We start from the raw sequence: 54130 nt of genomic DNA on the forward strand, positions 1-54130 counted from the left end.
TTCAAATATTCCTCGTGCGGATTAAAGGTATCTTTGTAGATGTTCTGTATAAATTTATAAGACCCTGTTCTGCGATATTTCATGAAAATATCGAGTTTCCGAATCCAGTATTCATCGATTGTGTTGGTCTGCAAGTAGCCCTTCAAGTACGCAAGAAGATATGTTTCCGCGAATTCCGTGCGATCTTTTGCATTATTATAAGGAACAGCGGATTGCACAAGTTGATAGAGCGTTGTCGAAATATCGCAGGCATACCAGCTAACCTGGCAGTCGTCAAAGTCAAATATTTTGATCTGCCCGTTATCCACAAAAAAATTATGCTCATGTATATCTTCATGAATAATTCCATAGTTTTCCTTAGTCTTCGGCAGCAAGTGAAGTTCCTCTATATATTTGAGAGCAATCGGTTGAACCTCTTCGTCAATGATCCTGTTGTATTCCGGCCAGAAAAACGCACTGTTATTCCAAGCAAACCTTTTGGCGTCAGTTTCATTGTATGCATAACCCACGGTACGTCTGTGCATGTCTCCCATGATTGAACCGATATCCATGAATAAGGATTCATTACATTCATTGCGGTTTTTTAAGTTTACGGTGCGGCCGTTCGCCTTTTCAAACACACACACAATAAATTTTTCGCTATCCGCGTCAATAATTTCGTATAGATTGCCGTATAAGCTTTTTATCGGCTGAACGATGTTATTGATCTCGCATGATAGATAGGCCATCCAATTCAATTCAAAATCGATATGCCGTTTTTTGTTCTCTGTATATTCGGAAACTCTCAAAATAACAGGATTTCCTGATATTGTCATTTCAAAAATGAGATTCGCGGAATTTCCCAAAGCGTTTTCGCTGATTATTTTTGCATTGTAAAGTTTCTCTGCTTGCCTAAATGTGGATTTATTTTGACAGCTCATATCTAGTGCCTCCTATGAAAAAAAGTATCGGACCGTTAGATTCATACTATATTTTTCATCAAGCTTTCACAAATTTCATGCCAAGCAGAAAAGTAAAGCTTCGTAAAATTATACTCACTTACTATAATTTAACAATGAAAGTACAATTCAAACACATTCTCTTAATATATGAACCCTACTCTATAACAGGGAGTATTACCAAAGAGGAGGGTGTTCAATTTTATGAATATGCAAAAGAAAACTCGTTTTGGCAAGGCAATGGCGGCTACGGCAGCCGCAACACTTCTGGTAACCAGCATCGTAACCACTCAGTCGGCCAACAATGCCGATGCGGCAACGGTCCAAACGAAGAACGTCATCTTGTTCGTCGGCGACGGCATGGGACTGGCTGCACGGGACGCCATCCGTCTTGCTACCGTGGGTGAGAAGGGCAGCCTTCAAATGGAAGATATGCCGTATACCGGATTGTTCCACACCAGCTCGACAACCAGCGTTACGGATTCGGCTGCAGCCGCTACGGCTTTTGCCAGCGGGGTAAAAACGTATAACGGCGCCATCGGCATGGATGCTAACAAAAAATCGGTGAAAACGATTATGGAATATGCAAAAGAAGCCGGCAGATCGACCGGGGTCGTTACGACGAGCCAAGTTACGGATGCTACCGGCGCCGCTTTTGGCGCACACGTGGAAGACCGTGCCAAACAAAGCGATATCGCGCTGCAATTTTTGACGAAAAGCAAGCTTGATGTCATCCTTGGCGGCGGCGAAGACTTCTGGTATCCGGCAGGCACTCCCGGCAAGTTCCAAGACGAACCGGCCGAAGATCCTTCGGAAAAAAGCAAAGGCACGCAAGGCAATCTGATCGACAAAGCCAAGCAATTGGGTTACACCTATGTAGCGAACAAAGCCGATATGCAAAAATCAAATAACAGCAAGCTTCTCGGACTGTTCGCAAACGAAGAAATGTTCCAACAAAGACCGGAGGGCGAAGGGGACATCTATAATCCGGTCGTATCGCTTCCCGACATGACGAAAAAAGCGATCGACACGCTTTCCAAGAACAAAAAAGGCTTTTTCCTCATGGTAGAAGAAGAAGCAACGGACGAAATGGCGCATTCCAACAACGCCAAGCTGACCATTAAAGCTGGTCAAGAACTCGATAAAGCCGTGAAAGTAGCTAAAGATTTTGCCAAGAAAAACCCGGATACGCTCGTACTAGTTCTGGCCGACCATGAAACCGGCGGACTCTCCATCGAAGAAGCGGACGACAAAGACGAATCCGGAGATGATATTTCCAAAGAAGACGGTCCGTTTGCCATCGCCAACTCGAACCAACAATTTTTCATTGACTGGACGACTTCGGGACATACGGCTGTGGACGTACCGGTTACCGCTATAGGCAAAAACGCCAACCTTTTCACGGGCGTATACGAAAATACGGCAATCTTCAGCAAGCTGATTCAAGCTACCGGACTGAAAGTGAAAAAATAACGGCTTCACATCGTTTAAGCGTTTTACCCAAAACGGGAGCGCGATTCTTCGGAATCGGCTTCCGTTTTTTCGTTATGGTCCCAATGTCCGCGCAAACTTGGAGCTTTCTTCATCATTTCCACACAACCCCGGTCTAGAATGAGAACATCAAGGATTTAAGAGGAGGAATATTTTTTATGGATTGGTCTTGGTTACTTGTGCTTGCTTGTCCGCTGATGATGGTTTTCATGATGTTCGGAATGCGCGGCTCCCATCAGCATGGTTCCCACGGGCGTCAAAGCGAGGAAGACAGACAAAAAGCGATTTATGATGAGCTTCAAGCGCTCAAATCCGAAAACGAGCAGATGAGACAGGAAATTCAAAAGCTGTCCCGTTAAATTCTGTAAACATGAAAAGGAGGTAAGAAAATGAACTGTTGCGGCGACTCGAATCATCAAAATCATGAGCACGGAAACGAAATGCATGATCATAAGTCAAATAAGCATCGACTGATGATGTTATTATGCTGCGTGCTGCCCATCGTATTGTTCGTGGCTTTATTTCTGATTAACCGAGCGGCCGGAGCAAGTCCCAACGCGGCAACGTATTTGCTGCTGCTGATTTGCCCGCTGTCGCATTTGGTTCTGATGCCGCTGATGTCGGGCAAGAAGAGACCGTAGCAGCCCCTTTAACTGGCGGCATTGGCCTCTCTTGCTATACAATGAGGGCAGAGTGACGGACAAGCGCCGGCGCGAAGGAGGTTTTAGCGAGCCTTTGCGTACCGACGCTTCGTTTATATCGTAAAGGTGGTGATCATCCTGGCCAAGCTTCAGGTTTTAGTGGTGGATGACGAATGGAACATGCGCAATTTGCTGCGCATTTATTTGACGAAGGAAGGCTTTGAAGTCAAAGAAGCTTCAAATGGGTCGGAAGCTTTGGCGATGGTGAATAAGCACGAATTCGACATTCTTTTATTGGATATCATGCTGCCGGATATGGACGGGTGGCAGGTGTGCAAAGCTGTTCGAGAAACGGGCAACCTTCCGATCCTCATGTTGACCGCACGCTCGGAAACCAAAGATAAAGTACATGGACTTGGCATTGGAGCGGACGATTATTTGACGAAGCCGTTTGAACCGGAAGAGCTGCTTGCCCGCGTGTTTTCATTGATTCGCCGCTCCGCGATGACGCAAAACGCCGCTCCGCAAGAGCAGGTCATGGAATTTCAGGAATTCAAAATACTGCCGGAGGGTCGCGAGGTCCACATTCGCCAGCTTGAGGCGGAGTTTACGCCCAAGGAATTCGATTTGCTGCTGACGCTGGCCAAAAATCGGCAGCGTGCCTTCAGCAGGGAAGAATTGGTCAGCATGATTTGGGGATACGACTATGACGGCGACGTTCGCGTCGTCGATACGCATATCAAGAATATCCGCGATAAGGCGCAAAAGGCCGGGCTTTCGTACAATCCGATTCAGACGGTATGGGGTGTCGGGTACAAGTTTAACGGGGCGGGCACGCCGAAATGAGACAAAACAGGATCGGGCTGAAGCTGGGTTTGATCATTTTATCCGTGTTTGCCGTCGTTTTAATCTCGCTGGGCCTAGCTATCGATCGCATGTTTGCGAATTTCTACAACGCGGAGATGCGGACGGAGGTTGATGAGCTGGCGCTGCATTTTGCGGCGATGACGGATGTCTCATCCAATGTCTCGACGGAACAGACTCTACTTCAATATGCCGACTTTTCGGATGTCAGCATTCTGTTTATCGATTCAAAAGGGAACGTTCTTGCGCATTCCGGCAGCCATAATATCTCGGATCGTTCCTTTATCCGCACGAAGGACGTCAAAGCTCTGTTCACGGGGAAATCCGTACAACTGAAGCATACGGACGCGGATGGCGAGCGATATTTCGTGTCGGCCAAACCGGTTCGGGACGGAAGCGGATCGGCGATCCGTTCCGCCTTGTATGTATTGTCCTCGACGCAGCACATGGATGATTCGATTTCCGCGGTAAGAAGATTGGTGATTCTATCGGGGATCGGGGCGTTTTTGCTGGCGCTCGGGATTGTTTGGATTCTGGCCAATGTACTGTCAAGACCGCTGCTGCAAATGCAGGAGGCTACCCGGAAAATCGCCGCGGGCGAACTGGAAACCCGGCTAAGCATTGTCCAGCACGATGAAATCGGGTCGCTGGCGGGGGAGATCAATAATCTGGCGGAGGATTTGCAGAGATACCGGGATACGAGGCAGGAGTTTTTGGCCAATATTTCGCATGAACTGCGGACGCCCATCACTTATCTGGAAGGGTATGCCAAAGTCATTCGGGAGCGTCTGTACGAGACCGAGGAAGAAAGGGACATGTACCTGGACATTATTCACCAGGAGGCACAGCGGCTGCAGCATTTGGTGAATGATCTGTTCGAACTCGCGAAAATGGAGGAAGGAAAAATCAGCCTGACGCTGGAATGGATCGATTTGAGCGAGATTGTCGACAACGCCGTTCGTAAGATCCGGCTTAAGGCCGGTGAGAAAGGGCTTGAAATGAACACCCGGATTGGCAGCGGCATTCCGCTGATTTATGGCGACGGTTTAAGGATGGAGCAGGTGCTGATCAACCTTTTGGAGAATGCGGTGCGTTACACGGAATCCGGCGGGATTACGGTTCGTTTAGAGCAAAGCGGCACATCGGTTGAGCTGACGGTGGAAGATACCGGAATCGGCATTCCCGAGGCCGAAGTTCCATATGTATTCGACCGGTTTTACCGGGTGGAGAAATCCCGCTCCCGGCAGCATGGGGGAACCGGCCTGGGACTTCCGATCGCCAGAAAACTGGTGGAGCTTCAAGGGGGAGAAATGCGGGTCAGCAGCCGTTTGGGCGTAGGAACCGCATTTACGCTTATGTTTCCGCATCCCAAAAAGGAGGAGCTGTCATGAAGAGAGCGGATTGGCTCGCAGCGTTTATATTGATCCTGACGGGAATTTTCTGCCTTTCCGTGTCGGCGACTTCCTTCGGGGGCTTCTCCGTCCTTCAATTAGGCCGGTCGATGGGCGGTGTATGTTTCGTTATCGTACTGGCAGCCGGTATTCTCGGGTTGATCTATTATCTGGTTGGCCGCAAAAAAGATTAATGGATGATGGCGTCCAAATCGTCCGTTCCGTTCTTTATATCGCCCGGCGCGCCGCTGACTTCGATAAACATGCGCAGCGGCAAGCAGATGATCGTTTCCCGCGGTTTGGTGATCAATCCGAACGTAAAACAAATTTTTTGCGGACAATCGGATTCGACGACTTCGATTCCGTAGTCCCGAACCCTTAACCGGTCATATCCGCGGTTCGTTTTTATTTCGATATATTTCGTCTCTTTGGTGAGTTCCACGGTTTGATAAACCTGATTGTCGACTCTTATGGCCGCGTAACGGTTGCCTGGGATCCGACTCTCGGAAACGTGGTCATAGAGCCGTTCGGCGCCGATAAAAATCGCAGCAAGGATCAAAATTCCTCCGATCAGCAGCAGATCTCCTTTTTTGAACATCTTCTCCCTTTTGCGCATCAGCCACATCTCCAGCGGACAATTTCTTTGGTTCAACCCGTCCATTCTAGCTTGGAAATATGTGCTTTCTTTGTAGATTTGATGTACATACGTAATGAGGATTATTGACTCCGAGGCGTGCTTAGTGGTAAACTCTTGAGAATTTAGAAAACCGAAAAGGAGCTGATAGAATGGCTTTTTATTATTCTGAACCGTCCCGGACTTTTAGCGAATTTTTGCTGATTCCCAATTTAACGACGAAGGATTGTACTCCGGCGGATGTTACGCTCAAAACCCCGCTGACCAAATTCAAAAAGGGCGAACAGCCCGCCATTTCCATCAATATACCGTTTTCATCGGCAGTCATGCAGTCGGTTTCCGACCACCACATGGCGATTGCGCTGGCCCGATGCGGCGGTATTTCTTTTATTTTCGGGTCGCAGCCGGTCTCGGAACAGGCCGCTATGGTTCGGAAGGTCAAAGAATATAAAGCCGGTTTCGTCGTGAGCCGTTCCAACCTGACCCCGCGGCATCGCCTTCAAGATGTCCTCGATTTAAAAGAGAAGACGGGGCATTCTACCGTAGCGATCACGGACGACGGCACGCCAAACGGAAAGCTTGTAGGTATCGTTACGAGCCGGGATTACCGGATCAGCCGGGATTCGGCCGATCTTTCCATTCATGAATTCATGACGCCGTTTTCCTCGCTCATCTGCGGTAAAGCCGGGATCAATCTGTCGGAAGCCAATGATTTGATCTGGGAGCACAAGTTAAATTGTCTGCCGATCGTGGACGAACATCAAAAACTGCAATATCTGGTGTTCCGCAAGGATTACGACACCCATAAGGAAAATCCTCTTGCCCTATTGGACGATAACAAAAGCTTTATCGTCGGCGCCGGGATCAATACGAAAGATTATGAAGAACGCGTACCGGCTTTGGTCGAAGCAGGGGTAGACGTACTGGTGATCGACGCCTCGGACGGATATACGGAATGGCAGAGCGATACCATTGATTACGTGAAGCGGAATTTCAATGTTAAAATCGGCGGCGGAAATATCGTCGACCGCGAGGGTTTCCGTTACCTGGTGGACGCCGGGGCCGATTTTGTGAAAGTCGGGATCGGCGGTGGTTCGATCTGTATTACACGGGAACAGAAGGGCATTGGCCGGGGACAAGCTTCGGCTTTGATCGAGGTTGCGGAGGAACGGGACAAGTACTTCAAGGAAACCGGAATCTATGTACCGATTTGCTCCGACGGCGGCATCGTTCATGATTACCACATCACGCTGGCGCTGGCGATGGGAGCCGATTTCGTCATGATGGGACGCTATTTTGCCCGCTTTGACGAAAGCCCGACCAAAAAGCTGAAAGTCGGCAACAACTTCGTCAAAGAGTTTTGGGGCGAAGGCTCCAACCGGGCGAGAAACTGGCAGCGTTACGATACCGGCGGCAAGCAAAGCCTCGTCTTTGAAGAGGGCGTGGATTCCTACGTACCTTATGCCGGGAGCCTCAAGGAAAATCTGGACAAAACGATCAGTAAAGTGAAATCCACCATGTCCAACTGCGGCTCCAAGTCGCTGAAGGAACTGCAGGAAAGGGCGAGAATCACGCTGGTTTCCGCCACCAGCCTGGTCGAAGGCGGCGCACATGATGTCATTGCGAAGGAGAACAGCTTCTCCGCGGAATAAAATCAGGCACAAAAAAGGGCGTCCCAAGAGTCATCATAGATGACGGAGGGGCACCCTTTTTCCATTTTGGAGCAGGTGAAAACGGTACTGGAGACCATGGTTACTACGGTCCTTCAGTTTCTGGCGGAGGAGAATACGTGCAGTTGGAGCATTACATGAAGACTGAAGCATGCCCTCAACTCCCGTAACGAATCGTATTGGCGTTATTACCGGACACCTTTTATGTGAAACCTTAACGGAGCGTTTTTAACGCGCCGCTCCAGGCAACGAGCTGATCAAACAGGGTGTTCAGCGCGGAAAGATGGATATCTGCGGGTTTAAACACGCTGAAGTTCTCAAAATCGGTAAACAGCGAAAGCGCCACTTGCGACCGGACGTCGGCCACTTGCAGTTCGCCCATGATAAGACGCAGGTTTTCAACCGCTCTGGCGCCGCCAACGCTGCCAAGGCCTACGAAGCCGGCCGCCTTGTTGTTCCATTCATAGTAGAGGAAGTCGATGGCATTTTTGAGCGCGCCCGAGGTGGCGTGGTTGTATTCCGGAGTGACGAACACAAAGCCGTCCAGGGATTTGATTTTTTCCGACCAGGCTTTGGTATGTTCTTTCGTGTACGGCTGGCCCATGGCCGGCGAAACCGGCTCATCCAGAAGAGGAAGATTGTAATCCGCGATATCGACAATTTCATATTCCGCGTCGGTTCTTTGCTTAGCGTGCTCAAAAACCCATTTTGCTACAGCTTCGGTATTCCGTCCCGGACGTGTGCTACCCACAATAATGCCGATTTTCAACATCAGACTTAGCCTCCTATATAGTATAAAGTTACTTACAAAAAGTATTATACGATTCCGACTTGGAAAATTCAACCTTTTTATAATTAAAAAATAATAAATATATATATTGTTATTTTTTATTTTCATCGCTATATTATATAAGGCCCCAGGCGTTCAGACCGACAAGCGCATGCGGCATCTCAAGTTGTTCATAATAGAAAAAGAGATCATAGATCATTTAGGCGGAGGGATATCGTCTGGAAACGACAGATCGGAACAAAAGCTCGTGGAATACCGGAGCCTATCAAGCGTGGCTCAGCCGTTTTGGCCAACCCGGAGAAGCGGCGAAGAAGCTTAAAGAAGACCCGGCGAAACGGATCGGCAAGGCGCTCGGATATATGGGGGAACTGAAAGGCAAAAAAGTAGCAAACCTGCTTGGTTCAAACGGCACTAAGGCCGTTGCGCTGGCTTTGCTCGGAGCCGAGGTTACAGTTGTGGATTTTTCCGCAGAAAATGAAAAGTACGCCAAGGAGTTGGCGGAGGAATCCGGAGCCCGGCTTCATTACATCTTGTCCGATGTGCTGCAGCTGCCGCCGGAGCAATTATCGGGAGACTACGACATCGTATATATGGAACATGGAATCCTCCACTATTTTCAGGATCTTGGCCCGTTGTTTCATGTCGTTCACAGCTTGCTTAAAAAAGGGGGAAAGCTGGTGCTGCAGGATTTTCACCCTGTCACCACGAAGCTGATTACCTCGAAAGGGACGACCGCGAACATCCGCAAGCATAAGGTAACGGGGGATTATTTCGACAACTCTTTGGAAGAAAAAGAAGTGGCCTTCTCCAAATTTCTGCCGGAAGGGCACGGTTACGAAATCCAGAAGGTGCAGCTTCGCAATTGGAATTTAGGCGAAATCGTTACCGCAGTTGCCGGTGAAGGCTTGTTCATCCGGGTGCTTGAAGAACATCCGAATCTCTCCTCGGATGTATTTGATAAAGGTATTCCCAAGACGTTCACCGTTGTGGCGGAGAAAATATAGATATCTCTAAAACTTACTATAACAACAGAGCAGAAAACCCTGACAGACCGCTGCCAGTACCGGATCGACTTCGAGGAATGGATTTGCGTCAGAACAAATGGTTAGGACTAGTTGTCTGGTCTGGTCAACGCCATCCCCAAGCGCCGCATCCCTCCGACTCCGTACTTAAAATAGCGGCCTAAAAGGGTCTTATTTCCGCTTGGGGACTTCATTCCGGGTGAATAGCGCCGTTTTATGGCCTTATTTTATCAGAATAGGTCCTTTTCCCCTTGGTTTTGGATGTTTTTCTGAAGATAGGACCATTTTGCGCCGCTATTTTCGGGAAAACGCGGTTTCGGAGTGAAATAGAGCCATTTTATACCGCTATTCGAGAAATCTTTTGGGACACCCTCACTTCTACGTTATTCATCCACTTCCCCTGCCACATGAGCAAGATATCCATAATTTGTTTGGCGCCGCGTTCAAATTTGACCTAGCACCTTGCACAGCTCAACCAGCTGATGGATTCCCAGAAGCTGGTCGCGGTTCCGCCGGTGAATCGTCCGGATGGCGTCCTGCGTGATTGATCTCGCCTGCTCCGGGCTATGGTCGTCAAGAGCGTTAATAATTTCTTTCATGCTTTTCAAAAAATATACGGTGCTTCGCAAGGTGCGCATGAGCAGGACTTTACGCAGGTCGGCGGGGGTGAAAAGCCGATAACCGTTTTCCGGGTCGCGTGCAAGTGTCAGCAAGCCTTCCTTTTCCCAGTGCCGGATCGCCGATGAGGCGACTCCCGCAAATTCGGCGACTTCGCTGATCGTCATGGGACGCTTCGGCTTTTTAGGGGGCAGCGGTATGGCATCCAGATGCTGCAGCAGTTCAAGCGTTTGATCGGCGGCCAGCTTTTCCTGGTGCAGGCTGGCCTGTTCCTTGTTTACCAGCCCAAAGGCCGCGTCGCTTTCCCCTTTTTGCAGATGACGAAGCGCCTCACAAGATACGGCCACTCCAAAACCAGGGAACATGGCCCGCAGGCAGTGAAAATAGGCTAAATGCACATCGGTGTATAGCCGATAGCCGTTAGCCGCGCGGGCGGGAATGGGGACGGCGCCCCAGGATTCGTAATGTCTCAGAGCGCTCGTGCTGATCCGCAGCTCTTTGGCAATTTCGCCGGGTTTATAGTAGCGCATTTGATAACCTCGCCTAATAACGTATTCGTTTCGCTGCTGAATATAACAAAACCGCTCCCGGAAAGCAAACCTTAAAGTAAAGCATTAAAGCAGCATGATAAGGGTGGATCACGAATCCCCCTTTGATTTCATGATGAGAACACGTAAACCTTCTCACTTGCATGAATGTTGTAAAGTGGTATGCGTAGAGACATTTTCATACTGCCGCTTTGAGAGGAGAAATCGAAATATGAAGATATTGCAAGGTATTCCGCAGGCTGCCGAGTTTAATGAGCTCAGAAGAGAGGCGGGGGTAAAAGAAGTGGATGAAGCGCTCGCAGCCGCAGCGCTGAGAAATTCGCTGTTTGGAGTAATCGCCAAGGGAGAAGAACCATCGGATTTGATCGGAACGGGGAGAATCATCGGGGACGGAGGTTATTATTTTCAAATCGTCGATATTCTCGTCAAGCCGGCCTACAAGGATTGCGGGGTGGAGGAAGCCATCATCGGAGAGCTTCAGGCGTATCTGGATCAAAACGCGCCCGAGGAAGCGGAGGTGACGGTCTTGTCGGATACCGCCAGCTTGGCTTTTTACCAGAAGCATGGTTTCAAGCTGGTATATCCGGATTATTACGGGATGAGAAGAGGCTAAGTTTTACGGCTTGATTGAACCCGGGTTTTGGCGTTAGACGAACGCGGCGTCAGCGAAAGAAAAGACCGGTTCGAAGGCAGCTGTTCCGTGCCTTAAACCGGTCTTGTTTTCTTCTGTCGTATGGAGATTAATGGCTTTCCGACGGCGCCGCAACCGCAGCGGCTTTCACGCGTTTTGCCGCCCACAGGCGCCATCCCGTAAGCAGCGCCGCGGCGAGGCAGATGGAAGCCGAGGTGAGAAAGACGACATGCATGCCGGAGAGAAACAGATCCGGACGGCCAGGGACGAGCCCGGTAACGCGATGGCCCGCTTTGCCGCTCATCACGCCGAATAGGGTCGTGGTCGCCACCGTGATGCCGACGACCATCCCGATGTTGCGGACGAGCGAATTGATGCTTCCGGCGATGCCCAACTGTGTTTTCGGCACTTTGGACATGACAAGGGAGTTGTTCGGCGATTGAAACAGACCGCTACCGAGGCCAAGCATGCCGATCCAGACCCCAACCAGAGCGATCGGGCTGCGGTCATGCAGTTGGGAAAGTCCGGTTTGCGCAATAACCATGACGACAAGCCCGATAAACGTAAGGAGCTCGGAACCGATTTTGTCCGACAACGATCCGCTGACCGGGGCAACGATGACCATGATGATCGGAAAGATCATCATCAGAAAGCCGGCCTGCGACGGCGATAAATTCAAAATGCTCTGCGTATAAAATGGAGCGATGATATTAAAGCAGAAGCTGGCGATAAACACCAGGAATCCGCATAAAATGCTTAAGCTGAATAGCGGATTTTTAAACAGGGACAGCTGCAGCAGCGGCTCCTGCTTGCGAATCTCAAGCACAAGAAACGCGATGAAAATCACGACGGCCGCAATCAGTGAGGCGATGATCCGCAGGTCCGAATAGCCAAGCTGCTGACCAAGCAGAAGCCCCGCGAACAAAGCAAGTATAAAGAGCGGGAACAGCAGGCTTCCGGCTTTGTCGATTTTGGCATGAAGCTTGGTTAGATCGACAGGCAGGGTTCTGTAGCCGATCACGATAGCAATCAGCCCGACAGGAATATTCACCCAAAAAATGTATTCCCATCCCAGACCCGATACGATAACGCCGCCGAGGCTCGGTCCGGCAATGCTCCCTAGGGAAACGAAGGTGCCGATGAGGCCCAACGCTTTGCCGCGTTCGTTCGCCGGAAAAATATCCGTGATGATGCCTTGGTTGTTGGCCATCGTCATGGAGGCGCCAATGGCCTGAATCAGGCGCGAAGCAATCAGCATCGGAAGCGTGAAGCTGAAGCCGCAGAGCAGCGATCCGATCGTAAACACGATCATGCCCCATTTGAAGATTTTGATTTTTCCGACGATATCCCCAAGCTTGCCGAAGAAGAGAATGACGGCGCAAATTGTCATTAAATAAGCGGTAACGACCCATTCCGTTTGGGCGACCGGCAGCGCCATCTTCCTTGAGATTTCAGGCAGCGCGATGTTGACGATGCTTCCGTCCAGGGTGGACATAAACGTAAACAGATTCAGCACGATCAAAATCATCCAGCGTTTTTTCTGGATTACCGGATCGTCCTGATAGGTAATTCGTTGATTTCCGATATTGGGATTCATAGGATGCCGCACCTCGCTTTAATAATAAAAACGTCTATCGACGTAAATTCAAAGAAGACAGACCGCGTTTAGTTGTAGTTTTTCTTGCGATTATAGAATTGTTCAGCTCTGCTGAAAATTTATAAATTCTATAATCTTCAAAAAAGTTGCAAACGCAACGAATTGCACGTATCAGTTTACTCTTATTTAGTTGCGTTTGCAACCAATTTGCAGTACTATTTTTGTAAACTTTCATTAAACTAAGAGGAGCTGCCAAATGAAACCGTATCCAATCGGAAAACTGATATCCTACCTGTCGAGAATCAATCAAAAGGAGCTGGCCTGCATTCTGAAACAGCATGGTTTGGGAGGCGGGGGACATCACAGCTACCTTAAAGCGATTTTGGATCAACCCGGACTCAACCAGGATCAATTGACGGGCCTGGTCAAATTCGATAAAGCTACGACGACCCGCTGCGTCAAACAATTGGAGGAAGGCGGGTTCGTCACGCGAACCTTAGACGAAAAAGACCGCAGATCGTACCGGCTGTATCCCACGCCCAAAGCGGTGGAGTTCGAGCCGACGCTGCAGTCCATTTTGGATGAATTTAACCGAAACCTGGCGAGCTGCCTGACGGTAAACGAAACAAGACAGCTGGCGGCTTTGCTGCAAAAGGTCTATGACAATAAAATCGAATAACCATGCGCCGGGTTTACTTCTTCCGGAACGACTTTTCATGGAAGGAAATAATGTCGCGAAACAGCGAGTGGCCGTCGTCGCTCACCTTGAATCCGGGAGCAAGCGGCAGCACCAAAGCCCGGTAAGGCTCCGGCACCCAGATGTATTGATGTACGTATTCTGTGGCGATAAAGCCGCAGCGCTCCCAGAACTTCAGCCGGTGCCGGTTGGTTTCCGTATCTTCCGCTTCCGCTTCGATAATGATGGCTTGAATGTCTTGTTCGTGCTGCGCCCAGTCGCGTATTTTTTCAAAAAAATCCATTCCCAGCCCATGCCCGCGCAAATCCCGGCGAATCGCCATGTAGTCGATGATCAGCCGTGGGTTTTCCTTCGGTCCGCTGAAACCCGTGATCGCCATCGCGATCGTCTCATCTCCCGCAAAACCCGCATGCAAAAATGCGTCTCCCCGGTCGACCATGCTCCGTAAAATTTTCTCCGGCTTGGCTCCGTGTTCGAACGCCTCCCGGTATATAGGCCCAAGCTTGTCCCACCATGATTCGTTCCAATGCGCTGAAGTTTCAAACGAAAAGTCCACGCTAAAGTCTCCTTCAGTTAGTGTCATGCTGTATTTTCCTTAATCAAAACTTGTTCAGGATGCCGGGCTGCGTATATCCAAGCTTTTGCGATATTTCGAGAGCCGATAGTTGAAGCTTTTGAATCAACCCGGCCATCTGGTCCTCCTGAAATTGAATTTCCAGTCCGGCGATGCTAAGGGCGGCGGTGATCTGCCCGCTATAGTCGAATATAGGAGCGCTTAGCTCGGCGGTATAGTTCTCCAGTTCGGATCGGCTGAAGCTGTAACCCGATTTTCTGGAAGCTTCCAAAGCTTCCAGAAGCTTTGGCTTGTTCGTAATGGTCCCCGATGCGATAGGATTTAGCGTTACCTCGTTTAAATATTCGTCTCTCTCTTCTTCGGATAAAAAGGCGAGAATCACCCGCGAGGAGGCCCCTGCGTATAAAGGCGCTTTTCTCCCGATTTTGGTAAACAATCGAACGGGGTGATCCGTATCCAGCTTTTCGATATAAATACATTCATATCCGTCCCTTAGGACGAGATGAACGGCTTCCTTGACCTCATTCCGCAATTTCTGCATGACCGGCAAGGCGATGTGGCGGATATCCAGCCGCTCGGCCACCAGATTGCCGTATTGCAGGAACATGAGCCCCAGCGAATATCTTCCGTCTTTATCTTTATGTAAAAAACCCATTTCCTCGAGCGAGCCGATCATCCGGTGAACCGACGTCTTGGGGATGCCGGACAGCTTGGCCATTTCATTTATGTTGAGCTTGGTATGGTTTAAGAAAAGCTGCAGAAGATCCATGGATCTAACCACGGTTTTGTTTTTATTTAACACGATTGCCTCCCGGTTACCTTGGCTTCATCTCAAAAAATAAGCGAATCCGATTAGTTCTTTTTGTATCAGTATACAACGAATGGGAGGAAGTTTGAATCTTGCGGCCGCCTCCAAAAATTTCGGCTTGATTTTTATTCAATTCCCACTATAATGATCGTATATATCGGTTTTTCATTTTTCGGTTATCTCATTCCGAAATTCGGAACTCATTGTTGAAAGAGGGTTTTTCAAATGAATATGAACTGCTGCTCATGTTGCGAGGTGCCGAATCGGCATGTCCAAAAGTGAGAATTCCGTTTTGTTCGATAGCACGGCCGTAAATATCGTTCCGCTGGGGGACACCGCTCTTGTCATAAAGTTTAGCGAATCGATTAACGAAGAGACGCATCGGAAGGTCAGGCAGCTGGCGGATCATCTGGAAAGCCATCCCTTTCCCGGGATGATTGAATATGTGCCGTCCTTCACTTCGGTCACGATTTATTACGACATGCTGGAGTTTGCCGCCGAATATGACGACGGGTTCGCGGACGAAAGAGGATACTTTCCGTTTCAAACCGCCCGGAATCTTGTCAAGGGCATGCTGAAGGAGCTTGATGAAGTATCCGTCCATCCGGCAAGGGTGATCCGGATTCCGGTTTGTTACGGAGGAGAGCTTGGGCCCGATTTGGAGACGGTAGCCGCTCATCACGGGCTGCCTGCTGATGAAGTGATCCGGATTCACGCTTCGGCGGATTATTTGGTTTACATGCTTGGCTTTGCGCCCGGTTTCGCTTATTTGGGAGGCATGTCGCAGCGGATCGCCACGCCAAGGAGGCAAACGCCGCGCTTGTCCATTCCGTCCGGAACTGTCGGAATTGCCGGAGATCAGACGGGCGTGTACCCGATCGATACTCCCGGGGGCTGGCAGCTGATCGGTAAAACGCCGATCAAGCTGTTCATTCCGGAAGTCATGCCTCCGGCCCTGCTTCAATCGGGAGACATCGTTCGTTTTTATCCGATCTCCCGCAAGGAATTTGACGAGTGGGAGGGAAGCGATGATGAGCATGTTGGTTCTTAAGCCTGGGCTGCTCACGACGGTCCAGGATCTCGGCAGATACGGAGTGCAGAAATTCGGAGTGATCGTCGGGGGGGCGATGGACGCTTTCGCCCTGAGGATCGCCAATTTGCTCGTGGGGAACGAAGAGAATGAAGCGGGACTCGAAATTACTCTGCTTGGCCCCGAAATCTTTTTTGAACAGACCGCGCTGATATCGGTTTGCGGCGGCGACTTGTCCCCGCTGCTTAACGGCAAACCGGTGCCTCTCTGGCGAACACTGCTTGTGCCGAAGGGAAGTACGCTGTCGTTCGGAAAAGTGCGCCAGGGCTGCCGAACTTATCTGGCCATCGGCGGGGGGATTGATGTGCCGCTGCAAATGAACAGCAGGTCCACCTACCTTCGCGCCGGAATCGGCGGGTACGAAGGGCGCGCTCTTCGCAAGGGCGACCGTCTGCAGCTTCGCGACATCTCTTCGAACACCCTGAACTTGCTTGGGCTGCTGGCCCGAGAAGCCGAGCGGGAATCCGGAGCCGTCAGCGCTTGGGCGGTCAGTCCCGAGCTCTTTCCCCGGTATGCGGCGAATCCGACGGTTCAGGTTATTGCGGGCGAAGAATACAGCCTGTTTTTGGAGAAAAGCCGGCATCGTTTTCAGAACGAAGCTTTTACGGTGCTTCCGCAATCGGATCGTATGGGGTACCGGCTGTCTGGCGAAAAACTCAAATTGAGTGAAAAGACGGAAATGATCTCGTCCGCCGTGACGATGGGAACGGTTCAGGTTCCGCCTGACGGCAATCCGATCGTGCTGATGGCCGACAGGCAAACCACGGGCGGATATCCGAAAATCGCCCAGGTCATTACGGCCGATCTGCCGATCCTCGCACAGGTAAATATGAACGGCCGGCTGCGGTTTCGGCTCGTATCGCTGGAAGAGGCCCAGCAGCATTACATTCGCCGGGAAACAGCGATTCGTACGCTTCGCGACGGTCTGGAACAATTGCAGCGCTCGGTTTGATAAGAGTTTAACTCGAGATATGAAATTCAGTATGGAGGGAAGGAACAAAAGACCATGGGAAACAGCAGCCATCCCAAGCTGGAAATTCGTGATTTAAAAGTAGAGTACCGTTCCAAAGATCAACATGTCGTGGCTCTGGAGCAAGTTCGGCTTCAAGTGGAGGACGGCGAGTTCGTTTCGGTTGTCGGACCCAGCGGCTGCGGGAAATCGACGCTGCTCAAGGTCGTGTCCGGGCTGCTGGAGCCTGCCGCCGGCGGGGCTTACCTTGATGGAGAGGCCATTCGCGGCGTGCCGGATCAGGTAGGCATGGTGTTTCAGAATGATGCCTTGCTGCCCTGGAAAACCGTAATCGATAACGTTCGGCTGCCGCTCGAGATCAAAGGGAAATCCAAAGAGGAGCAGTTGGAGCAGGCTAATCGGCTTTTGACCATGGTCGGGCTCGAAGGCTTCGGTCATTATCATCCGAAGCAGCTGTCCGGAGGAATGAGAAAACGCGTCGCGCTTGCGCGAACCTTCGCTTACGATCCCGACATCTATTTAATGGACGAACCGTTTGGTCCCTTGGACGCTCAAACCCGGGTGAAAATCGGGGAACAATTTCTTCAACTCTGGGAGCGCGTAGGAAAAAGCGTGCTGTTCATCACCCATGACATCGAAGAAGCCATCGCTTTATCGGATCGGGTGATCGTCATGTCGCCGCGACCCGGAAGAATCAAAGCCGAGTTTAATATCAATCTGGAGCGGCCCCGTCCTTTTTACGATATCCGATTTGATCCGCTGTTTAAGGAACTGCAAAAAGAGATTTGGGCGCAAATGTCGGATGAACGATAGAAAGGAGGGGACCGCATTATGGCACTGGCATCAAAATCGGTCGAAACGGCGTCTGCCGCTTCAAGCCGCCGAAGAGGACGCGGGAATTTAAACGTATGGCTGGGCCGGATTGTCGTCTTCATCGTATTTACGGGTCTTTGGGAGCTCTTATCGGGGCGTGCCTTCAATTCCTTTTGGCTCAGCAAACCTTCGCTGATCGTGAAGCGGATTTATGAAATGGCGTTAAACGGGGATTTATGGTTTCACATGAGCGTTACGCTGCAGGAATCGGTCGTAGGCTTACTGATCGGTATGGTTGGGGGGACGCTGCTGGGGATTCTGATCTCCTTCAGCGGCATTTTTCAAAAATGGATCTACCCGTACATTATGGCGCTTTACAGCCTGCCGAGAGTTTCGCTGGCTCCGCTGTTTATCGTCTGGTTCGGCATCGGCATGTCATCCAAAATCCTGATGGTGGTCGCCATGGTGATTTTCGTCGCTTTTTACAATGCGTATGAAGGGGTGCGAAACATTGACAAGGACCTGCTCGACATGATGAGCACCTTCAAAGCGAAATGGACTCACAAGCTGAGATGGGTTGTGCTTCCGTCCATTACGGTATGGATATTGACCAGTCTCAGGCTGAACATCGGCATGGCGCTGATCGGCTCCGTTATTGCCGAACTGGTGGGCTCCAACCGCGGTTTGGGTTATTACATAACCTATTCCTCCAACATGCTGGATACGACGGGCATTTTTACCGGACTGGTCTTGATCATGATCATCGCCGTAGTCCTGGAGCAAATCATTATTCAAATTGAGAAGAGATTGCTTAAATACCGCTAATCCGGTTGCAACTTCCGATGCGATTGCCCTAAAGGGTCAAAGCGCCGCGGAGCTTCAATATAAAACCAAGTATTCAAGGAGGGAACACACTGTGAAAACAACAAAAACTTTACTGGCGTTATTTCTCGTTCTGACGATGGCTTTGATGAGCGCTTGCGGCAGCAACGCGAATAATTCATCGGCTCCGGCCAATGACGCTCAATCCGGCAATAACGCTCCGGCTTCGGGGACGGATAACAGCAGCACAGGGAATACCGAAAATACCGGAGAACAGCCGCAGGAGGATGTGACCATCCGCATTGGCTTGGTTGGCGGCGGCATGACTCCGATTATCGCCCAAATCGGGATTAACGACGGGTCCTATGAAAAAGCGGGCATTCATATCAAAGAAGAAAGCTTTACCGCCGGTGCCGACATGGTTCAAGCCTTGGTCGGCGGCAGCCTTGATATCGCACTGGGCTCATACGAGCATGTGCTCAGACAGCAAAAAAACGGACTTGGCGTAAAAGCCTACGGCGAGATTTTCAACGGTGTCGGCTACGCGCTGGTCGTGAAAAAAGATTCCAAATTCCAGTCCCTCGCTGATTTAAAGGGAGCTACGCTTGCGGTAACCAAAGTAGGCAGCTTGTCCGATACGGGGCTTCGCGAAGGCCTGAAAGAAGCGAATATCGATGCGAATAAAGATGTGCAAATCATCAACGGCGGCAGCGGCGCAACGATGCTGGCGGCGATTGAAAGCGGCAAAGCGGCCGGTGGCATGGTATCCGAGCCGACGATATCGCAAATGATCGCGACGGGGAATTACCGGGTATTGTACGATCCTCCTTATGATTTTGCCGGTATTACCGTCATGGCGAAATCGGATTGGGTCGACAAGAATCAGGATGCCGTTCGCCGGTTCCTGCAAGTAAGCAGCGAGATCAATCAGCGGGCACAGCAGGATCCGGCTTCCGCCGTCACCGCGATGCTGAAGGAATTTGATAAAATTCCGGCGGATGTCATGGAAACAGCGGTGAAAAACCAGCTGGCCAAAGTGCCTGAGGGTCTTAAGGTAACGGAAGAAGGGGCGAAAAAGGTATCCGATGTCGAGATTGAGCAAGGCGTGATCGATAAAGAAATTCCTTTTGATCAAACGGTGGACTTATCTTTACTTCCATAAATGAAAGAAGGCGATTCTTACCATGGCGAAAGATTTAAGAAGCTATCTTGGACAATTGACGGAATACGATGCGCAAAGCTTACGCCTGGTTGACGCGGAAACGGATCCCCGTTTCGGAATTACCGCGTATGCATCGGCTTTGGCTGAAAAAGGGGATTATCCGGCGCTGCTGTTCAACAAGGTTCAGGGCTCGGAACTGGCCTGCGTTTCCAACCTGCTCACTTCCTACGAACGGGTGGCTTTGTATTTGGACTGCGAGGTTCAGGATATTCCCCGGGTATACGGCGAAAAGCTGCAAAAACCGATTGCTCCCGTAGTCGTTGACCGTTCGGCTGCCACAGTAAAGGAGAACGTGGTGGAGGAGGCGGACGTAGACCTGTTCAAGCTTCCGATCCCCGTTCACAACGAGCTTGACGGCGGGCGGTATTTATCTGCGGGCGTCATGATCATCCGCGATCCGGACAGCGGGCGGATCAATGCGGGCATTTACCGCCACCAGATTTTCAACGAACGCGAGATGGGCGTCTGGTTCCTTGGCGCTCATCATGGCGGACTTATTTACAAGAAGTACAAAAATCAGGGAAAACCCGCACCGATCGCCATCGCGCTCGGGCATCATCCCGGATTTTTGATGGGGGCTGTCTCCCGGGTGCAGGGCATCGGCGGCGAATACGAAGCCGCGGGCGCGCTCATGGGCGAAGCGCTGGAACTGGTTCAGGCCGAGACCTCGGATTTGCTTGTACCCGCGCAGGCGGAAATTATTCTGGAGGGCGAAATCCTGCCGGATACGGAGCAGGTTGAAGGACCCTTCGGCGAATGGCCGGGACACTATCTCGGTGGAGGTTCGGTACCGACGATTCGCATTACCCGGATCACGCACCGGAAAAACGCCATTTTCCAGGACATCGTCGCATCGGGCCGGGAGCATCTTGTCGTAGGCGGAGTGCCTCGTTCCGGAAGCATTTACCAGACGGTCAAAAAAATCGTGCCCGGCCTGAAAACCGTCAATGTCCCTTTTTACAGCCGGATGAACTGCTATATCTCGCTTCACAAAGAGAAAGATGCCGATGTGAAGAAGGCGGCCTTTGCCGCTTTGAATACCGAGCCTGAAAACCTGCGCCATATCGTCGTCGTGGACGATGATATCGACGTGTTCAAGGGGGAAGAAGTGGCTTGGGCCATCGGTACCCGCTTCGACGCGGAACGGGATTTGCTCGTAATTCCGAAGTGGAACGGGCCGGGCGGGCTGCTGCCGACGAACTGGGAGTATAATGCCGAAGGAAAAAACACGCCGAGAATGTCCAGCGCGGTGGTTGTGGATGCAACCAAACCGGCTCCGCCGGTCGTGTTCCCGAAACGGGCCGTCGTTCCAAGAGACAAAGTGGAGCTTGCCGATCTCGCGGCATTGCGGGAATTGAACGCGGACGAAAAAGCCAAGTGGCAGCTGTAATCTAAGCGTTGCGGCGCGTTATGGACATATAGCCTCAAACGTTACGGCAGACGGACCCTCACGGGCGAGTCTTTCGGAAGGTTTGAGGCTGGCTTGTTTCGGATTCAGGCTAGAGGGTACGGCAGCGGATTAACGTTTCATCGGATGTTGAGATGTGAGATGAAATCATCAGCTTATCAACGAAAGGCGGATCAAAGATGAGTGTTGTGGATTTGAATTGCGATATGGGCGAAAGTTTTGGCGCTTACAAGCTGGGAAGGGATGCCGAGGTTTTGAAACATGTCACCTCGGCGAATATCGCCTGCGGTTTTCATGGCGGGGATCCGGCAACGATGCGTCAGACGGTCAAACGGGCGCTGGAGCAAGGGGTGGCCGTTGGCGCTCATCCCGGATTGCAGGATTTGGTCGGCTTCGGACGGCGGGATATGGACATCTCTCCGCAGGAAGCGTATGACTTGACGGTTTACCAGATCGGGTCTCTTTGGGGATTCGTGCGGGCGCAAGGAGCCAAGCTGCAGCACGTCAAGGCGCACGGTTCCCTATACAATATGGCGGCTCGGAATGCCGGGCTGGCGGAAGCGATCGCCGAAGCCGTTTACGCCGTCGACCCGGAACTGATTTTATTCGGTCTTGCCGGCAGCGAACTGATCAAGGCCGGGAACAAGACCGGACTAAGGACGGCCAGCGAAGTATTCTCCGACCGGACGTATCAATCCGACGGTTCATTGACGCCGCGCAGGCAATCCGATGCCTTGATTACGGACGAAAGCAAGTCCGTAGCGCAGGTCATTCGGATGGTCGCGGAAGGCAAGGTATTGTCGCAGCAAAAAGCCGACGTTCTTATACAGGCCGATACGATCTGCGTTCACGGGGATGGCGTTCATGCCGTCGAGTTCGCGGGCAAAATCCGAAACGCCTTGACTGAGGCGGGAATCGTCGTCCAATCGGCGGGAAAAAGCTTTGAAGCGTCTTAATTCATAAAGGACGACCTTGAGAGGAGACAGCGGGATGGAATCATTGCATTTGCAGTGCGACGTAGTAGTGATCGGCTCCGGGGCGGCCGGAATGATGGCGGCCCGGGCTGCGGCCGATGCGGGAGCCAGTGTGATTTTGACGGATAAAAGCTTGATCGGCCGGGGAGGAGCGACCATACTGGCTCAAATGACGGTCGCCGTCGCATTGGGCGAAGCCGAGGAGGACAATACCGAAATTCATTTTGAGGATACGATGAAGGGCAGCCGTGGGCTGGCGGATCCGGCCATTGTCAGGGCCATTGTCGAAAAAGCGCCGGAGGTTATTCTGGAAGTGGAGCGCTACGGCGTGAAATGGGCTAGAACGGCGGAAGGCAAACGGTCGCAGACCTTTGCTCCTGGACATTCCAAGGCACGCTGCGTCTATGTCGATGTTTTGAATACCGGCGGCGCGACCTCGGCCGGGCTGCGGAAAGCGCTGTGGAAGGACGAAAAGGTTCGGCGCCTCAAAAACGTCATGATCACCAAAATCGTGGTGGATCAGGGGCGGGCGGTCGGAGTTACCGGATTCGAGATGGAACAATACCGTCCCGTTAGCATTTCCGCTGCATCCGTCATTTTGGCGACAGGGGGCCTGACCGAGGTATTCGAGCGAAACAGCGCCTCGGCCAATATGACCGGCGACGGTTTTGTTCTGGCCGCTGAAGCGGGAGCTGAAGTGCGGGATATGGAGATGGTGCAGTTTTTCCCGATCGGGCATCTGTATCCGCCTCTGGTCGGGATCGACCCGGTCATGTGGGATCCTTTCCGCTACAAGCTGGGCGGACGGCTGCTTAACGGCCTGGAAGAAGAATTTATGGATAAGTATAACGGCGAGGTTGCCGGTAAATATACCGCTGCCCGCGATCAAACCTCGCTGGCGATTTTCCGGGAAGTCGAGGCCGGCCGGGGTACGCCCCATGGCGGTGCGTATCTTGATTTCCGCATGGTGCCCGAGGATAAGCTGAAAGAAGCGTTTGGGCCGGTGATCCCGATCCTGCTGAATCAGGGCCTTGATTTGACCCGGGATTTGGTGGAAGTGGCGCCGATGGCGCATTTTATGCTGGGCGGCGTGCGCGTGGACGATGGGATGCGGACGCGCGTGCCCGGTCTGCTCGCCGCAGGCGAGCTGATCTACGGCATGCACGGCGCGAATCGTTTGTCCGGAAACGCGATAACCGAGGCGCTGGTCACCGGGCGTATTGCCGGGGAGACGGCGGCCCGGGAGCGGGGCGAGACGAACGAGGCCGCCGTTAGAAAAGCGTTTGAGAATGAGTTCGCTCGTCTTGAACGGTTTTGGCATCCGGTTCTGGTGAAGAAGGATACCGTATCGCTTCAAGCTTTTAAACGCAAGATTCAGCATGTGCTGTGGCAGGGCGCGGGACCGCTTAGAACGGAAAAGGGATTAACCGCGTCGCTTAAGGAAATACAGGTGTTGAAGGAAGAACTCGGGCAAATTTCTTTGGCCTTTTCCGATAAATTCGCCTTAACGCTGATCGAAAAATTGGAAGCGGCCTATCTGCTTAAGGTCGGAGAAGCGATTATTTTGGGAGCGCTGGAACGCAAAGAAACGCGGGGGGCGCATGTGCGCTTGGATTACGAGGAAACGCTTGGCCAGCCGGTAAGCTACGGCTACGCGCTGGATGAATCCGGCCGATGGATCGTGGACGCGATTCCAATGCCTGCCCACACTAACGAGTAGATAGCGGAGAAAGGAGACGGTAAGCATGTCATTAGTGACCTTAAACGTAGTTCGCGGCGATGCCGACAGCGGAGCATCCTGGGAGAAATTTGAAGTTCCCTATGTGGAAGGAATGAGTCTGCTGGACGCTGTGTTTTGGATCAGGGAACATAAGGACCCGTCCTTTTCGGTGCGGTATTCCTGCCGCTCGGCCAACGCATGCAAGGAATGCGCCGCCATCGTGGACGGCAAGGCGGGTTACCTATGCAGCATTCGCGCCGTACCGGGCAGCGAGGTTCGCGTTGAGCCGCTGAGCGGCCGGCCGTGGATCAAAGATTTGGCTTCCGCGCTGGAATAGCGGGGATGGCGCCGGTGATCGGAAGAACATTTCGCATGGCTGCGAAGATGCTGAGAACGTCTGAGAACGTCTGAGAACGTCAACGATCGTTTCACCTTCCATCTTCTAACGAATCGTAATGACGTTATTTTGGCAAAATCAAACGCTTGGGAAATGTAACGGACTCCACAGTCCTTATTTGACCCGAGACCGCGCATACGGTGCTGTTTTGGGGCGAATAAGGATTCCTGGGTCCGTTAGAACATGAAACACTGTCTTTAAAGGCAAATAAGAGCTCTACGGTTCGTTAGCCGAAAAAGGAAGACGATTCCTCGCTGATCAGTCCCGTCAAGACTGATTTCTAGGTTGAGCCAATAAAAGTGATGCTTATAAAACTAAGCGGATGCTTACGAAGCAATTTTATTCGAGGCTGATTCATCATAAGTGACGCTCATAAAATTAGACTCATGCTTACGAAGCGAATTTTATTGCGAAGTAAAATCATGGATGCTAAGCTCCATAAAATTTTAAGGAGGCGCTATTATGGCCTGGCTTCAGCCACGCGGCTTGTCCGAGGCGCTTGAGTTGCTTCAGGATCATAACCCCCGTATTGTTTGCGGGGGAACCGACTTGTTCGTAAACGGGCAAAGAAAACAATATGAAACGGCACGCACCGACTGGCTGGACGTCCGGCGCATACCCGAGCTGAAGAAAACCGTCCGTACCGAGGACGGCCTGGAGATCGGCGCAGCGGTGACGGCCGCGGAGATCTGGGGGAGCGATACATTCGGCATTGTTCCGGCTCTGCAGCAGGCCGCCCGAATCGTCGGCGGTTGGCAAATCCAGAACCGGGCTTCGCTGGGCGGCAATGTCGCTAACGCCTCCCCGGCGGCGGACATGGTCGTACCGCTGACCGCGTACCAAGCGGAAGTGAGGCTGGACGGAGCGGGCGGGAAAAGAAGCGTGCCGATCGGAGAATTCATCACCGGCCCGAAAACCAATGGACTGCACGAACGAGAAATCATAACGTCGCTGTTTATACCGGCGCGGATGCTGGAGCTGCCGCAGATTTTTCTTCGGCATGACCAGCGCGCCGCCACCGATATCTCCATTGTTTCCGTCGCGCTTGTGCTGCAGGGAAACCGGGAGCATATCGATTGGGCCACCGCGGCCGTCGGGGCGGCTTCTCCGAAGCCTTTCGTGCTGAATAAGGAAGAAGAGCGATTATGGAGCGGAACGCCAAGTCCGGATAAGCTGGAGCGGCTTGCCGGTCTGTATGCGAACCGCAGTGCCCCGATCTCGGACGTCCGGGCGAGCGCGAATTACCGGCGCGCCATGGCCGGGACTTACGTCAAACGGGCGGCTCAAGCTTTGCTTGCGCAATTGTAACGAAGGGGGATAACGGACCTATGACTGCGAAAAAACTGACGCTGGCCATGTCGGAGAGCGACCGGACGTTGAAGCTGCTTACCGGCTCGTGCGAGCTCTCCGGGTTTGAGCTTGAGATTCGCCAGGATACGATTGAGGACATTTTCCTGAAGCAGATTTCACAAGCGGAATACGATGTTTCCGAGCTTTCGCTGGCTTCCTATTTAATCGCCAAAGGTGGAGAGGACGCGCGCCTCACGGCAATTCCCGCTTTTCTGTCGCGTTCCTTCCGGCATAACGCGATTTATGTCCGTTCGGACAGTCCGTGGACGCATCCCGTGGAGCTGAAGGGAAAACGTTTTGGTTTCCCCGAATTCCAAATGACGGCGGCTGTATGGGTGCGGGGGATGTTCCGGCATGAATGGGGCATTGGAAGCGGAGACATCGAATGGTTTACTTTCCGCCCGGAACGCGTTCCGGTGGATATCCCCGCCACCCTGACCGAGGGCGATATTTTCGCGGCTCTGGCCGAGGGCAAAGTCGATGCGATCATGTCGGCTCGGCGGCCTCCGGCCAAGCTGTTCCCGGCTTCGGGCAAAGGCGGCGTTATCCGCCGGTTGATTCCCGATGTATGGAACGCGGAGCGGGAATATTTCGGACGAACGGGAATTTTCCCGATCATGCACCTGGTTTCAGTTAAGGCGGACACGGTTTCCCAACATCCCGAGCTGCCCAAACAGGTATACGAGACGCTGCTTGAACTCAAAAACGAAAGCATATCCGGACTGTTGGAAACGATCCGTAATTCGACATCCGATCCGTTTATTTGGGAATCCGCCGAACGTTCGGCGAGCCTGATGAACGGCGATCTTTGGCCGTACGGCGTGGCCAAGAACTGGCCGCAGATCAGCAAGTTCATCACGTATTTGCAGGAAGACGGGCTGCTGAAACGCGGCTTTTCGCCGGAAGAAGTCTTCCATTCGTCGGTACTGGACACATAAGCGTAGGAAGAGGTGCGTAACAAATGAATGGCGGACATCACGATCCGATTTCATTGACAATTAACGGACAAGAGGTCGTTTGGAAAGGTGACGGGGCCGTATCCTTGGCCGATGTCATCCGTGAGGGACAAGGCTTGACCGGCACCAAAATCGGCTGCCGGACCGGTGAATGCGGAGCCTGCACCGTGCTTCTGAACGGCCAGCCGGTGGTCTCCTGCCTGATTCCCGCCGCCTCCGTCCAAGGAGAACAGGTCGAAACGATTGAAGGACTGTCCCGGGACCCCGAATTCCAGGCCCTCGTACAGTCCATGCAGGACAACGGCGGGGTCCAATGCGGCTTCTGCACGCCGGGCGTCATGATTACGACCTGGGCGTGGATGCAAAATCCCGGATTGTTCGATGGAGATTTGGGGGCCGCGCTTAAAAATAATCTGTGCCGCTGCACCGGTTACCTGGGCATCATCCAGGCGGCCAAGCAGGTCCTGGAAACGAGAGGAGCCTTGCGATGAGCCTGAGCGAAACCGCCCAAAAGACGAAATCTCCGTTGGATCTGAAAACCAAGCTAGTCGGAGAAACGCGTTATTTGCATGATTTGAATTTTCCCGGTCAGCTGATCGGCGCCGTTTACCGCAGCCCTTACGCGCATGCCCGGATTACCCGGATCGGGGTGGATAAAGCGCGGGAAGTCGAGGGCGTCGTTGCCGTCATTACGGCGGCGGATTTGCCCCGGTTCCCTTACGGACCGACCAAATTCAAGGACTGGAATATCCTGGCCGGGGATCGGGCGCTGTTCATCGGGGACGAAATCGTGGCGGTCGCAGCCGAGAGCAAAGAAGCGGCGGACCAGGCGCTCGCCTTGATCGAGGTCGACTTCGAGCCGCTTCCCGGCGTATTCGACCCGGAGGAAGCCATGCTGCCGGACGCTCCGCTGCTTCATGAAGATGTGCCGTTCAACCGGCCGATGAAAGTTGCTGTTGCGCGAGGCGATACGGAAAGCGTCAAAAGCGAGGCCGCCGTCGTAAAAGGCGGGCGCTATCATTCGAACCGGATTTATCAAGGGCACTTGGAGCCGGTAGGAGCCATTGCCAGCTGGTCGGAGGAAGAGGGGATCACGATCTGGGCCCCGTCCCATATCCCATACCGGGCAAGGGAGACCTATGCGGCCGGCTTTGGCCTGCCTGAGGATAAAGTGCGCATTATCGTGCCGCCGATAGGGGGTTCCTTCGGCGCCAAATACGTGCTGAAGGTCCACGTCATCGCGGCGGCGCTGGCTATGGCGACCGGACGGCATGTCAAAATGATCCTGGACCGCTATGAAGACATGATTACGGCGCATCCCCGCGTTCCGCTGACGTTTGACATCGAGATCGGGGCGGACGCGGAAGGGCGTTTTTTGTATAAAGATTTGACGGTATACGCCGACGCCGGGGCCAGGGTCTATTGGAGCCCCAATGTCATCGCTACGGCCTGTACCCGGGCGGACAATATTTATCACTTCCGGAACGTGAAGTCAACCGGGTATTTGTGCTACACCAATAACAGCCCCACGACGTGCATGCGCGGCTTCGGGAATGCGGAGATGCTGTTTGCCGTCGAAAGCGTCATTGATGAAATCGCGCTGGAGCTTGGCATGGATCCGGCCGAACTGCGGCTGAAAAACATCGTCCATGCGGGCGATACTACGATTCACGGCTATCGCCTGGATACCTGCCAGCTCGAAGCCTGCATCGAAAAGGTGAAGGAACTGTCAGGATGGAGCCGGAGAAACGAACTTCCTCCTTTTCGCGGATTGGGACTTGCTGTGGCGAATCACGTGTCCGGGTTCCGCGCGATCGATCCCCGCTTCGATGGTTCGACAGCGGTGATCCGTTTGCAGCAGGACGGCCGCATCGAGGTAGAAACCGGAGAAATCGAGCTTGGCCAAGGCATGACACTCTCTTATGCACGAATCGCAAGCCGAGTGCTGGGCATTCCCGAGCAGGACATCACGGTCAAATCCGGAGATACCGGACGTTATCCGTTTGGGATCGGGACGCTGGCCTCCCGCAGCACCGTCATGGGCGGCAACGCCGTGCAAAAAGCGGCGGAGGCCCTGAAACGGGACATTGAGCGGCTGTCGGAGCAGGTGCTTGGCGAGGGAGCCGTCTTTAAAGACGGGATCGTCGTTCTGAAAGATCAACCCTATCCGCTTGGCGAGGTATCGGCCTGGTACCGCGCTCGTCACGCCGGAGAAGGGCTGATGGTCAAGGAAACCTATGTACCGGATACGGAACTGCCGGATGCGTCCTATTTCGGACACCCTTCGCCGAACTATCCATTTGCGGCGCATGTTGCGGAAGTGGAAGTCGATCCGGATACCGGAAGAACCAAAGTCGTGGGCTATTGGGCCGTGCATGACTCGGGAACGATCATTCACGAGACGATGGCCAAGGGGCAAGTGCTTGGAGCCGTAGCGCAGGGCATCGGGTGGGTAACGATGGAAGACTTTCAAGTCCGGGAAGGGAAGGTGCTTAACCCTTCCATGATGGATTACCGGATGCCGGGGGCCAAGGACATTCCGCCGATTGAGGTGTTTTTTATCCAGGAATCCGATCCCCATGGACCGCTTGGCGCCAAATCGCTGGGTGAGGTTGCGCTTGACCCCGTGCCCGGCGCCATCGCGAATGCGATCGCCCATGCAACGGGGCGGCGCGGCTATAACCTGCCGCTATCGGCGGAACGAGTCTGGAGATCGCTCCAACGTTCCGAATAAATCGCTTCGAAAAAACTGGAGATGACTCTGATATGGATGAAATCAGCCAAATTTTGCTCTCCGCCCAAGCGGCGGGGAAAGCCTGCGTCATCGCCGCCGTCATCGAGGTGGACGGTTCCGCGTACCGCCGGGAAGGCGCCCGCTGCGTCATCCATGAAGATGGCGAGGTTACGGGCATTTTAAGCGGCGGCTGCATCGAAGAGGATCTTCGCGAGCATGCCCGGGAAGTGCTTCGGACCGGCTCGCCGAGCAAGTTGTTTTACGATTTCCGTGTGGGCGAGGACGATGTGTGGGGGATCGGGCTGGGCTGCAACGGAGCGATCACTGTGTGGCTTGAAGCGTTCGATCCCGTGCGTGCTCCTTTGGAGGCGGGCCGGATTCTGGGCGATTTGCTTCAGCGTGCAAAGACAAGGGAAACGTACGAAGCGGTCACCATCATCGCTTCATCCGATCCGGCCGCGTATCCCCTCGGCACGCGCTGGGTTCGGCCAAGCGGCGCGGATACGGGCCTGCTCGGCGAAGGCCGTACCGCGGGCCGGCTGTACGAAACGCAAAATGACGTTAAGCTGGAGTTATTTGCGGAAGAAATTACGCCGTCTCCGGAATTGGTCATCATTGGCGTCGGGGAGGATGCGCGTTTGCTTAGCGGTATGGCCAAGATGCTGCAGTGGCGCGTCAGCATCGTGTATCACGCGACCGAAAGAGCCAGCAGAAGCCGTTTTGCGGACGCGGACGATCTCCTGATTATTCCCCGCCTGGGTTTTGAACAGGTGGACGTTAAAGGCAAATATGTCGTGGTGATGACGCATAATCTGGATTTGGACCGCGAGGCGGTGATGAAGCTGTTGACGAGCGATGTGGCCTATCTGGGGTTGGTTGGCTCCAAATACCGGCTGGAGCGGATTATGGAGTATATGGCTGCCGAAGGCAGGCCGCTTGGGGATGAGCTTCGGGAAAAGCTGTATTCTCCCGTTGGACTCGACATCGGCGCCGAAACTCCGCAGGAGATCGCCATGAGTATTTTGGCGGAAATGACGGCTTGCCGCAGCGGCAAATCCGGCGGTTCGCTGCGCAACCGCAAAGGGCTGCACGCTACGAGCCATAAAGCCGCGCCGAAGCTTGCGTCTGCCGATCCAGGGGTAAACTGTCATGTCTGATCATCGGGTCTGGGCGCTGGTTCTGGCCGCCGGAGCGTCGGCAAGAATGGGAGAACCAAAGCTGCTTCTCCCTGCGCCAAAAGGCAGCCTGCTAAAGCAAACGGTACACCAGGCTCTGGCAGCGGGAAATTGCCGGGTAGCGGTCATTGCCGCGCAGGAGGGACCGCTTGGCAAGGAACATCTCGCCGATCTGCCGGTGGAATGGCTGGAAACGGATCGTTCCCGGCTCGGATTGGGGGCGTCCCTGGCCGCCGGCGTGCAGCAGCTGGCTTCGCGGCACTCGCCGCAGGCGATTATGGTGCTGCTCGGGGATCAACCCGAGATTTCACCGGAAATGATTCGGAGAATCGCGGAAACCTTCGAAGAAGCAGGCGCGTGGATTGTGCAGGCGCGTTATGCCGATCGTCCGGCGCATCCCGTCTTGTTCGCGGAAGCTCTTTTTCCCGAGCTTCAGGCGCTTTCGGGAGATGTGGGTGCCAAGCAACTGCTTCTGGAGCATAAGAACCGCATCGTACATGTCGACAGCCCAAGCGGTGCGCCGACGGATATTGATACGCCCGAAGAATATCGGAATTATGCGGAGAAAATAAAAACAAACGATGCCGATTTCGCATGAGTCATGCGGGTCGGCATCGTTTGTTAATGGGGTAAATAAACTTAAGAGGATTGTTTTTGCAGCGAAGGAGACAGCCGGTCAAAATTCAGTAAATTCAGCTTAAACCCTTTGACGTGGTGGTCCCCATTGTGGGTATCGGTTTCAAAGGACCGCTCGAACCCCAGTTTCTCGTAAAGCTTAACGGCCGAGGTCATCATGTCGGAGGTGTGGAGGTGAAGTGCGGTTTCTCCCAAAGCCAGCGACCGTTTTCCCGCTTCCAGAATCAGCAGGGTCGCGATCCCTTTGCCGCGGGCGTGCGGCGAGACGGCCAGCAGCCGAAGGAAAGGAACATTAAAATCGAGGTCCGGGTTGCCGTAGGCTTCCGTCGACGTTCTGAACAGCTGGGCGCTGCCTACGATCCGGCCCCCCAGTTCAGCCACGATCCGGGCGAAAGGAGCGCCTTCGAATGCGGAAGCGTAGATGGAGTTCCTGTACTGCGTCCACAACTCCTGAGAAAGGCTGTTTTCATATTGTCCGTAGGCTTCCAGCATCACTTCCGCGATCTTTTCCCGTTCATGGTCAAGCGCATCCCGAATAGTAATTTTCTGAGTCGACATTCCGCAGCTTTCACTCCTTTTCCCTAAATTCAAATGGATTGAAACTAAGTATAATGCTAAAATCATATTATTCCTATAGAAATTATAAAATTTTATTGCCGAATAGAGAAAATCTATCCGAATTAACCGTTGACAATCGAGAAGGTCATTTCTAAGATAAATGATAATTTAAGCAAATTCGCCAACCGTAAAACCTAGTTTGCATATTGGAATAATAAATTAAAGAAGTGGGGTCATTCTTATGAACATCGAAAATATAGAAGCATTCGTGTACATCAACCATTACGGCAGCTTCAACAAAGCGGCGGATGTTTTGTTTCTCTCGCAGCCGACGGTCACCGCACGCATTCAATCGCTGGAGCGCGAGCTCGACTGCCGGCTGTTCGACAGACTCGGGAAACAGATTCATCTGACCAATCAGGGGAAGCTTTTTCTTCCTTATGCCAATCAAATCCTTCATTCCTTCCAAAAAGGGAAGCACCAGATCCATTCCAACGAATCGCTGCCCGGCGAGCTTCGGATCGGCAGTACGCTGTCCGTATCGAATTATTTAATGCCGAGGCTGCTCGTGGCGCTGAGCCGCAAGTATCCGGGCATGACCTTCAAGCTGACCACGGCATCCACGGATGAGCTCGCGAACAAGCTGATATCCAAAGAGATTGATATCGCCTTCGTTCGTAAGCTGATCAATCCGGCTTTCCAATCATACTCGTTTCTGGATGATCCGATTCGTCTTTACGTTTATAAAGGACACCCGCTTGCCGGTTCGGGATCGGTCTCCATTCGCGATATCAGGAGGGAGACGCTCATTTTCTTCGAATGCGGTTCACTGGACTGGATGCGGATCCACCGGGTATTTGAGAGTCTGGACTATCCTCCGAACATCGTTTTCCATGTCGACAATTCGGAGACGGCGAAGAAGCTGGTGCTTGGCCGCTCGGGAATCGCCTTTTTGCCGGGGGTCAGCGCCCGCCAGGAAACGGAGGAAGGAGAGTTGATTCCCGTGGACATCGCGGAGACGGCCGGGATCTCCCTGCAGACCAACCTCATTGCTTTAAATGGAGAACATACGGGTGTGGTTCAGTCGCTTTTGGAACTGGGCGGGCAACTCTAAGCGGACGCATCGGAAAAATGCATGAACGAATAGAAAAAGTCTATTAGACGTGTGACAAAAATCACGGTATCTTTATAACCAATAAAATCTTACTAAATCGATGGGTATTATCAGTGTATTGGACACGGTACCTGGAAGGGGGAGGCAGGTTATGAGAAAACCAGCAGCTATTTTGTTCACCATTTTGTTAACGGGGGTGATTGCGGCTTGCGGTTCGGACAAAAGTGCATCGGAGCCTACCGCAACCGCCGCCGGAGCTGACGAAAGCGAAACCGTCAAAAAAATCGTCGTTGGCACGGGCACCGCTTTTCCAAAGGTTTGCTTTATTGACGAAAACGGCAAGCTGACCGGCTTTGACGTGGAATTGGTCCGGGAAATCGATAAACGTTTGCCGCAATACGAATTTGAGCTGCAGACGCAGGAGTTCTCCAATCTGCTGCTCAGTCTGGAAACGAAAAAGATCGACTTCGTCGCTCACGAAATGGAAAAGAACCCGGAAAGAGAACAAAAATACCTCTTTAATAAAGAGCCTTATGCGCACTGGAGAAACAAGATCATTGTCGATAAAGACGACAACTCGATCCAATCGCTGGACGATTTGAAAGGCAAAAAGGTGCTCACCGGGGCCACCAGCGCCGAAGCCCAAATCCTGGAGAACTACAACAAGGAGCATGACAATGCCATTCAAATCGTGTACCAAAGCGGCGCGGCGAACGATACGGTAAGCCAGATTACGTCAGGACGCGTGGACGCCACGCTGGGAGCCGACTTCTCGCTTCCTCTGATCGATCCGACCGGAGAGCTTAAAACAACGGGTGACGATTTATCCGCCGCGGACATTTTGTTCGTATTCCGCAAGGATGATCCCGAAGAGCAAAAGCTGGCCGACACCATCGACGGCGTGATCAAGGAACTGAAAGCGGACGGGACCCTGGGCGAATTGAGCAAGGAGTGGCTGGGCTCCGACTTTACCGAGGATTCGGCCAAATAGAACGGACTCTTTGAAGTACAGCCCATTTTTCAAAACAAGGAGGGGATCGCCGTGGGAGCGCCGTTTGATTTCTCGTTTGTACTGGACTATTTTCCCAAGCTGCTAAGCACGCTGGGCATTACGCTGCTCATCGTAGCCGGGTCGCTGCTCTCGGGGATCGGCGTCGGATTTCTTGTCGCGCTTCCCCGTCTTTACCATATCCCCGTGCTTGGGACGCTTGCGAGAATCTATGTTTCTTTTTTTCGCGGAACTCCGATCCTGATTCAGCTCTTCCTGTTTTATTACGGCTTGCCGGAAATCCTGAAGCTGGTATCGATCGACGTATCGAAAGCTCCGGTGCTGGTTTTCGTGATTTTGACCTACGGGCTGAATACCGGAGCGTTTATGTCGGAGACGATCCGCGCCTCCGTAACGGCCGTGAACCGGGGGCAGGTGGAGGCCGCCTACAGCGTTGGAATGACGGGATATCAGGCGTTTACGCAGATTATTTTGCCGCAGGCGATGGCCATTGCCGTACCGGTGTTCTCCAATCTGGTGATTGCGCTGCTGAAGGATACTTCGCTCGCCTTTTCGCTTGGCGTAATGGAGATGACCGGCAAGGCCCAGACGCTAGGCACGCTGACCCAGCACTTCGTGGAAGCTTATATTTCGCTTGCGTTGATTTATTTGGCCGTGAGCTTCACGCTCGAAAAGCTGCTGCTTGCCGCAGAACGCCGGTTAAACCGGCATGAACAGGCAAGCGGAGCCGAAAAACGGAGCATTAAGCTGGAACGCGTTCGTTCATACCGGCAGCTCATTGCCGGGCTTGGCTCAGGAAAGGGAGGCGCAGAGCTGTGAAAATCGATCCTTCATTCATCTGGAAGGCGTTTCTGCAAATCCTTCCGGCGATTCCGACAACACTCGCGATTACGGCCGTTTCCGTGCTGGCCGGGTTTATCATCGGTCTTATCGTCGCGCTGTCCCGAATATACAAGGTGCCCGTATTTGGGCAAATCGCAACCTCCTACGTGACTTTTATCCGCGGAACGCCGATGTTGACGCACCTGCTGCTGATCTATTTCGGATTGCCGATGATCATTGACGCGGTATCCGGGCAATTTGATCTCGGATTCAAATCGTCGTCCATTCCGATGATCGGCTTTGCGTTTATTTCGTTTTCGATTACCGCGGGCGCCTATATGTCGGAGGTCATTCGCTCCGGGCTGCTCGCAGTGGACCGCGGACAGCTGGAGGCGGCATATTCGGTGGGCATGACGACGCCGCAGGCGCTGCGCCGGATCGTATTTCCTCAAGCTCTGGCGGTCAGCGTGCCGAACTTGTCCAACTCGGTCATCGGGATGCTGCACGGCTCCACGCTTGCGTTTACCGTCTCTGTGGTGGATATCAACGCCAAGGCACAAATCGTCGCCTCGACGAATTGGAAGTTTTTCGAAGCTTATGTCGCGGCGGCGCTGATCTTCTGGGGACTTACGCTGCTTATTGAACGGGCGACCGGCGTGATCGAGAAGCGTATCAATCTGTACAATCGGGGTGGGGTAGCATGATCCAACTGACCAATATCAGTAAATCCTTCGGCCGAAATCAGGTGCTGAAAAATATCGACCTTACCGTGAACAAGGGAGAGGTCGTCGTCATCCTAGGACCTAGCGGCTCCGGAAAAACGACGCTGCTGCGCTGCGTCAACGTCCTGGAAAAGCCCAGCGGCGGCGAGATCGATATCGGCGGATACCGCGTTAACTACCGGCATGCGGGGAAAAAGGAAATCCACGAACTGCGGCAAAAATCGGCGATGGTGTTCCAGCAGTACAACCTGTTCCGTCACAAAACGGCACTGGAAAATGTGATGGAGGGGCTGGTTGTCGTTAAAAAGCTGCCCAAAGAAGAAGCGCGGCAGCGCAGCGTCGCCCTCCTGGAGAAGGTAGGGCTTGGCGCCAAGCTGGACGCTTATCCAAGCCAGTTGTCCGGCGGTCAGCAGCAGCGGGTGGGCATCGCCAGGGCGTTGGCGCTGGAGCCGGAGGTGATTTTATTCGACGAACCGACGTCGGCGCTGGATCCCGAACTGGTCGGCGAGGTACTGGAGGTCATCCGCAAAATCGCCGCGGAGGGCATTACGATGATCGTGGTGACGCATGAAATGGGCTTTGCCCGGGACGTGGCGAGCCGCGTCGTCTTTATGGACGGGGGCGTCATTGTAGAAGAGGGAACCCCGAATGAGCTGTTCCAGCATCCAAAAGAAGAGCGGACGCGTCAGTTTTTGAAGCGGATTACGCCGGAATTCAATTACAGCATTTAAATCGAGAAGGAGGATGAAACCCATGGCGATTACGATCAGCATTTTGGACCAAAGCCCGATTTATCCCGGAGAGACCGCGGAGGAGGCCCTCGCACATACGGTGGAGCTGGCGCAAAAGTCGGAGGAACTCGGCTTTCGCAGATTCTGGGTCTCGGAGCATCACGATTCCGACCATGTGGCCGGTTCTTCGCCGGAAGTGCTGATCTCGTTCCTGCTGGCCAAAACGAATACGATCCGGATCGGCTCGGGAGGCATTATGCTGCAGCATTACAGTCCATTTAAAGTGGCGGAAAATTTCCATGTGCTGGCTTCGCTGGCCCCCGAAAGGGTGGACCTTGGCGTCGGACGCGCGCCGGGCGGGCTGCCGCGCAGCACCCAAGCGCTGCAAAGAGGAGGTCCCGATCCGGCTTCCTTAACGGACAAAATCGTAGAGCTGCGACAATTTTTACGAAATGAGCTGGAAGAAGAGCATCCGCTGAAAGGTCTTAGAGCGACGCCGGTGCCTTCGGCGGCTCCGGAGCTTTACGTGCTTGGCGCGAGCGCGGCCAGCGCGGAAATCGCCGCCGGAATGGGCCTGCCGTATGTGTTTTCCTTATTCATCAACGGAGATGAAGAGGAAGCCTTGGCTGCGGTACGGGCATATCGAGGGGCTTTCGTGCCCGCCGGAGGATCGAAACCACAGATTATTGTGGCGCTGGCCGTCGTCGTGGCGGATTCGGAAGAGGAGGCCAAAGAGCTGGCTGTCGGCTATAAGCTGGTGAAAATCCGCCTGGCTAGCGGAAAGACGCTAACCGTCGCCACGCAGGAGCAGGCCGAAGAGTTCACGCGGCAGGCGAAGGAGCCGTATACGATTTCCGAGCAGGAGCCTTCCATCGTAAGAGGCACCAAGGAAACGGTGCGGGCCAAGCTGCTGCAGCTACAGGAGGCTTACGGCGTGGACGAATTTATCTTTACCAGCAACATCAACCCGTTCGCCAAACGGCTTCGTTCCTTTGAACTGCTGAGCGAAGCCTTGGCCGAGGTACCTGCCGCCAAGGCGCGATTTGCGTGAATCTATATAAGTCAGAAAATAGCGGCACATTAGGGTCTTATTAGCCGAATTCCAGCGTGTTCCTCGTTAATAGGGGAATTTTTAGACCTTATTTTTGGGCAAACGCTGTAAAAAGCGGCCATTTCCCGGCGCTTCGAGAAAATAGCGCCTTCCATGTCCTCTATTTTACGCAAAGGGGTATCGCCCCAATAGCGGCATTTTTTCCCCTTATATATTTTTGTGAGTTTTTCAACAGGCTAGGGATGGTTTCAGCTTCAGGAAGGAGGCAACAGGATGTCAACTCCATCAGTAGAGACATCGGCCGGATTAAATGATATCGATTTTGAACGATTTATCGGATTCCGCCGCCATCTGCACCAGTACCCGGAGCTGTCGGGGGAGGAATTCGAGACGACGCGTTATATCCGCGCCCGATTGGAGGAGGCGGGCGTGCGGATTCGGTCGGCCGATTTTCCGCTGCAGACCGGCCTTATCGCCGAGGTTGGCGGCATTCAGGAAGGGCCGGTGATCGCCCTGCGCGCCGACATCGACGCGCTTCCGGTGCAGGAGGAAACCGGACTGCCCTACGCTTCGCTGGTTCCCGGCAAAATGCATGCCTGCGGGCATGATTTTCATACCGCGGCTCTGCTTGGGACGGCATTTGAGCTGAAACGGAGGGAGCGGGAGCTGAAAGGGACCGTTCGTTTGATCTTCCAGCCGGCCGAGGAAAAAGCGAAGGGAGCCCAGCAGGTCCTGGACAGCGGCGCGCTGACGGGCGTGTCGGCCATTTTCGGGATGCACAATAAACCGGACTTGCCCGTTGGCACGATCGGTATTAAGAGCGGCCCGCTTATGGCCGCGGCCGACGGGTTTGTCGTCGAGGTCGACGGCAAAGGCTCGCACGCGGCCGTGCCCGAAGCCGGGCTCGACCCGATTGTGGCGGCGTCCCACATCGTCACGGCGCTGCAATCGATCGTGAGCCGAAATGTCGGCTCGCTGGAGAGCGCGGTCGTCAGTGTGACGAAGTTTCACGGCGGCACCGCATGGAATGTCGTTCCCGACAAGGCGGTGCTGGAGGGAACGATCCGCACTTTTGACGAGAACGTACGGGTTCGCGTTCTCGAGCGGTTTGCCCAGGTGGCGGAGCATACCGCCGCCGCTTTTGGCACGGCGGCGCACGTGCGCTGGATCGCCGGACCTCCGCCGGTCGATAACGACGAGGCGCTAGCCCGGCTCGGCGAAGAAACGGCTGCCGCCGCGGGGTACCGGGCGGTGACGCCGGTTCCGTCTCCGGCAGGCGAGGATTTTGCCGTGTACCAGCGGCAGCTGCCGGGTCTGTTCGTGTTCATGGGCACCTCCGGGACCCGGGAATGGCATCACCCGGCCTTTGATCTGGATGAAGCGGCGTTACCGGTCAGTATCCGTTTCTTTACCCTGCTGGCCGAGCGGGCGCTGGAACGTCTGTCCGCCGCCGATGGAGCGGCCTCTTCCAGAGGAGGTGAGCCGCTATAGCCGCGGATCACAGTTTTGACGTTATTGTCGTCGGTGCCGGCTCCATGGGAATGAGCGCCGGGTATTATCTGGCGAGACAGGGGGTTCGCACCCTGCTTTTGGACGCATTTAACCCTCCCCACCGGGAGGGCAGCCATCATGGCGAAACCCGCTTGATCCGGCATGCGTACTCCGGGCATCCGACTTATATCGACCTCGCACTGCGGGCGCATGAGCTGTGGAATAAGGTGGAGGAGCTCACGGGGGAGGAACTGCTTGTTCCTTCCGGCGTGTTGAATCTATCGGACCCGGAGCAGTATTCGTTTGCGCCGAGGGTGGAGGAAGCAAGACAACGCCATGCGGCCGCTGAACTGCTCGGCGCGAATGACATCCGCAGGCGCTGGCCGGGCGTTGCCATACCGGACCGGTATGAGGCGATGTATGAACCGGAAGCGGGGTACCTGTACAGCGAACGCGGCGTCGCCGCTTACCGGCAGCTTGCCTTGTCCCACGGGGCCAAACTGCTCGCTCATACTCCGGCGGAGAGTATTGAGGCGGATCTAGACGGCGTCACGGTTCGTACCAGGCGCGGCAGCTTCCGCGCCCAAACGGCGATCGTAAGCGCGGGAGCCTGGTTTCCTTCTTTCTCGGCGTTTCTGCCGATCCCGGTCACTCCGGTGCGCAAGGTTGTCGCCTGGTTTGAGGCGGACGCCGCCTTTCGGGCCGGACGTTTTCCCGGCTTCACCTTGAACACGCCGGAAGGCGGATATTACGGCTTTCCGGATATCGGCGGCGCGGGTCTGAAGATCGGCCGCCACGACGGCGGTGAAGCTTGGCTGCCCGGAGAACTTCTCGCTCCATTCGGCAGCTTCGAAGCGGACGAAGGCGATCTGCGCCGCGTTTTGGAGGAATATCTTCCGGGGGCGGCCGGAAAGCTCTTGAAAGGAGCCGTCTGCAAATACGAACATTCTCCCGATGAGGATTTCATCATTGACCGTCATCCGCTGTATAACCGGCTGATTGTCGCCGGAGGTTTCTCCGGTCATGGCTTTAAATTCGCCAGCGTGGTGGGCGAAATTCTGGCGGACCTTGTGATCCGCGGTACAACCCGGCATAACATCGCCCCATTTGCGCTATCGCGTTTTGACGGGGGTTGGAAGCGGACCATTAACGCATGAAGGAGGAACATCTGAATGAGTGAGGCGCGGATTGCCGCATTTTTGGAAACGTATGATCGACTGGAAGCAGCGGTCGAAGGGCTGGACGAAGCGCGGCTGAAGTGGAAGAAAGCTCCGGAGGTTTGGAGCGTAACCGAGGTGCTTTCGCATCTGGCCGACCACAGCATTGTCGTCTCGTTCCGGATTCGCGATATTTTGGCCGGAACGACGGCGCGGCTGCCCGCCTTCAATCAGGATGCCTGGGTCAGCGGGCAATACAGCAATGAAGAGAACGCTCTGGATATTCTGGACGCTTTTTATGGACTGCTGCAATACAACAGCCGTTTGTTCCTGCGCTTAAGCGAGGCGGATTGGGAGAAAACCGGCGTCAATGCTAAAGGTGAAACGGTCAGCATCGGGGAAATCGTCAAGCTGTTCACGCAGCATGTCGAGACGCATCTTAAGCAAATCGAGCGGATCAAACACGAACACGCCGCTGCGGCGGTATAAATCATTCAGGAAGCGAGCTTTAAAAATTTTAAACGGAAAACAGGAGGAGGACGGAACATGGCCAAGAAAGGACAATTAAAGCTGGGGGCGCTGCTTCACGGGGTGGGAGGAAGCACTTCAATGTGGAGACATCCCGAAGCCCGCACGGATGCAAGCGTAAATTTTGACGTATATAAGTCATGGGTGCAAAAAGCGGAGTCGGGCAAGCTCGACCTGATTTTTATCGCAGACGGCCTTTATATCAATGAAAAGTCGATCCCGCATTTTTTGAACCGTTTCGAGCCGATCACCATCCTCAGCGCACTGGCGGGAGTCAGCTCCCGGATCGGTCTGGTCGGGACCTTGTCCACCTCCTACAGCGAGCCGTTTACGGTGGCCCGGCAGTTCGGGTCGCTGGACGTGATCAGCGGCGGACGTGCCGGCTGGAACATCGTCACTTCGCCGCTCGAAGGCTCTGCGTTAAATTACGGCAAAAAAGAACATCCGGACCACGACAAAAGATACCGCATCGCCACCGAATATCTTGAGGTCACGCGCGGATTATGGGATTCCTGGGAGGACGGCGCGTTTGTGCGAGACAAGGAATCCGGCGTCTTTTTCGACCCGGGCAAATTGCATACGCTAAACCATGAAGGCGAGTTTTTCTCCGTCAAGGGTCCGTTGAACATCGCCCGCTCCAAGCAGGGGCAGCCGGTGATTTTCCAGGCGGGCTCGTCGGAGGTCGGCAAAAACTATGCCGCCAAAGAAGCCGATGCCGTGTTTACCGGACAGGAGACGCTGGAAGAGGCGGCCGAGTTCTATCGCGACGTGAAGGAGAGAGCCGTTTCCTTCGGGAGAAGTCCGGACGACGTGCTTATTTTCCCTGGCATCGGTCCGATCATCGGCCGCACCGTGGAGGAAGCGGAGCGCAAATATCAGGAGGCGGCCTCGCTGGTCACCATCGAAAACGCCCTGAATTATCTCGGCCGGTTTTTCGAGCATCATGATTTCTCGCAGTATCCGCTGGATGAGGCGTTCCCGGATATCGGCGACCTAGGGAAAAACAGCTTTCAAAGCGGTACCGACAAAATCAAACGGGATGCGAAGGAAAAGGGACTGACCCTTCGGCAGGTGGCTCTGCAATCGGCGACGCCCCGCAGCGCGTTTATCGGGACTCCCGGCCAGATTGCCGACCGGATTCAAGAATGGTTCGAGGGGGAAGCGGCGGACGGTTTCATGATCGCTGCGGCCGTGCCAAGCGGGCTTGAGGAATTCGTCGACCTGGTAGTGCCTATTTTGCAGGAGCGCGGCCTATTCCGGACGGAATACGAGAGTGACACGTTGCGCGGCAACCTGGGGCTCGCCGTTCCGGAGAACCGGTACGCGAAAGCCAAAAACAGCGGCAATGCCGCTGCGGCTCACGCCTGACCCAAGCAGCGCTTTTAATATGATTTGAACAAGGCCACCTGCAAGCAGGTGGTTTTTTCATATTGCGCATACGTTCCATTAACTTTTTACGGACAATTGCCATTTATACTTAAATATAAACTGCATAATAGAAAATATTTACATTGCCGTCTATTAAATTTATATTTTAATAGAGTAGATTTAAATCTTCAAAATTCAAAGAGGAGAAGAGGAGGAATTGCATTCATGGTTTTGACCAAAAAATCACTAGGCAGGCTTCTTGCCGCCGCAATTGTGGCTATCGGGGTGGTTCCGGGAGCAGCCGCCGGAACGGTTAATGCGGCGGATAGCGCCGGCGCTTCGGCGAAATTTGAACTGCGTATTCTGCATACTAACGATACGCACGCCCATTTGGACAACATCGCACGGCGCGTGACGGCAGTCAAAGAGGCGGAGAACGACAGCACGCTGCTGCTTGACGCGGGCGATGTTTTTTCGGGGACGCTTTATTTCAACCAGTACAACGGGCTGGCCGATCTGTATTTCATGAACCTGCTGGGATATGACGCAATGACGTTTGGCAACCATGAATTCGACAAGGGTCCCGGCACGTTGGCGGAATTCGTGAAGCAAGCCAAATTTCCGTTTGTGAGTGCCAACCTTGATTTTAGCACCGAGCTGTCCTTAAGCGGCATGGCGCATGGGGATATCGGCGAACCAGGACAATCGGGGCAGATTTATCCTTCGGTGATCAAAGAAATCGGCGGGGAAAAAGTCGGAATCATCGGCCTTACGACTCCTGAATCCTCGGTCCTGTCTTCTCCGGGCAAAAACATCAAATTCGCGGATGAAATTACAAGCGCCCAGAAACAGGTTGACGTCTTGAAAGCCAAGGGAATCAACAAAATCATCGCTTTGACGCATCTCGGGTATACGGTCGATCAAAAGCTCGCCGACGCGGTGGAAGGGATCGACATCATTGTCGGCGGCCACTCGCATACGCAGCTCGATGACGCTGAAGTGCATCACCCCGATAAGGAACCTACTCTGATTGTGCAGACCGGCGAATATGACGGGCATCTTGGCCAACTGGATGTAACGTTTAACGAAGACGGCGTGCTCACCGGTTGGAAAGACAAGCTGATTGAGCTCGACGACAAGGATGCCGCCGGCAATTTCGTGATCAAAAGCGATGCCGCAGCCGCAGCCAAACAAGCGGAATACGCCAAACCGCTCGAAGAGCTGAAGAAAACCGTCATTGGGGAATCCAAGGTGGAGCTTGTCGGCGAACGGGATAACGTTCGCAAGCAGGAAACCAACCTTGGTGATCTCGTCGCCGACGGCATGCGGGCCAAAGTGATGAGCATCGTGAGCGAGCCGGACGCCAAGGCCTATGTGACGATCCAAAACGGCGGCGGCATTCGCGCAACCATCGGCGCGGGCGACATTACGCTTGGCGATTTGCTGACGACGATGCCGTTCGGCAACAATTTGACCGCGCTTAAAATGACCGGGAAAGAAATTACCGCCGCGCTCGAAAACGGCGTCAGCGGTATTGAAAGCGGCGAAGGGCGCTTCCCGCAGGTTTCCGGTTTGCGTTTCTATTACGACTCGACCAAACAGCCGGAAGTGATCGACGCCGTGTCCGGCCAAAGAAAACAGGATGGACACCGCATCGTTAAGGTGCAGATCGAAAACAAGGACGGCAGCTACACCGACATCGATCCAAACGCTTATTATATCGTCGCCACCAATTCTTATATGGCGGACGGCGGCGACTTCTACGCTTCCATGAAAGAGGCCAAAAACGACGGCCGTTTCTATGAGCTCAATCTGGTCGATTACGAGGTTTTCAATGCGTATCTGGAACAAACAGGAACGGTGGATATCAGCACCGAAGGCCGTATTACCGATTTGAAGGGAGCTACTCTTCCGGCGGATGCGGGCGGTTCCAACGCCGTCGGGAACCCTTCGCCAAGCGGCACGGAAGCCGTATTTAGCGACATTGCGGGCGATCCTAATGCGGCCGCGATTGGGCAAGCAGCCTCACTGGGTATCGTAAAAGGGTTTGAAGACGGAACTTTCCGGCCTAGCAAGCAAGTGACACGCGCTGAATTTGCGGTTATGGCCAGCCGTGCGTTTGCTCTTCCGGCTTCCGCAGCGGCAACCGGTTTTGCGGACGAAGAGAGCATTCCGGCGTGGGCACTGCCATCCGTAGCTTCTCTTAAAGCGGCAGGCTTCCTGAACGAATATACGGATCAGAATTTTGAGCCGAACGCGACATTGACGGTAGCTCAGGCGGCCGCGGCTATTTCCGCGGCGACCGGTTCAGCCGCCGATACGGCGGGCCTTTCGGCCGATGCGATAGCGACGCGCAGCGACATCGTCCTGCTGCTGCTCGCAGCCTTGAACTAAATTTGCAACTTCCCTTTAAAAACAGCGATGCCGATTTCGCCCTGGAGCGGAATCGGCATCATGTGTTTTACACCCGTTTTTCTATAACCCGCGTTTTCTCTTGCGGCTCGGTCGCGTTTTTTTGAATATCCTTGTAAGCGGTAATTTGCGAAGCATATTGGCCAGCCGTTTCCGCAGTCTCTTCGGAAATCGTCCCGCCGGCCTGAGTATTCGAGTTATGCAGCTTGTCCCCGATCGTCTCCAGCTCTTTTCCTAACTTAGCGCCGATATCGGAAATCTTGTCATTCAGTTCGGAGAGCCGATTTCGTTTGTAATCCGAGCCTCTTGCACCGTCAAGCTTGATTTCCGTGGTTATTGCCTTGGCTTCTCCGGTCATCTTGTTTTTGATGGACGCAACCGTACGCATTTGTGAAATATCGCTGTCCAAGTCAAGGATATTTCCGAATTGTTTGTTTTGGGCTTCTTGTTCGGAGACAGGCTGAAGGTCGTAATGATCGGAAGTTTCCTTGTCATCCTGCTCCACGCCCAGCTTTTTATGACGTTCCTGAAACAGGATATCGGAAATTTGCTTATCGATCGCTTTCAATTGATCATCATAGCTTTCCAATTGGTCTTTCATAGAGTCGAAATCAATTCCCTTTTCGGCGTTCCTCTGGATAAAGCTATTCTTGCTGTCCATAATATTTTGTTTTTGTTTCAGCAGGGAATCGATATAATTACCCGCTTTGGACTGTTTTTGAAAAGTGTTTTTTTGCGGTCCGTTTTTGTTCTCGGCCTCACGGTTATGCACAACGTTTTGTCCGGAAGAACCACCCGGTCGTTCAACGGCCGCATTCACTTTGAAGCGAGCCGCGGAGGATCCGCTTGAGGAGATGCGCATTGCTAATTCACCTTCCTTGCCGTTTGCGGCAAACTGATTAAAAACCATTCATCTTTATCATCGGAAAAAGATTCCATAAGTTTAAATTTTGCCGAGGACATATGTCCTTCCCAAAAGGCTCAAGATATCATTTAATTAGGAACAGAAGCTTTTCACACAAGTTTTAAGGAGAGAGAAACCGATGCGAGGAGTCATTTTTGCATTTTTGGCCGGGGCTTTTATTACGCTGCAGGGTGTAGCGAATACCCGGATCGGGGAGGAAATCGGTACGTGGCAAGCGGCGGCCTTGACCCAAATGACCGGGTTCGTGGCGGCTCTGCTGATTTTGGCGTTCGTCAGAGACGGAAGCCGCCGCGAATTGAAGCGAATTTCTCCGCTTTACCTGGCGGGGGGCGCGTTTGCCGCCATTGTTATATTCAGCAATATTACGGCGATTCATCTCGTCGGCGCGACGCTTTCCATGTCGGCCGTGCTGATCGCCCAGTTGTGCCTGACTTTTCTCGTTGACAGCACCGGCTGGTTTGGCGTGGCGAAACAGAAAATGAAGCTGCCGCAGTTCATCGGGATTGCGTTGATGATTGCCGGCGTCGTCATTTTGAAATTTTAAAGGAATGCATTCCCTGAAAAAGTAACCGCTGAAAGCTGGAGGCGAACCTTTCCATGAAAGAAATCCATGACAAGGCGCAGTTGTACTCGTACCTTAAGGCTCATAACATCAAATCCGTATTTCCGGAACCGCTTCTGTCGTATTTGACGCTGCTTTCTTTTGACCAGGGCGAGCCGATTTGTTCTCAAGGAGAACCCGCGCATACGCTGTATGTGCTGGTGAAGGGGAAAATCAAGATCTATAATACCTCGCCGGAGGGACGAACGCTCGTGATCAGCTTCAAGAATCCGCTGGAAGCAATCGGGGATGTCGAGTACATTCAGAACGTTGAAATTATTAATACGGTGGAGGCCGTATCTTCGGTGACGATGATCGGCGTATCTTACCGCTTGCTGAGAAAATACGCCGGCGATTACGCGCCGCTTCTGCAATTTCTGCTGCGAATCATCACGGACAAGTTTTATTTGAAATCGAATTCCTTGAGCTTTAATCTGATGTATCCGGTGGAGGTGCGATTTGCCAGCTACCTGCTGTCCGTTTCCTTCGACGAGGAGGATTCCCTGTTCAGGGGACAACTCGCTACCTCCGAACTTAAAGATGCGGCCAATCTCATCGGAACCAGCTACCGCCATTTGAACCGGATTATTCAGAAAATGAGCGCGGAAGGGTTTGTCGAGCGGAAAAAGGAAGTCATTCACGTCAAAGACAAGGAAGGCTTAAGTCTGCTTGCCGGTCACAATATTTACGAATAATCGAATCCATTAGGAACTCATAAGGGAGAACATGTCTATGTTTTGGGGAATTCTCTTATCGCTCCTTGCCGGAGCGCTTGTCGGCACGCAAAATATTTTCAACAGCAAAGTCAATGAACGGGTCGGAATCTGGACCACAACCACCATCGTGCTTGGGATGGGATTTGCGGCATCATTTGTCATCGGCCTGGTCATTGAAGGCAAGCAAATGTTTGCCCTGCATCCGATGCAGCCCTGGTTCTGGTTCAGCGGCCTGATCGGCGTTGGCGTGGTCACCTGTATGGTGCACGGGATCCGGCATCTTGGGCCGACCTATGCCATCGCCATCACGATGACCTCGGAGCTTGGGTTTGCCTTGTTGTTCGATTCGCTGGGATGGCTGGGCTTGCAGCAGGTGCCTTTCACGTTCAAGCAGCTGCTTGGCGTTCTGGTTATCGTTGGCGGTATCTTCGTGTTTAAGCTCGGCGGCGGTCGCGCTACCGAAGCTGCTGCAGTCCGGGAGAAAGAGGCGCTGGAATAAGAAAAAGGAAGGTGAAGCCTAAATGACGGCGGTGATCGATAAAGTGGCCTGGATTTACCTTGATGGCGGAAAGGTGCTGAGCGCCCGCTCCAAAGGGAAGGATGCTTACTATTTTCCCGGAGGCAAAAGAGAATCCGGAGAAACGGATGAGGAGACGCTCATACGGGAAGTCGAGGAAGAGTTGTCCGTTCAAATCAAAGCGGAAACGATTGCGTATTTCGGTACGTTTGAAGCGGAGGCGCACGGCAAATCGGGGGGAACCCGAGTAAAAATGACTTGTTACAGCGGAGATTTTGAAGGTGAACCGCGTGCTTCCTCCGAAATCGAAGAATTAGCCTGGCTGACGTACGCCGACCGGAACCGCGTATCCGCGGCCAGCCAATTGATATTTGACAAGCTGCGCGAGATGAACCTGCTTACTTAGATCTCGATTACGAATGAAATTTCAAACCGGCCAACCTTGTTTGATCATCCGTTAACATTGCGCTGTTTCGCGATTTTTGCCCAGTCGTTTGAAACCGGCGCCCAACGGATGCCGGAATTTACATCCCCTTCTCCAGACGATATCATGGACAATAGATTGAATTTTATTGAGCTGCATTGGCGGCGGGCAGGGGAGGAAATACATATGGTCATCCGGGAAATTCAGCAGGGGGACAACGCCGCGATCGAGAAAATCATCCGGGAATGCCTGATCGAATTCGGCGGGAACCGGTCGGGTCTGGCTTGGGAAGACGACAGCCTGCATTATCTTTACGAGTTTTACCAGGAAGATGCAAGAGCGTACTGGGTGGCGGAAGAGGACGGCATCGTGCTGGGCGGCGCCGGTATCGCCGAATTCGGGACATCCGGCGAAGTTTGCGAATTGCAGAAAATGTATCTGTCCCAAAGCCTTCGGGGGAAGGGAGTTGCCGCGGAGCTGCTGCGGACGGCTTTGGCTTTTGCGAAGCAGCATTATCGAAAATGCTATCTTGAAACCCTAAGCAATATGACGGCGGCCAACCGTTTCTATCAAAAGCACGGCTTTGAACTCATGGAAGCGCCGCTTGAGGGCTCGGAGCATTATGCCTGCGATGCCTGGTACATCAAAGACCTGTAAAAATTGAGCCGAATGAACAAATACGATGGACTTTATAGAAAAGTGAAACCTTTGCAGCTGCGTTATAGTTATTTCATCAAATCTCGAAAGGATGGAATACTAAATGGCAGAACAAAAGGTATGGATGGTTACGGGTGCGGCAAGAGGTCTTGGATTTGAAATCATCAAAGGCGTCCTTGAATCCGGAGACAAAGTGGTGGCAACGGTTCGGAACTCGGCGGAGAGCCTCTCGAGCAAGCTGGGAAATCCGGACAATCTTCAAGTCGTATTGCTCGATATTACCGATGAGCAGCAGGCCAAAGATGCGGCGCGACAAGCGGTTGATCAATTTGGCCGCATCGACGTCCTGGTCAATAACGCCGGCTACGGGCTGCTTAGTGCCGTGGAGGAGGCTACAGGCGAGGAAGTCAAGAAGAACTTTGAAACCAACGTGTTCGGTTTGCTCAATGTGACGCGCGCGGTTTTGCCTTATATGCGAAAAGAAAAATCCGGACATATCATTAATATCTCCTCGGTTGGAGGCCTGGCTTCATACACCGGCTGGGGCGTGTATGGAGCAACCAAATTTGCCGTTGAAGGCCTGACGGAGACTTTGGCTCTGGAGCTTGCGCCGCTGGGCATTCACGTTACCGCCTTGGAGCCCGGGTTTTTCAGAACCGATTTTCTCGATGTTTCCTCGCTCACTCGCACCTCGAATGTAATCGAAGATTACGATTCAACCGTAGGCGCAATGAGAAGATTAGCCACGGATATCAACCGGAAGCAACCGGGAAACCCCGCCAAGCTGGCGCAAGCGGTCATCATGCTGGCGAATGCGGACAAACCGCCGGTGCATCTGCCGCTGGGCAATGATACACTGCAAAGATATATGGATAAAACGGCGAATCTGCATAAGGATATTGCCGATTGGTACGGCGTGGTTACGGGAACGGATCATGATGATGTGAAGGGACCGCTGCAGTAACTTCATTCATTAGGGAGTCGGGAGGAAATACATTGGCCGAGGGGATTAGGAAGGTAATTAAAGCTCCCAAGGAATTGGGGAGAGTCGAAAATGAACAGGGAATGCTGAAAATGGACGGACTTACCGTTATCGAAGCCTGCTTCCATACGACCAGCCGGACGGGAACGATGTTTCTGGAGGATCATTTGCTCCTGTTCGTGCTTAACGGTCAATACACCGTCCGATTCGGCAATCAGACGTATCATGTGAAGAAGAACGAGATGGTGCTTCTGCAAAAGTCCATTGTAATCGAATACGAAAAGTCGGGGTCATTGGATGACGAGTATCTGCTCGATTACATGATGTTTTTCCTGAAGGACGACGTCCTGAACGATTTCATCAAAATGGCCGATCTTAAGCCTTCCTATCCCGCGGCGTTGGTCCCGGTTTCCGTGAACCCGTTAAGCGGCCGGCTTCTCAGCTATATCGAATCGCTGAAGCCTTTATTTGCAGAGCCTGAGGGGATCGGAAACGGGCTCGTGAAAATTAAATTGCTGGAACTTTTGTTCGATGTCGCGGACGCCGATAAAAATTTCCTGTTTCAGTTTTTGCAATTGAAGCACAAAGAAAGAAAAAGCATCACGGAGGTCGTGGAGGAAAATCTGTATAATCCCGTATCGCTGAACGATTTGGCCTATTTGTCCGGGAGAAGCTTATCCACCTTTAAGCGGGATTTCAGAGAGATTTACAATACGACGCCGCTGAATTGGATACGAAACCGCCGTTTGGAGAGAGCCCGAGATTTATTGACGAATTCGCCGTTCTCCGTGACGGAAATCTGTTTCCTGGCGGGGTTTGAGAATGTCGCCCACTTTTCGAAGGTATTTAAAGAGAAATTCGGCATATCGCCTTCCTTATATAAGCAGTCTTTGGTTTTCAATTCTTAATCTATTGGCTTATCATTGAAGACCCGCGCGGGTTGCGCGGGTTTTTTAGCGTTTCATCATTGCCTATTCCGTACTCTTGACCAGCAAAGGAGGAGGAACGAGCCAGCCTTTCTCTTTAAGCATCCGCAAAATTTTGAGTCCTAAAGCGGATTTGGTGACATGATATTTTGCGAACAAAGCGCCGATATCTTCCCGGATGGATTGTCCCATAGCCGCGCTACAGCCCACGATTCCCGCGGAAATGTCCATGGCGATTTTCGATGCGATCTCAGGATCGGAGAATCTTGCTCCGGCAGGGATATCCTCCAATTTGGCATCCGGTCTGTCCGGCAGATCGGGAGCGGGGGTAATGCCGTTGTCGGTCAGCAGCTTATCCAACTCTTTGACTTCGAGCCGAGCTTGTTCGATCAGTTCTTTCAGAATTCCTTTAAGTTCCTTGTCTCCCGCATGGCAAAAAAGCAGTTGATAGTAGGATACCAGCAGCTTCGCCGCCATCGAGGTTTCCCACACGGTAAAAACTTCGCCGAAATGCATCGGTTCGTTTTTCGGATTTCCATCCAACACGCCCATTGTTCATTCTCCTTTGTTTTTATGTTCGCGCTGTATTATGCCCAAAGCCGGAAAAAGTTTGCCGATAAATATGACATGCTGTTGGCATATTCCTTATGTTACGCTCGGATTGCAGCTTATTACTACGAAAAGGGAGACTCAATAGTGCATAAAACGAACGATGGCGGAAGCTTCACATTTACCTGGAGATCCTTTGGACTGGCCCTTGAAGCGGTCATGTATATATCGCTGCATCCCGGCCTATGTTCGAGCAGGAGATTGGCTCAGACATTGGAGGCCGATGCGTCTACCCTTCGGCTTATTTTATCCAAGCTGGTGGAGGGAAATATCCTATATTCCCGCGAAGGACGGGAAGGGGGATACGGACTAAAGCGGAGTGCGGAAGAGATCGTCTGCTCGGAAATATTGCTGCCTTTGCTAACGGGGGATTCGCTATTTTCGGAAATGAACAAGACGGCAACCGCGGATTTGATTCAAAGCATGGAACAAGCGATCCTGCAGGAGCTTGGCAAAAAGCGGATTAACGAACTGACGCGAGTTTGCCTTGAAAATAAATCAGCAATCTAGTGAGCTAAACGGAACTTTCTCAGTTCTTCTTCGTCTTATTTACAGGTAATGGAAAGGGTGTGGAGAAAAATGAAGAGTTTTGGAAGGCTGGTTCGCGCTTCATCGAGTGTTATCCTCGCAGCGGCCATGCTTAGCGGGTTGTTGCCCCATGCGGTTTCCGCAAGCGGCGAAAAGTTTTACTCTTATTATGTTTATACCGACAAAGCAACCAACGAAGTATTTTTCAATGCTTTCAGGGACAAACCGGACGGGAGCACGGAACGGCTCGTTGTGCAGCACTCGGCGGATGGGGCTTGGACGATTCTTCCGGACACTGTCATGAGTCTTGGAGGAGGATATGCACCTAACTCTAAATACAAAGGTGCTATGGTAAAGGGAATTACGCCTCTTCCGTTTGACGAAGTGTACTACGATGCTTCCGCGAACGAACTTGTAGCCAGGGAAGGATATTCTGAATCTCCAAGCGGTATATTTGGAGTAAGGAGCTTCGAATATTATCAAAAGGACCCGAATTACGGCCAAATCACTCATCATGCTATCTTGGTGAAAAATTGGCAAAACGGCGTGATCCGCCAAATTGATGACATCACGCAAGCGCCAATCACTTTCTGGCTGCCGGACGGGTCGCTTCTTATGGAGAGGTTCAACCCAAGGGAGAAGCAGAACGAAATCGTGCGTATCAACGTAAGCACCGGTGTTATAAAAAGAGTCGCTTTGGGCTCGATCTGGGGGGTTAACGAAAAGCTCGGGCAGGTCCTATTCGTATATAACGAGCCCACTCGCAAGCAGTACATTTATGATTCATCTACGGAGAAGTCACGGTTAGCTTCGGCTAAAGAAGCAGAGAAGTTCATGAGCCCCCGGGGAAATGCAGAGCCGACGATTCCGGAGGATTTGGACATCGCTTCGCTGCCGGTCGAGGAAGTCTCTTACCGTCAAAGCTATGAGGCTACGTTGAACATCGAGGAACAAAACATCCCGCTTCCTTTCGCTTTTTACGGGATGGATCGCTTTCTGTACGTACCGCTTAAATCCGTGTCCGATTTCATGGGCTGGAAGGTTGAACCGGGAACAGGCGCTGACGGGTATAAATACCTGGTTAAGACCGGCAAGGGGAACATCACCATCGACGGCAATAATTCAAAGACCTACAGCAACAGGCTGTTCATCCGAGTCGATGCACTTCGGGGCGTTGACCCGGAAATCGGCATCGAATGGAGCAAAACGAAAGAGTAGAGGATACTTGGAATGAAAATTATAAAACCACTTATCGTTACGGTTTCAATCGTCGCTGTGATCGGCGCCGTATTTCTGTACTATTATCGCTTTCCCCAAAACGTGGATGTGGTGCGGCCTGCGGTGAGTTATTTGGACAAGGACCCGGCTTCGGTTGAAAAGACCCAGATCAAGATAAAAGGCACGCTGTACCGGCCGTTGTTTCGGCAGGAAAAATTCATAGGTTCAATTATCGTAGATAATATGGAATTAACGAAAAAAGACAATAATACGGTGATGTATACTGTATGGAAAAACAAGGGGACACGTTTGGGGAGTATCATATACGAAATTTCAAACGAGCCAAACGGGCCTATTGCCAGTACCCGTTTTGGTCAGATGTGGTTTGACAACCGTTTCGAGAAGGTTGTTATCAGCGCTACAGACGTATGGCTTGAGCATAGCAAATTACAGGATCAACCCTTGTATATGGTTGCCGAAGCACAAGATTACGATGAGGCGGAGCAAATTCGAAACCAGATGAGTGATTGGTTCGGCTTAAACTTTGGACCAAAATGAATTGGGAAAAATACATCTATTCTAATTTATTTATAACCGCTTGACCTGGAGTATACTCCATCGGATAACATGCTAATGAAAGATCCTGACTAACACTTATAATTAGGAGGAAAAAGCATGTTGAATATGGAGAGCAGCTATATAAAAACACCTCAGACCCCGCTTCCAACGGGATTCGGTCCGAAGACGACCGCGCGGGAAGCCTTGGGCGGCCGCGATCTGAGCGGCAAAACCGCGATCGTGACCGGCGGATACTCGGGGATTGGTCTTGAAACGACGCGCGTACTGGCGGAAGCGGGAGCAACCGTGATCGTTCCGGTTCGCACGCCGGAGAAAGCCCGTGCCGCGTTGGCGGACATTCCGCGTGTGGAGCTGGATGAGTTGGATCTGATGGACCCCGCTTCCATCGATGCTTTTGCCCGGCGGTTCCTGGATTCCGGTCGCCCGCTTGATATTCTGATCAATAACGCGGGGATCATGGTCCCGACCTTGAAACGCGACAAGCGCGGATACGAATCCCAATTTGCGACCAACCACTTGGGTCATTTTCAATTGACGGCCCGGCTTTGGCCGGCGCTTAAGCAGTCGGGAGCCGCGAGGGTCGTAGCGCTGTCATCGATTGCCATTCGTTTCGGAAGCGTCGATTTCGACGACCCGAACTTCGAACGGCGGGAATACGAAAGGTACAACGCCTACGGCCAATCGAAAACAGCGCCATCGCTGTTCGCGGTTGAGCTGGACAAACGCGGTTTTGCGCACGGTGTTCGTGCTTTTGCCGTTCACCCCGGAGCGATCATGACGGATCTGGTGCGTGAATTGCCGAATGAGGAAGTCCAGGAAAGCAGCGCGATGTACGAGTTCAAAACCGCGGAGCAGGGCGCGGCGACAAGTGTCTGGTGCGCAACGAGCCCGCAATTGGACGGCAAAGGCGGCGTCTACTGCGAAGACGTCGACATCTCGAAGCTGGTGCCTGCGGACAGCGAATTTGGTCCGGGGGTTGTTGCTTCGGCGATCGATTCGGAGCTCGCCGAGCGTTTGTGGCTGCTTAGCGAGGAACTAACCGGCGTGAAGTTTAAGATCTGAGTCGGAGGGAGGCAGTTGGCGCCGGCAGCGGGAGAATCTCTTTCCGCTGCCGGCGCTTTTTGAGTGACAATGGATTTATTGCTCTGAAGCCAATACACGATAGTTAACATAATGATAGTTATGTTAACTATCGTGTATATTTCTTCAAACCTCCACACGGTGTTCCTATTTCCCAAATCTGGAATGCTATATAATTACTCCTAGACGCATGGGTGAGGAGGGCAGCCAAAAACGATGGAAAC

At 52.8% G+C, this 54130-nt stretch carries 57 protein-coding genes (1 of these 57 only partly in view); 47 read left to right on the forward strand and 10 right to left on the reverse strand.

Features of this window, described 5'->3' with window-relative positions:
* Positions 1-920, reverse strand: partial view of a phosphotransferase enzyme family protein gene (locus tag ACI48K_RS09010; protein WP_475027246.1) — the 5' portion only. It extends 91 nt beyond the left edge of the window; only the first 920 of its 1011 coding nucleotides appear in the window; the start codon lies at positions 918-920; its stop codon lies beyond the left edge, outside the window.
* A gap of 228 nt (positions 921-1148) precedes the next feature.
* Between ACI48K_RS09010 and ACI48K_RS09015 the strand changes: the two genes are divergently transcribed.
* From ACI48K_RS09015 to ACI48K_RS09040, 6 genes are all read left to right on the forward strand, one after another.
* A complete protein-coding gene (locus ACI48K_RS09015) occupies positions 1149-2411 on the forward strand; it encodes an alkaline phosphatase (RefSeq protein WP_475027317.1) in 1263 nt (420 codons plus the stop codon).
* A gap of 176 nt (positions 2412-2587) precedes the next feature.
* Positions 2588-2788: a DUF2933 domain-containing protein gene (locus ACI48K_RS09020; RefSeq protein WP_475027247.1), complete on the forward strand. Its 201-nt coding sequence runs from the start codon at positions 2588-2590 to the stop codon at positions 2786-2788.
* A 30-nt stretch (positions 2789-2818) separates the two neighbouring features.
* Positions 2819-3070, forward strand: coding sequence for a DUF2933 domain-containing protein (locus tag ACI48K_RS09025; protein ID WP_475027248.1), 252 nt, complete (start codon positions 2819-2821; stop codon positions 3068-3070).
* 138 nt (positions 3071-3208) lie between these two features.
* Positions 3209-3916, forward strand: a complete 708-nt coding sequence (locus ACI48K_RS09030) for a response regulator transcription factor (protein WP_475027318.1) — start codon at positions 3209-3211, stop codon at positions 3914-3916.
* Entirely contained in the window at positions 3913-5325 is a 1413-nt protein-coding gene (locus ACI48K_RS09035) for a sensor histidine kinase (protein WP_475027249.1), read from the forward strand. Before ACI48K_RS09030 ends, ACI48K_RS09035 begins: the two co-directional genes overlap by 4 nt.
* The gene (locus ACI48K_RS09040) at positions 5322-5519 is read left to right on the forward strand and encodes a hypothetical protein (RefSeq protein ID WP_475027250.1); all 198 of its coding nucleotides are present in this window, start codon (positions 5322-5324) and stop codon (positions 5517-5519) included. The genes ACI48K_RS09035 and ACI48K_RS09040 overlap by 4 nt, the downstream gene beginning before the upstream one ends.
* On the opposite strand, the gene ACI48K_RS09045 is transcribed toward ACI48K_RS09040, so the two are convergent.
* Positions 5516-5977: a NusG domain II-containing protein gene (locus tag ACI48K_RS09045; RefSeq protein ID WP_475027251.1), complete on the reverse strand. Its 462-nt coding sequence runs from the start codon at positions 5975-5977 to the stop codon at positions 5516-5518. The two genes, ACI48K_RS09040 and ACI48K_RS09045, sit on opposite strands and share 4 nt — an antisense overlap.
* Positions 5978-6111: 134 nt before the next feature.
* Here ACI48K_RS09045 and ACI48K_RS09050 point away from each other — a divergent pair, with 134 nt between their 5' ends.
* Positions 6112-7611, forward strand: a complete 1500-nt coding sequence (locus tag ACI48K_RS09050; RefSeq protein WP_475027252.1) for an IMP dehydrogenase — start codon at positions 6112-6114, stop codon at positions 7609-7611.
* Positions 7612-7843: 232 nt separating this feature from the next.
* On the opposite strand, the gene ACI48K_RS09055 is transcribed toward ACI48K_RS09050, so the two are convergent.
* Complete coding sequence (locus tag ACI48K_RS09055; protein WP_475027253.1) at positions 7844-8401, reverse strand: NADPH-dependent FMN reductase; 558 nt, start codon at positions 8399-8401, stop codon at positions 7844-7846.
* Between the two features lie 377 nt (positions 8402-8778).
* Here ACI48K_RS09055 and ACI48K_RS09060 point away from each other — a divergent pair, with 377 nt between their 5' ends.
* Positions 8779-9423 (forward strand): class I SAM-dependent methyltransferase, encoded by a 645-nt coding sequence (locus ACI48K_RS09060; protein WP_475027254.1) that lies wholly within the window; start codon positions 8779-8781, stop codon positions 9421-9423.
* A 461-nt stretch (positions 9424-9884) separates the two neighbouring features.
* Here the strand turns inward: ACI48K_RS09060 and ACI48K_RS09065 are convergent, their stop codons facing one another.
* Entirely contained in the window at positions 9885-10589 is a 705-nt protein-coding gene (locus tag ACI48K_RS09065) for a MerR family transcriptional regulator (protein WP_475027255.1), read from the reverse strand.
* A gap of 229 nt (positions 10590-10818) precedes the next feature.
* Here ACI48K_RS09065 and ACI48K_RS09070 point away from each other — a divergent pair, with 229 nt between their 5' ends.
* A complete protein-coding gene (locus ACI48K_RS09070) occupies positions 10819-11220 on the forward strand; it encodes a GNAT family N-acetyltransferase (protein ID WP_475027256.1) in 402 nt (133 codons plus the stop codon).
* Positions 11221-11347: 127 nt separating this feature from the next.
* Here the strand turns inward: ACI48K_RS09070 and ACI48K_RS09075 are convergent, their stop codons facing one another.
* Positions 11348-12835 (reverse strand): MFS transporter, encoded by a 1488-nt coding sequence (locus ACI48K_RS09075; protein WP_475027257.1) that lies wholly within the window; start codon positions 12833-12835, stop codon positions 11348-11350.
* A gap of 256 nt (positions 12836-13091) precedes the next feature.
* Between ACI48K_RS09075 and ACI48K_RS09080 the strand changes: the two genes are divergently transcribed.
* Complete coding sequence (locus ACI48K_RS09080; protein ID WP_475027258.1) at positions 13092-13514, forward strand: MarR family winged helix-turn-helix transcriptional regulator; 423 nt, start codon at positions 13092-13094, stop codon at positions 13512-13514.
* A 13-nt stretch (positions 13515-13527) separates the two neighbouring features.
* On the opposite strand, the gene ACI48K_RS09085 is transcribed toward ACI48K_RS09080, so the two are convergent.
* The gene (locus ACI48K_RS09085) at positions 13528-14115 is read right to left on the reverse strand and encodes a GNAT family N-acetyltransferase (RefSeq protein ID WP_475027259.1); all 588 of its coding nucleotides are present in this window, start codon (positions 14113-14115) and stop codon (positions 13528-13530) included.
* Between the two features lie 16 nt (positions 14116-14131).
* Positions 14132-14908, reverse strand: coding sequence for an IclR family transcriptional regulator (locus ACI48K_RS09090; RefSeq protein ID WP_475027260.1), 777 nt, complete (start codon positions 14906-14908; stop codon positions 14132-14134).
* Positions 14909-15182: 274 nt separating this feature from the next.
* Here ACI48K_RS09090 and pxpB point away from each other — a divergent pair, with 274 nt between their 5' ends.
* The 15 genes from pxpB (at position 15183) to ACI48K_RS09165 (ending at position 31143) form a co-directional block, all read left to right on the forward strand.
* Positions 15183-15965 (forward strand): 5-oxoprolinase subunit PxpB, encoded by a 783-nt coding sequence (pxpB, locus tag ACI48K_RS09095; protein WP_475027261.1) that lies wholly within the window; start codon positions 15183-15185, stop codon positions 15963-15965.
* A complete protein-coding gene (locus ACI48K_RS09100; protein WP_475027262.1) occupies positions 15943-16956 on the forward strand; it encodes a 5-oxoprolinase subunit C family protein in 1014 nt (337 codons plus the stop codon). Before pxpB ends, ACI48K_RS09100 begins: the two co-directional genes overlap by 23 nt.
* Positions 16957-17010: 54 nt before the next feature.
* Positions 17011-17787 carry an ABC transporter ATP-binding protein gene (locus ACI48K_RS09105; protein ID WP_475027263.1) on the forward strand — a complete coding sequence of 259 codons (777 nt, stop codon included), beginning with the start codon at positions 17011-17013 and terminating at the stop codon, positions 17785-17787.
* Positions 17788-17805: 18 nt separating this feature from the next.
* A complete protein-coding gene (locus ACI48K_RS09110) occupies positions 17806-18612 on the forward strand; it encodes an ABC transporter permease (RefSeq protein WP_475027264.1) in 807 nt (268 codons plus the stop codon).
* 91 nt (positions 18613-18703) lie between these two features.
* Positions 18704-19771 (forward strand): ABC transporter substrate-binding protein, encoded by a 1068-nt coding sequence (locus ACI48K_RS09115; protein ID WP_475027265.1) that lies wholly within the window; start codon positions 18704-18706, stop codon positions 19769-19771.
* A gap of 22 nt (positions 19772-19793) precedes the next feature.
* Positions 19794-21221 (forward strand): UbiD family decarboxylase, encoded by a 1428-nt coding sequence (locus tag ACI48K_RS09120; protein WP_475027266.1) that lies wholly within the window; start codon positions 19794-19796, stop codon positions 21219-21221.
* Positions 21222-21418: 197 nt separating this feature from the next.
* Positions 21419-22195 (forward strand): LamB/YcsF family protein, encoded by a 777-nt coding sequence (locus ACI48K_RS09125; protein WP_475027267.1) that lies wholly within the window; start codon positions 21419-21421, stop codon positions 22193-22195.
* A 34-nt stretch (positions 22196-22229) separates the two neighbouring features.
* Positions 22230-23933: an FAD-binding protein gene (locus tag ACI48K_RS09130; RefSeq protein WP_475027268.1), complete on the forward strand. Its 1704-nt coding sequence runs from the start codon at positions 22230-22232 to the stop codon at positions 23931-23933.
* A gap of 25 nt (positions 23934-23958) precedes the next feature.
* Entirely contained in the window at positions 23959-24270 is a 312-nt protein-coding gene (locus ACI48K_RS09135) for a 2Fe-2S iron-sulfur cluster-binding protein (protein ID WP_475027269.1), read from the forward strand.
* Between the two features lie 522 nt (positions 24271-24792).
* The gene (locus ACI48K_RS09140) at positions 24793-25638 is read left to right on the forward strand and encodes an FAD binding domain-containing protein (RefSeq protein ID WP_475027270.1); all 846 of its coding nucleotides are present in this window, start codon (positions 24793-24795) and stop codon (positions 25636-25638) included.
* 20 nt (positions 25639-25658) lie between these two features.
* Positions 25659-26618: a type 2 periplasmic-binding domain-containing protein gene (locus tag ACI48K_RS09145; RefSeq protein WP_475027271.1), complete on the forward strand. Its 960-nt coding sequence runs from the start codon at positions 25659-25661 to the stop codon at positions 26616-26618.
* A gap of 23 nt (positions 26619-26641) precedes the next feature.
* The gene (locus ACI48K_RS09150) at positions 26642-27127 is read left to right on the forward strand and encodes a (2Fe-2S)-binding protein (protein ID WP_475027272.1); all 486 of its coding nucleotides are present in this window, start codon (positions 26642-26644) and stop codon (positions 27125-27127) included.
* Positions 27124-29370: a xanthine dehydrogenase family protein molybdopterin-binding subunit gene (locus tag ACI48K_RS09155; protein ID WP_475027273.1), complete on the forward strand. Its 2247-nt coding sequence runs from the start codon at positions 27124-27126 to the stop codon at positions 29368-29370. The genes ACI48K_RS09150 and ACI48K_RS09155 overlap by 4 nt, the downstream gene beginning before the upstream one ends.
* Before the next feature lie 32 nt (positions 29371-29402).
* Positions 29403-30527: an XdhC family protein gene (locus ACI48K_RS09160; protein ID WP_475027274.1), complete on the forward strand. Its 1125-nt coding sequence runs from the start codon at positions 29403-29405 to the stop codon at positions 30525-30527.
* Entirely contained in the window at positions 30520-31143 is a 624-nt protein-coding gene (locus ACI48K_RS09165; RefSeq protein WP_475027275.1) for a nucleotidyltransferase family protein, read from the forward strand. Before ACI48K_RS09160 ends, ACI48K_RS09165 begins: the two co-directional genes overlap by 8 nt.
* A gap of 41 nt (positions 31144-31184) precedes the next feature.
* Here the strand turns inward: ACI48K_RS09165 and ACI48K_RS09170 are convergent, their stop codons facing one another.
* Positions 31185-31739: a GNAT family N-acetyltransferase gene (locus tag ACI48K_RS09170; RefSeq protein WP_475027276.1), complete on the reverse strand. Its 555-nt coding sequence runs from the start codon at positions 31737-31739 to the stop codon at positions 31185-31187.
* A gap of 241 nt (positions 31740-31980) precedes the next feature.
* Here ACI48K_RS09170 and ACI48K_RS09175 point away from each other — a divergent pair, with 241 nt between their 5' ends.
* The 11 genes from ACI48K_RS09175 to ACI48K_RS09225 all read left to right on the forward strand — a co-directional run bounded on the left by ACI48K_RS09175 (position 31981) and on the right by ACI48K_RS09225 (position 44126).
* Positions 31981-32853 (forward strand): LysR substrate-binding domain-containing protein, encoded by an 873-nt coding sequence (locus ACI48K_RS09175; RefSeq protein WP_475027277.1) that lies wholly within the window; start codon positions 31981-31983, stop codon positions 32851-32853.
* A gap of 151 nt (positions 32854-33004) precedes the next feature.
* Positions 33005-33844, forward strand: coding sequence for a transporter substrate-binding domain-containing protein (locus tag ACI48K_RS09180; RefSeq protein WP_475027278.1), 840 nt, complete (start codon positions 33005-33007; stop codon positions 33842-33844).
* A 51-nt stretch (positions 33845-33895) separates the two neighbouring features.
* The gene (locus tag ACI48K_RS09185) at positions 33896-34681 is read left to right on the forward strand and encodes an amino acid ABC transporter permease (RefSeq protein WP_475027279.1); all 786 of its coding nucleotides are present in this window, start codon (positions 33896-33898) and stop codon (positions 34679-34681) included.
* Positions 34678-35388: an amino acid ABC transporter permease gene (locus tag ACI48K_RS09190; RefSeq protein WP_475027280.1), complete on the forward strand. Its 711-nt coding sequence runs from the start codon at positions 34678-34680 to the stop codon at positions 35386-35388. Before ACI48K_RS09185 ends, ACI48K_RS09190 begins: the two co-directional genes overlap by 4 nt.
* On the forward strand, positions 35385-36137 hold the full coding sequence (locus ACI48K_RS09195) for an amino acid ABC transporter ATP-binding protein (RefSeq protein ID WP_475027281.1): 753 nt from the start codon (positions 35385-35387) through the stop codon (positions 36135-36137). Before ACI48K_RS09190 ends, ACI48K_RS09195 begins: the two co-directional genes overlap by 4 nt.
* A 22-nt stretch (positions 36138-36159) precedes the next feature.
* Positions 36160-37188, forward strand: a complete 1029-nt coding sequence (locus ACI48K_RS09200) for an LLM class flavin-dependent oxidoreductase (RefSeq protein ID WP_475027282.1) — start codon at positions 36160-36162, stop codon at positions 37186-37188.
* 273 nt (positions 37189-37461) lie between these two features.
* A complete protein-coding gene (locus tag ACI48K_RS09205) occupies positions 37462-38679 on the forward strand; it encodes an amidohydrolase (RefSeq protein ID WP_475027283.1) in 1218 nt (405 codons plus the stop codon).
* Positions 38676-39836, forward strand: coding sequence for an N-methyl-L-tryptophan oxidase (gene solA, locus ACI48K_RS09210; protein ID WP_475027319.1), 1161 nt, complete (start codon positions 38676-38678; stop codon positions 39834-39836). The genes ACI48K_RS09205 and solA overlap by 4 nt, the downstream gene beginning before the upstream one ends.
* Positions 39837-39851: 15 nt before the next feature.
* Entirely contained in the window at positions 39852-40325 is a 474-nt protein-coding gene (locus ACI48K_RS09215) for a DinB family protein (protein ID WP_475027284.1), read from the forward strand.
* A 57-nt stretch (positions 40326-40382) separates the two neighbouring features.
* Complete coding sequence (locus tag ACI48K_RS09220; RefSeq protein WP_475027285.1) at positions 40383-41732, forward strand: LLM class flavin-dependent oxidoreductase; 1350 nt, start codon at positions 40383-40385, stop codon at positions 41730-41732.
* Positions 41733-41957: 225 nt separating this feature from the next.
* Positions 41958-44126, forward strand: coding sequence for a 5'-nucleotidase C-terminal domain-containing protein (locus ACI48K_RS09225; RefSeq protein WP_475027286.1), 2169 nt, complete (start codon positions 41958-41960; stop codon positions 44124-44126).
* A gap of 67 nt (positions 44127-44193) precedes the next feature.
* Here ACI48K_RS09225 and ACI48K_RS09230 read toward each other — a convergent pair whose 3' ends face one another.
* Positions 44194-45054, reverse strand: a complete 861-nt coding sequence (locus ACI48K_RS09230; protein WP_475027287.1) for a hypothetical protein — start codon at positions 45052-45054, stop codon at positions 44194-44196.
* A gap of 133 nt (positions 45055-45187) precedes the next feature.
* Here ACI48K_RS09230 and ACI48K_RS09235 point away from each other — a divergent pair, with 133 nt between their 5' ends.
* The 7 genes from ACI48K_RS09235 (at position 45188) to ACI48K_RS09265 (ending at position 49874) form a co-directional block, all read left to right on the forward strand.
* Positions 45188-45613 carry a DMT family transporter gene (locus tag ACI48K_RS09235; protein ID WP_475027288.1) on the forward strand — a complete coding sequence of 142 codons (426 nt, stop codon included), beginning with the start codon at positions 45188-45190 and terminating at the stop codon, positions 45611-45613.
* Positions 45614-45666: 53 nt separating this feature from the next.
* A complete protein-coding gene (locus tag ACI48K_RS09240; RefSeq protein ID WP_475027289.1) occupies positions 45667-46365 on the forward strand; it encodes a Crp/Fnr family transcriptional regulator in 699 nt (232 codons plus the stop codon).
* Between the two features lie 37 nt (positions 46366-46402).
* Positions 46403-46885 carry a DMT family transporter gene (locus tag ACI48K_RS09245; protein WP_475027290.1) on the forward strand — a complete coding sequence of 161 codons (483 nt, stop codon included), beginning with the start codon at positions 46403-46405 and terminating at the stop codon, positions 46883-46885.
* A gap of 22 nt (positions 46886-46907) precedes the next feature.
* Complete coding sequence (locus tag ACI48K_RS09250; RefSeq protein WP_475027291.1) at positions 46908-47309, forward strand: NUDIX hydrolase; 402 nt, start codon at positions 46908-46910, stop codon at positions 47307-47309.
* A 204-nt stretch (positions 47310-47513) separates the two neighbouring features.
* Positions 47514-47984, forward strand: coding sequence for a GNAT family N-acetyltransferase (locus ACI48K_RS09255; RefSeq protein WP_475027292.1), 471 nt, complete (start codon positions 47514-47516; stop codon positions 47982-47984).
* A 103-nt stretch (positions 47985-48087) separates the two neighbouring features.
* On the forward strand, positions 48088-48948 hold the full coding sequence (locus ACI48K_RS09260; RefSeq protein WP_475027293.1) for an oxidoreductase: 861 nt from the start codon (positions 48088-48090) through the stop codon (positions 48946-48948).
* A gap of 32 nt (positions 48949-48980) precedes the next feature.
* Positions 48981-49874, forward strand: a complete 894-nt coding sequence (locus tag ACI48K_RS09265; protein WP_475027294.1) for an AraC family transcriptional regulator — start codon at positions 48981-48983, stop codon at positions 49872-49874.
* A gap of 63 nt (positions 49875-49937) precedes the next feature.
* On the opposite strand, the gene ACI48K_RS09270 is transcribed toward ACI48K_RS09265, so the two are convergent.
* Complete coding sequence (locus ACI48K_RS09270; protein ID WP_475027295.1) at positions 49938-50444, reverse strand: DUF3231 family protein; 507 nt, start codon at positions 50442-50444, stop codon at positions 49938-49940.
* A 144-nt stretch (positions 50445-50588) separates the two neighbouring features.
* Here ACI48K_RS09270 and ACI48K_RS09275 point away from each other — a divergent pair, with 144 nt between their 5' ends.
* From ACI48K_RS09275 to ACI48K_RS09290, 4 genes are all read left to right on the forward strand, one after another.
* Positions 50589-51011, forward strand: coding sequence for an Rrf2 family transcriptional regulator (locus ACI48K_RS09275; RefSeq protein WP_475027296.1), 423 nt, complete (start codon positions 50589-50591; stop codon positions 51009-51011).
* A gap of 69 nt (positions 51012-51080) precedes the next feature.
* Entirely contained in the window at positions 51081-52247 is a 1167-nt protein-coding gene (locus tag ACI48K_RS09280) for a hypothetical protein (protein WP_475027297.1), read from the forward strand.
* A 12-nt stretch (positions 52248-52259) separates the two neighbouring features.
* Positions 52260-52805, forward strand: a complete 546-nt coding sequence (locus ACI48K_RS09285; protein ID WP_475027298.1) for a hypothetical protein — start codon at positions 52260-52262, stop codon at positions 52803-52805.
* Positions 52806-52931: 126 nt separating this feature from the next.
* Positions 52932-53888, forward strand: coding sequence for an SDR family NAD(P)-dependent oxidoreductase (locus ACI48K_RS09290; protein ID WP_475027320.1), 957 nt, complete (start codon positions 52932-52934; stop codon positions 53886-53888).
* Positions 53889-54130 lie beyond the last annotated feature (242 nt).

Source organism: Paenibacillus terrisolis, from assembly GCF_056171975.1.

Excerpts from the sequence above, each read along its gene's own strand:
- ACI48K_RS09285 (WP_475027298.1), top strand. The coding sequence starts at position 52,260 with ATGAAAATTATAAAACCACTTATCGTTACGGTTTCAATCGTCGCTGTG.
- ACI48K_RS09165 (WP_475027275.1), top strand. The coding sequence starts at position 30,520 with ATGTCTGATCATCGGGTCTGGGCGCTGGTTCTGGCCGCCGGAGCGTCG.
- ACI48K_RS09105 (WP_475027263.1), top strand. The coding sequence starts at position 17,011 with ATGGGAAACAGCAGCCATCCCAAGCTGGAAATTCGTGATTTAAAAGTA.
- ACI48K_RS09100 (WP_475027262.1), top strand. The coding sequence starts at position 15,943 with ATGATGAGCATGTTGGTTCTTAAGCCTGGGCTGCTCACGACGGTCCAG.
- ACI48K_RS09220 (WP_475027285.1), top strand. The coding sequence starts at position 40,383 with ATGGCCAAGAAAGGACAATTAAAGCTGGGGGCGCTGCTTCACGGGGTG.
- ACI48K_RS09240 (WP_475027289.1), top strand. The coding sequence starts at position 45,667 with ATGAAAGAAATCCATGACAAGGCGCAGTTGTACTCGTACCTTAAGGCT.
- ACI48K_RS09080 (WP_475027258.1), top strand. The coding sequence starts at position 13,092 with ATGAAACCGTATCCAATCGGAAAACTGATATCCTACCTGTCGAGAATC.
- ACI48K_RS09040 (WP_475027250.1), top strand. The coding sequence starts at position 5,322 with ATGAAGAGAGCGGATTGGCTCGCAGCGTTTATATTGATCCTGACGGGA.
- ACI48K_RS09160 (WP_475027274.1), top strand. The coding sequence starts at position 29,403 with ATGGATGAAATCAGCCAAATTTTGCTCTCCGCCCAAGCGGCGGGGAAA.
- ACI48K_RS09225 (WP_475027286.1), top strand. The coding sequence starts at position 41,958 with ATGGTTTTGACCAAAAAATCACTAGGCAGGCTTCTTGCCGCCGCAATT.
- ACI48K_RS09155 (WP_475027273.1), top strand. The coding sequence starts at position 27,124 with ATGAGCCTGAGCGAAACCGCCCAAAAGACGAAATCTCCGTTGGATCTG.
- ACI48K_RS09175 (WP_475027277.1), top strand. The coding sequence starts at position 31,981 with ATGAACATCGAAAATATAGAAGCATTCGTGTACATCAACCATTACGGC.
- ACI48K_RS09150 (WP_475027272.1), top strand. The coding sequence starts at position 26,642 with ATGAATGGCGGACATCACGATCCGATTTCATTGACAATTAACGGACAA.
- ACI48K_RS09110 (WP_475027264.1), top strand. The coding sequence starts at position 17,806 with ATGGCACTGGCATCAAAATCGGTCGAAACGGCGTCTGCCGCTTCAAGC.
- ACI48K_RS09250 (WP_475027291.1), top strand. The coding sequence starts at position 46,908 with ATGACGGCGGTGATCGATAAAGTGGCCTGGATTTACCTTGATGGCGGA.
- pxpB (WP_475027261.1), top strand. The coding sequence starts at position 15,183 with ATGTCCAAAAGTGAGAATTCCGTTTTGTTCGATAGCACGGCCGTAAAT.
- ACI48K_RS09050 (WP_475027252.1), top strand. The coding sequence starts at position 6,112 with ATGGCTTTTTATTATTCTGAACCGTCCCGGACTTTTAGCGAATTTTTG.
- ACI48K_RS09235 (WP_475027288.1), top strand. The coding sequence starts at position 45,188 with ATGCGAGGAGTCATTTTTGCATTTTTGGCCGGGGCTTTTATTACGCTG.
- ACI48K_RS09200 (WP_475027282.1), top strand. The coding sequence starts at position 36,160 with ATGGCGATTACGATCAGCATTTTGGACCAAAGCCCGATTTATCCCGGA.
- ACI48K_RS09060 (WP_475027254.1), top strand. The coding sequence starts at position 8,779 with ATGGGGGAACTGAAAGGCAAAAAAGTAGCAAACCTGCTTGGTTCAAAC.
- ACI48K_RS09125 (WP_475027267.1), top strand. The coding sequence starts at position 21,419 with ATGAGTGTTGTGGATTTGAATTGCGATATGGGCGAAAGTTTTGGCGCT.
- ACI48K_RS09120 (WP_475027266.1), top strand. The coding sequence starts at position 19,794 with ATGGCGAAAGATTTAAGAAGCTATCTTGGACAATTGACGGAATACGAT.
- ACI48K_RS09130 (WP_475027268.1), top strand. The coding sequence starts at position 22,230 with ATGGAATCATTGCATTTGCAGTGCGACGTAGTAGTGATCGGCTCCGGG.
- ACI48K_RS09270 (WP_475027295.1), bottom strand. The coding sequence starts at position 50,444 with ATGGGCGTGTTGGATGGAAATCCGAAAAACGAACCGATGCATTTCGGC.
- ACI48K_RS09035 (WP_475027249.1), top strand. The coding sequence starts at position 3,913 with ATGAGACAAAACAGGATCGGGCTGAAGCTGGGTTTGATCATTTTATCC.
- ACI48K_RS09230 (WP_475027287.1), bottom strand. The coding sequence starts at position 45,054 with ATGGTTTTTAATCAGTTTGCCGCAAACGGCAAGGAAGGTGAATTAGCA.
- ACI48K_RS09085 (WP_475027259.1), bottom strand. The coding sequence starts at position 14,115 with ATGACACTAACTGAAGGAGACTTTAGCGTGGACTTTTCGTTTGAAACT.
- ACI48K_RS09015 (WP_475027317.1), top strand. The coding sequence starts at position 1,149 with ATGCAAAAGAAAACTCGTTTTGGCAAGGCAATGGCGGCTACGGCAGCC.
- ACI48K_RS09145 (WP_475027271.1), top strand. The coding sequence starts at position 25,659 with ATGACTGCGAAAAAACTGACGCTGGCCATGTCGGAGAGCGACCGGACG.
- ACI48K_RS09215 (WP_475027284.1), top strand. The coding sequence starts at position 39,852 with ATGAGTGAGGCGCGGATTGCCGCATTTTTGGAAACGTATGATCGACTG.
- ACI48K_RS09280 (WP_475027297.1), top strand. The coding sequence starts at position 51,081 with ATGAAGAGTTTTGGAAGGCTGGTTCGCGCTTCATCGAGTGTTATCCTC.
- ACI48K_RS09290 (WP_475027320.1), top strand. The coding sequence starts at position 52,932 with ATGGAGAGCAGCTATATAAAAACACCTCAGACCCCGCTTCCAACGGGA.
- ACI48K_RS09260 (WP_475027293.1), top strand. The coding sequence starts at position 48,088 with ATGGCAGAACAAAAGGTATGGATGGTTACGGGTGCGGCAAGAGGTCTT.
- ACI48K_RS09065 (WP_475027255.1), bottom strand. The coding sequence starts at position 10,589 with ATGCGCTACTATAAACCCGGCGAAATTGCCAAAGAGCTGCGGATCAGC.
- ACI48K_RS09180 (WP_475027278.1), top strand. The coding sequence starts at position 33,005 with ATGAGAAAACCAGCAGCTATTTTGTTCACCATTTTGTTAACGGGGGTG.
- ACI48K_RS09070 (WP_475027256.1), top strand. The coding sequence starts at position 10,819 with ATGAAGATATTGCAAGGTATTCCGCAGGCTGCCGAGTTTAATGAGCTC.
- ACI48K_RS09020 (WP_475027247.1), top strand. The coding sequence starts at position 2,588 with ATGGATTGGTCTTGGTTACTTGTGCTTGCTTGTCCGCTGATGATGGTT.
- ACI48K_RS09170 (WP_475027276.1), bottom strand. The coding sequence starts at position 31,739 with ATGTCGACTCAGAAAATTACTATTCGGGATGCGCTTGACCATGAACGG.
- ACI48K_RS09205 (WP_475027283.1), top strand. The coding sequence starts at position 37,462 with ATGTCAACTCCATCAGTAGAGACATCGGCCGGATTAAATGATATCGAT.
- ACI48K_RS09055 (WP_475027253.1), bottom strand. The coding sequence starts at position 8,401 with ATGTTGAAAATCGGCATTATTGTGGGTAGCACACGTCCGGGACGGAAT.
- ACI48K_RS09245 (WP_475027290.1), top strand. The coding sequence starts at position 46,403 with ATGTTTTGGGGAATTCTCTTATCGCTCCTTGCCGGAGCGCTTGTCGGC.
- ACI48K_RS09025 (WP_475027248.1), top strand. The coding sequence starts at position 2,819 with ATGAACTGTTGCGGCGACTCGAATCATCAAAATCATGAGCACGGAAAC.
- ACI48K_RS09255 (WP_475027292.1), top strand. The coding sequence starts at position 47,514 with ATGGTCATCCGGGAAATTCAGCAGGGGGACAACGCCGCGATCGAGAAA.
- ACI48K_RS09195 (WP_475027281.1), top strand. The coding sequence starts at position 35,385 with ATGATCCAACTGACCAATATCAGTAAATCCTTCGGCCGAAATCAGGTG.
- ACI48K_RS09075 (WP_475027257.1), bottom strand. The coding sequence starts at position 12,835 with ATGAATCCCAATATCGGAAATCAACGAATTACCTATCAGGACGATCCG.
- ACI48K_RS09140 (WP_475027270.1), top strand. The coding sequence starts at position 24,793 with ATGGCCTGGCTTCAGCCACGCGGCTTGTCCGAGGCGCTTGAGTTGCTT.
- ACI48K_RS09135 (WP_475027269.1), top strand. The coding sequence starts at position 23,959 with ATGTCATTAGTGACCTTAAACGTAGTTCGCGGCGATGCCGACAGCGGA.